Raw genomic sequence first — 41,469 nt, forward strand, 5'->3', positions numbered from 1 at the left:
GCCACCAGCGACACGGACGCGATCGCCGCGACTCTCCGCAGGAATCGGTTCCGGTTGAACAACGCGCACGCTCCTCGATCCGCCTACCAAGGTCGGCAGACCTTACCGCAGCGTCAGGCGGCCAACCTCCCTCGGATCGGCGGTACTTGATCGCGCAAACGATGACGACGTTGTCATTCCGCCGAGTGTCCGCTGTGCGGTGTCCCGGGCGCCGTTCCGTCCGGAATCCGGCGCCCGGGAGGTGGTTTCACACCCCGGCGTTGAGGAAGAGTCCACCGTCCACGACGAGGGTCTGCCCGGTGACCCAGGCGGACTGCTCGGAGGTGAGGAAGGCCGCGGCGCCGCCGATGTCGGACGGCACGCCGAGCCTGCCCAGCGGGTAGGAGGCGGCCGCCTCCTCCTCGCGGCCCTCGTACAGGGCCTGGGCGAACTTCGTCTTGACCACGGCCGGGGCGATCGCGTTGACCCGCACCTTGGGCGCGAACTCGTGCGCCAGCTGCTGGGTCAGGTTGATCATCGCGGCCTTGCTGACGCCGTAGGCGCCGATGAACGGCGAGGGCGCGAGGCCCGCGATCGAGGCGATGTTGACGATCGAGCCGCCGTTGTCCTTCTGCCAGGCGTGCCAGGTCTTCTGGGCGAAACCGAGCGCCGAGATCACGTTGGTCTCGAAGACCTTGCGGGCGACGTCCAGGTCCAGGTCCGCGATGGGCCCGAACACCGGGTTGGTGCCCGCGTTGTTGACCAGGTGGTCGAGGCGGCCGAAGGCCTCCATGGTGCGCTCGACGACCTCGCTCTGGTGGCCGAGGTCGTGCGCCTTGCCGGCCACGCCGATGACCCGCTCGGCGCCGAGCTTCTCGACGGCCTCCTTGAGCGCGTCCTCGTTGCGGCCGGTGATGCACACCCGGTCGCCGCGTGCCACCAGGGCCTCGGCGACGCCGTAGCCGATGCCGCGGCTGGCCCCGGTGACGAGGGCGACCTTGCCCGACAGCGGCGGGAGTTCTGCGGTAGTCATGTCCGGTATCCCCTAGTCGAGCGGTCCGCCGGCGACGTACAGCACCTGGCCGGAGACGAATCCGGCCGCCTCGCCGGTGAAGAAGGCGATGGCGTTGGCGATGTCCTCGGGCTCGCCGACGCGCTGCACCGGGATCGCGGTCGCGGCGGCCTTCTTGAAGTCGTCGAAGCCCATGCCGACGCGGTCGGCGGTGGCCTTGGTCATCTCGGTGGCGATGAAACCGGGGGCCACGGCGTTCGCGGTGATGCCGAACTTGCCCAGCTCGATGGCGAGGGTCTTGGTGAAGCCCTGGAGACCCGCCTTGGCGGCCGAGTAGTTGGCCTGGCCACGGTTGCCGAGCGCCGAGGAGGAGGACAGGTTGACGACACGGCCGAAGCCGGCGTCGACCATGTGCTTCTGCACGGCCTTGGTCATCAGGAAGGAGCCGCGCAGGTGCACGTTCAGGACGGTGTCCCAGTCGGAGACGCTCATCTTGAACAGCAGGTTGTCGCGCAGCACGCCCGCGTTGTTGACCAGGATCGTCGGGGCGCCCAGCTCCGCGACGATCCGGGCGACGGCCGCCTCGACCTGCGCCTCGTCGGAGACGTCGGCGCCGACCGCGATGGCCCTGCCGCCCGCCGCCGTGATCTTCTCGACGGTGTCCTTGCAGGCGGCCTCGTCCAGGTCGATCACGGCGACCGCGCGGCCCTCGGCGGCCAGCCGCACGGCGGTGGCGGCACCGATGCCGCGTGCGGCGCCGGTGACGACCGCGACCCGCTGTTCAGTGGTGGACATTGACTGTTTCTCCTCGCCCTTGAGAGAACCCGTACGACCCTTCGGGAGGGCCTTCCGGTGCGGTGAGCGACCGCTTAGTATCTTCAGCTCACCCGACGCTAGAAGCCCTTGCACCCGGTGTCAACGGCACATCCCGCCGTTGTGATCCATTACCTCACCAGGAGCTCCAGCAACCGCTCCGTCTCGGCGGCCGGGTCGGTGGTCAGACCGGTGTGCACCGGACCGGGCTGGACGACGGTGGAGCGGGGCGCGATCAGCCAGCGGAAGCGGCGCCCGGCGTCGTCCCCGGCCGCCTGCCCGGCCGCCGCGCCGCCCGCGCAGTGCCGCTCGATCGCGCCGAGCGCGGCCCGGATCCCGGGCACGTCGGCCTCCGGGTCCAGGGCGCGCAGCCGGGCCTCGTCCAGATGGGTGCGGGCGCCGACGTAGCCCTGGGCGCGGCAGTAGACGGCCACGCCCGCGTTGACGCACTCGCCGCGCTCGATCCGGGGCACGACCCTGATCAGCGCGTACTCGAAGACGTCCCGGTCGCCGCCCTGGCCGGCCCGGGTGATGTGGCGCTCGGTCACATGGCCGGCCATGTGGATGTGGGTCTCGCTCACTTGTCCTCCTGGATGCCGGTGACGCGCTCGGCGATGACGGCCGCGCGGGCGAGCAGCGGGCGCGCGTAGGCCCGGCGCAGTTCGTCCGGGGTGTCGAAGCCGGGTTCGCCGGCGAGCCAGGCGTCCGGGATCTCGGCGGTGACCTCGGCGAGCAGGTCCTCGGTGACGCGGGGCGCGAGCTCGGCCGCGGCCGCGGCGAGGTCGGGGGCGAAGCCGGCGAGGGCGTGGTCGCCGGCGTCGTAGGGGCGGGCCGCGGAGGCCTCGGCGGAGGGCCAGTTGTGGTGCCAGATCATGGTGGCCCCGTGGTCGATGAGCCACAGGTCGCCGCGGTGCACCAGGAGGTTGGGGTTGCGCCAGGAGCGGTCCACGTTGTTGATCAGCGCGTCGAACCAGACGATCCGCCCGGCCTCCTCGGGGCTCACCTCGAAGGCGAGCGGGTCGTAGCCGAGGGCGCCGGAGAGGAAGTCCATGCCGAGGTTGGTGCCGCCGCTGGCCCGCAGCAGCTCCTGCACCTGCTGCTCCGGTTCGCCGAGCCCCAGCACGGCGTCCAGCTCGACGGTGACCAGGCGGGGCGTCCGGAAGCCGAGGCGCCGGGCGAGTTCGCCGCACACCACCTCGGCGACCAGGGTCTTGCGGCCCTGCCCGGCCCCGGTGAACTTCATGACATAGGTCCCGAAGTCGTCTGCCTCGACGAGCCCCGGCAGCGAGCCGCCCTCACGCAGGGGCGTGATGAAGCGGGTCGCGGTGACTTCCTTGAGCATCGCCCCAGGTTACTGGGGCCGGCTGCGGCGCGGGGGCGCGAGGCGGCCGAGCAACTCGCCGGTGGTGGTGATGGTGGCGACGAGGGAGAGGGTGTGCCGGATCATCGCGGCGGTGTAGTCGGCGGGCACCCCGGCGATGGCGTCGGCCGGGACGACGGCGGTGTAGCCGAGGTTGACCGCGTCGAACACCGCGTTGGGGATCGCCACGTTGGCCGAGACCCCGGTGACGACCAGGGTGCGGCAGCCGAGGTTGCGCAGCAGGGCGTCCATGCCGGTGGCGCCGAGCGGGGACAGCCCGTGCAGCCGTCGTACGACGAGATCCTCCTCGGCGACCTCGACCGGGGGCGCGATCCTGACCGCAGTGCTGCCGGACAGCTGGCGCACGGGGAGCCGTTCGGCGGCGCGGAACAGCCGGGCGTTGCGGCTGGCGCCCCGGCCGTCCGGGCGGCGCTCGGCCACCGCGTGGATCACCTGCACGCCGCCCCGGTGCGCGGCGGCGACCAGCCGGGCGACATTGCCGAGGGCCCCCGAGGAGCGCGCCGCGCGGGCGAGTTCGGGCAGGGCGGCGTCCGGGCCGACCACGCCCCGCTGGCACTCCACGGTCAGCAGCACGGTGCTCGCGGGGTCGAGGAGGTCGCCCAGTCGCTGGTACGCCGCCATCACGCGCCTTTCGCCGGGTCCGGGGCGGTGAGAGTAGCGGCCGCCCGCGGGAGAGGGAAGACGACCCGTTCCATTTCCTGACGCTTTGTCAGCGGATCACCGTGGAAGGTTTTCCCGTACGACGACGAGGGGGCAGCATGTCCGTCACACCGCAGCGCCGGGGCCGCAGGATCATGATGACGCCCGGCGAGCTGGACGCGTTCCTGGCCGCACAGCGCACATGCCGGGTCGCGACCGTCTCGGCCGACGGCGCCCCGCACGCGAGCGCGCTCTGGTTCGCCTGGGACGGCGGCGCGCTGTGGCTGTACTCGGTGGTGCGCAGCCGCCGTTGGGCGCAGCTCGGCCGCGATCCCCGGGTGGCGGTGGTGGTCGACTCGGGCGAGGAGTACGGCGAGTTGCGCGGGGCCGAGCTGGCGGGCCGGGTGGAGTTCGTCGGCGAGGCGCCCCGCACGGGCGGGCCGTGCCCCGAACTCGCCTCGGTGGAGCCGTTGTTCGCCCGCAAGTACTTCGGCCTGGACGAGATGCCGCACGACGGCCGGCACGCCTGGGCGCGGCTCGTCCCGGAGCGGATCGTGTCCTGGGACTTCCGCAAACTCGGTTCGCTCTGAGGCCTGTCGGCACACCCGGTGGGCGCGCTCGGTCCCCGCGCGGGTCAGCCGACCTTCCGCGCCGCCGTGCGCAGGGCCTCGACCGCCGCGCGGATGGAGGGACGGCGGTCGGCGTCGGCGCGCCAGATGACGTAGACGTGCCGGCGCACGCGCTGGGTGAGGGGTACGAGGACCACGCCGTCGGGCACCGGGTGGCGGCCCAGCAGCGGGGCGATGCACACGCCCAGCCCGGCGGCCACCAGCTGGAGTTGGGTGTGGGTCTCGCCCGCGCGATGGCCGACGATCGGTTCGACGCCCTTGGAGCGCAGGGTGAACATCAGCCACTCGTGGCAGAACTCGCCCTCTCCCCAGGTGATCCACTCGTCCTCGGCGAACTCCGCGAGGTCCACCTCGTCGCGGTCGGCGAGCCGGTGTCCGGCGGGCATGGCGACCTCGGCCGGATCGTCCAGGAGCGGCGCCTTGACCAGTCCGTCGGGCACCGGCATCGGCTTGTTGTACCAGTCCAGGACCACCGCGAGATCGAGGTCGCCGCGCACCACGGAGGCGATGCCCTGCTCCGGTTCCAGCTCGCTGGAGCGCACCCGCAGCCCCGGGTGCTCGGCGCGCAGCGCCCGCAGGGCCACGGGGAACAGGCCCCGGGCGGCGGTAGGGAACGCGGACAGCCGCAGCTCGCCGACGACCTGTCCCCGGTGCGCCTCCAGATCCGACTCGGCCAGCTCGACCTGCGACAGGATGCGCGACGCGTGCTCCGAGAGCAGCCGGCCCGCGTCCGTGAGCCGTACGCCGCGGCCGTTCTTGGCGAGCAGTCGCTGGCCGATCTCGCGTTCCAGCTTGCCCAGCTGCTGGGAGACCGCGGACGTGGTGACGTGCAGCGCGTCGGCGGCGGCACTGACCGAGCCGTGCCGGGCCAGGGCGTCCAGGGTGCGCAGGCGCTCCAGGTTCAACATATAAGAGATCCTACGAGATACCCGGTGAGATTTATCGATTGTGCTAAGAAGTCTGGTCCAGCATCGTTGACGTCATGAGCACGGTCACCGCATCCCGCACAGAGTCCCCCACCACCCCGGACCCGTCATCCCCCCGCCCCCGCCTCGACTGGCGGCTGCGTTTCGGCGCCCTCTCCCTGATCTGGGGTTTCAGCTTTCTGCTGATCAAGGTGGGGACGAGCGGGTACGCGCCGTTCCAGGTCACCCTGGGCCGACTGGTCTTCGGTACGGCGGTGCTGATGGCGGCGATGGCCGTCAAGCGGGAGCGGCTGCCGCGCGGGGGGCGGCTGTGGGCGCACATGGCGGTCGCCGCGTTCTTCCTGAACGCCCTGCCGTTCTCCCTCTTCGCCTACTCCGAGCTGACCATCCCCTCCACACTGGCCGGCATCTGCAACGCCACGTCGCCGCTGTGGGGCATGGTGCTGTCCGTCGTCGCACTCTCCGAGGACCGGCCCACGCGGGTGCGGGTGGCCGGGCTCGGGCTCGGCTTCCTCGGGGTGCTGACGGTGCTCGGCGCATGGCAGGGCTTCCACGGCCTCGACGCCACGGGCACGGCGATGGCGCTGCTCGCGTCGCTGAGCTATCCGGTGGGCTGGATCTACGTCAGGCGGACCCTGGCGGGGACGGGGAACTCGCATCTGTCGATGACGGGCGGGCAGTTGCTGGTGGCGACGGTCCAACTGGCCTTGGTCACGCCGCTGTTCACCGGCATGCCGAAGCACTTCGCCCTGGTCCCGCTGCTGGCGGTCGCCGCGCTGGGGGCGCTCGGGACGGGGCTCGCCGTGCTCCTCCAGTACGGGCTGGTCGCCGAGGTCGGGCCTACGACGGCTCAGATGGTCACGTATTTCATTCCGGTGATCGCGACCGCGGCGGGCGTCGTGATCCTCGGGGAGTCGCTGCGCTGGAACACGCCGGTGGGGGCGGTGATCGTGCTCGCGGGGGCGGCGCTCACACAGGTGCGGGGGAAGAAGGGCGCCTGAGCGGGCGGGGAGCGTGCGCGAGCGCCGGCCGCCCCGGTGCGGCTACCCGTAGACGCGCGACGGTGACGGCCGTACCGCCGCCCCGATCGCCTCCGCCAGCGGCTCGATGTCCGCCGGGGTCAGCTGGGACACCGTGACGCGGATGGCCGGGGGGCTGGTCAGGCGGAAGCGGGCGCCCGGGGCGACGCCCCAGCCGGACTGGAGGAGGCGGGCCACCGTGGTGGTCTCGTCGGGCACCGGGATCCAGAGGTTCATGCCGCTGCGGCCGTGGGCCTCGACGCCGCGGGCGGCGAGGGCGTCGATCAGGGGCTGCCGCCGGGAGCGGTACGACTCCGCCACCGTCGCCCGGTCCACCGCGCCCCCGGCCCACAGATGGGCCACCGCCCGCTGGAGCAGGAGGCTGACCCAGCCGGGGCCGAGGCGCAGGCGGCCGCGGACCCGGTCGACGGTCACCGGGTCGCCGGCGAGGACGGCGAGGCGCAGGTCGGGACCGTAGGTCTTGGCGGCGGAGCGCAGGAAGGCCCAGTGCCGGGTGGCGCCCGCGAGGGGGTGCGGCGGCAGGTCCACGATCCCGTGGCCGTGGTCGTCCTCGATCAGCAGGGCGTTCGGATGCTCCCGCAGCACCGCGCGCAGGGCCTTCGCGCGGGAGGCGGTCACCGCGGCGCCGGTCGGGTTCTGGGCGCGGGCGGTGACGATCAGCGCACGGGCCCCGGCGGCCAGGGCACGAGCGAGGCCCTCCGGGGACGGGCCGTCGTCGTCCACGGCCACCGGGACCGTGCGCAGGCCGAGCGCCGGCATCAGATCGAGGGCGCTGCCCCAGCCGGGGTCCTCCACGGCGACCGCGTCCCCGGGCCGGAGGTGGGCGGCGAGGACGCGCTCGACGGCGTCGAGGGAGCCCGAGGTGACGGTGAGGGAGCCCTCGGGGACGCCGTCGGCGTCGAGTTCGGCGCGGGCGACGCGGACCAGATCGGGGTCGACGGGGTCGTCGCCGTACAGGACGGGACGGCGGTCCCCCGCCTCGGCCGCGGCGGCCAGGGCCGGGGCGAGGCGGGGCAGCAGGGCCGGGTCCGGGTTGCCGGTGGACAGGTCCCGGGCACCCGGCGGCACCTCCACCCTCAGCTGGTCGCGTCCGGTGGTGGCGGGCTTGGGCCGCACCCGGCTGCCGCGCCGCCCGGCGGTCTCGATCACCCCGCGCTCGCGCAGCGTGCGATAGGCGGCCGCCACGGTGTTCGGGTTCACCCCCAGCCGGGCCGCCAACTCCCGCATGGGAGGCAGCGGTTGTCCCGGTGTCAGCTCTCCGGCACCGACGGCGCGTTCGACGTCGGCCGCGATCTCTGCTGCGCCACGCCCCTCGATCCGATACTCTCCTAGCACAAAACTCATTATGCACTAGTACAAACGTGAGCGCCACACGGCTTCGCCTTGGAGGGACCGTCATGCCGGGCACGACCGCGGGAACCCAGTCCACCGCCTACACCCCGACCGACCGCACCGTGCCCACGCGCGACGCGGACCGGGCGGCGTACGACAAGGACCTCGTGCACGCGATATTGGACGAGGGATACGTCTGCCACCTGGGCTTCGTCCGCGACGGCGCGCCCGTGGTGCTGCCCACCCTGTACGGGCGGGTGGGCGAGCGGCTCTACGTTCACGGCTCGACGGGTTCGCGCCCGCTACGGATGACCGGCGCGGCCGACCCGGGCCTGCCGGTGTGCCTGACCGTGACCCACGTCGACGGTCTGGTGCTGGCCCGCTCCGCCTTCCACCACTCGATCAACTACCGCTCGGTGGTGGTGCACGGCATCGCGCACGAGGTCACCGACCCCGAGGAGCGGCGCCTCGCGCTGGACGCCCTGGTGGACCACGTCGTGCCGGGGCGGGCCGCCGACTCCCGGCCCGCGAACAAGAAGGAGCTGGCCGCCACCGCGGTGATCCGCCTCGACCTGGACGAGGTCTCGGCGAAGACCCGCACCGGCGACGCCACCGACGAGCCCGAGGACCTCGCCCTCCCCCACTGGGCCGGTGTCGTCCCGCTCCGCAAGGGGTACGACGCCCCGATCCCGAACGCCAACCTGGCGTCCGGGATCGAGGTGCCGGGCTACCTCGCCGAGGGGTAGGTCTCGGCGGCGGGCAGCTCCACGTCGAGCGGGGCGTGTTCCCTGCGGCTCCCCTTGCGCAGGGCCGCCTCGCCGACGGTCAGGCCCGCGACCGCCGCGAGCATCAGCAGGGTCCCGGCCACCGTGGTGACCGTGAGCCGCTCGCCGAGCAGCAGGACGGCGAGCACGGCCGCGGTCACCGGCTCCAGGAGCATGATCACGGAGACCGTGGCGGACCGTACGACCGCCGCGCCCGCGAAGTACAGGGCGTACGCGAGCGCCGTGGGCACGGCGGCGATGTAGCACAGGAGCCACAGCAGCCGGGCCGGGTGGCCGGTGTGCGGGAGCAGCCCCTCGTGCAGGGCGAACGGCAGCAGGCACAGCGTGGTCACCGCGAAGGCCCACACGGTGGTGTCGGAGGCGTCGGTGCCGCCGTCCCGGCCCCACCAGCGGGTCAGCAGGGTCATGGCGCCGTAGCCGGCGGCCGACAGCAGCGCGAGCAGCACGCCCGCGGGGCGGACGGTCGCGGCCGAGTCGCCGAAGGTCAGCACGGCGAGCCCGGCGAGGGCCCCGGCCACCGACAGCACGCCTCCGGTGCCGAGCCGTTCGCCGAGCAGGAGCCGGGCGCCGAGCGCGATGAGGACGGGGCCCGCGCCGAGGGTGACGACCGTGGCCACGGCGAGTCCGGTGGCCGCCACGGCCGCGAAGTAGGCCGTCTGGAACACCGCGAGGCCGAGGCCGGTGGCGACGGCCCTCAGCACCCGCCGGGACAGCGGCGCGGCCGCGGCCGGGCGGGTCCGCGGGCGCAGTCCGCGCCCGGCGAGCAGCAGCAGGAGCCCCAGCGCGCAGCGCCAGAAGGACAGGCCGAAGGCGCCCATGTCGCTGGTCCGGTAGACCAGCGAGGCGGCGGCGCCCGCGGTGCCCCAGGCGGCACCGGTGACGATCAGGTAGAGCAGGCCGCGCCCTACGGGCAGAGCGGCGGAAGTGTTCGTGTTCGACAAGGAAGTCTCTCCGCAGAAACGCACCCCGGGGGTGCGGAAGTTCGAGGGCGACCCGATCGATCGGGGCGCGCGGACTTCGTCTGCGGGCAGCACCGTCCGGCCCGGCGCTCATCGCACCGAGCGGGTGTCCCGGAGGCCCGCCTCAGGCGGCCGGGGGCGGAAGAACGAGAGTGGACGGCATGACCAGCACTTTAGGCGGAGGCGCGCTGCCCGGACAACTCCCTTTCCGGGCCGCCGTCGGTCACCGGTGCCACCGGCACCGGAGCGGGCGCGGCGGACTGGGCTATGAACGCGCCGACCAGGACGATGACACCGCCGAGGATCTGCGGCGCGGACAGGTGCTCGCCGAGCAGCACCCAGGCCAGCACCGTCGCGATCACCGCCTCCAGACAGGCCACCACCCCGGCGACCTGGGGAGACAGCCGTCGTACCGACAGCACACCGGTGACGTAGGCGACGACCGTGGCGACGAGCACGATCCAGGCGAGCAGGGCGAGGGCGGGTACGGCGGTGCCGTTCATCCGCGCGGAACCGGCGAGCGCGTCCCAGCGCATCTCCCAGGGGCGGGCGACGACCGTGAGCACGGCGGCACCCACGAGCTGGCCGTAGGCGATGACGCCGAGCGGGTCCGGTGCCTTCTCGCCCGCTCCGCCGCCCGGGTCGGACAGGATGAAGTAACCCACCTGGCAGCAGGCGGCGGCGAGCGCGAACGCCAGGCCCAGCGCGTCGAAGCTCAGCCCCGACCAGATCTCCACCACACAGGCTAGCCCGCCGACCGCGAGGACCGCGCCGAGCGCGGCGGCGCGGGTGACCGGCCGCCGCCGCACGAACCGCACCCAGCCCAGCACCAGCGCGGGCGCCAGGTACTCGATGAGCAGCGCCACGCCCACGGGCATGCGCGAGAGGGCGCCGAAGTAGCAGGCCTGGACGCCGACGACGGCGAACAGCCCGAACCCCAGGAGCAGCGCGGGGCGGCGGCGCGGCAGGGCGCGGTGGCGCCAGGCGAGCGGCAGCATGACCAGGGCGGCGCCGGCCACCCGGAGCCAGACCACGTGCAGCGGGTCGAGTCCCGACTCGATCAGCGGCTTGGCGGCGACTCCGGACCCGCCGAAGGCCAGCGCGGAGACGAGCGCGAGACCGAGCCCGACGCCTCTGCCGCCGGCGGCACTGCTCTCAGACGTATGCACCGGGACATGATGACAGGCGACGACAGGAGCGTCATCCCCGTTCACACCTGTCTCATGGGGTGGACGCCGGGCCCCGTTCCGCGGGCGTGAGGTCCCGCTTCTCAGCAGGTCGCGTCCCCCGTGAGGTCCCCGGGACCGGCCGCGAGCCGGGCGGACAGCTCGCGCGCGTCGATGCCCGCGCGTCCGAGGACCTCGACGGCCCGGGAACCCGGGTCGGCGACGAGCGCGGCGAACAGGTCGGGCGCGCCGGCCCCGCGCCCGCCCCGGCGCCGAGCCCGTTCCCCGGCGCGGTGCAGGGCGGCCGCCGCGGCCGGGGACCAGCCCCCCGCGTCACCGGCGACCGGACGGGGCACGACGGCGATCGCGCCCGAGTCCTCCACGCTGCCCTGCCACCGCAGGCCGTACCCGATGCTGCGCTGCACCAGATAGCCGAGGAGCCGGGCGAGTTGGTGCGGGCCGCCCACGGCGGAGCGCACCTCGGGGTCCTGTTCGAGGAGCGAGTGCAGCAGATGGGCGGTGTCGACATGCCGGTCACCGTCCCGTACGGCCCTGCGGCGGGCGCCGGCGACCACCGTCGCGAGCTCGGCGCCGAGCCCAGCGACGTACGGGTGCGCCCCTTCGGGCCCGGGGGCGGTGGGACAGGCGGTACGGGATTGCACAACCCCACCCCATCAGCCACAACAGGCCAAGTCATCCCCGAGCGGAACCATTTGGGCGTCCCACACAGAGTGGACATCACCGCGGCCGATCTCATCCTTGGGGAGGAGATTTCGGCCGATCCGCATCCGTTCCGGCCGGCGTGGCACTGCCATGACGAGAGCGCGTCGCCGCGGGCGTGGGACCCGTTCGACGCGGTGTGATCCGCCACGCGGGATGAGGTTCCGTGCACGCAAGCCCCTCTGACGGCTCATCAGACAGAGTGTGGGCCCGGCTCACCGACCGGTCGTCGTACGGGGAGTGGAACGCCACCCACACCGGCTTCCCGGCGGGCGGTCCGAAGACGCTCGCGGTGGGCGGCACGTTCCAGGAGAACATGAAGCCGACGGGATTCCCGGCGGAGGTCGACCGGACGATCGAGGAACCGGATCCCGCGCGGGTTCTCGCGATCCGCGGCAAGGGTCCGATGGCGGTGACCGTCGCCACCCGCTACACGCTCACCCCGGACGGGGACGCCACGACGGTGCGCGTCGACGGCGAGTTCACCGGCGCGGCGGTGTCGCTGACGGCCGGCCGGCCGAAGGACTCGGCGACGACGGCCCTCGACGAGTCGCTGCGCAGGCTGGGCGGTCCGGTCACCTGAGACAGGTTGAGACAGGTACGGCAAGCGCCCCGCGGCGTTCGCTCCGCGGGGCGCCCGTACGGCCGTACGACGTCCATGACTCCTACGACGCTCAGTCCTCGTCGGCGAGGATGAGGTACAGCTTCTTGCGGGCGTCGTTGATGACGGTCAGCGCCTTCTCGCGCTGCTCCTTGGTGCCGGTCTTCCAGACCTGCCCGAAGGCCTCCATCAGCCCGAACCCGGCCTGCCTGATCTCGCTCAGCGCCTCCCAGTCGACCCCGCGCGAGGCCTCCTCCCAGGGCGCCTCCGGTCCCTCCTCGGCCGCGCCGCGACCGCTGTCGGTGAGGGAGAACAGCTTCTTGCCGCCCTCGCTCTCGCTGACGATCAGACCCTCGTCCTCCAGCATCTGGAGGGTGGGGTACACCGAGCCGGGGCTGGGCTTCCACGCGCCGCCACTGCGCTCGGCGATCTCCTGGATCATCTCGTAGCCGTGCATGGGCCGTTCCTTCAGCAGGGCCAGGATCGACGCCCGCACGTCCCCGCGCCGCGCCCGCCCCCTGGGACCGCCCCGCCCCCGATGCCCCCAGGACCCGAACCCGGGACCGAACCCCGGACCGCCAGGCCCGAACCCCGGCCCGCCCGGACCCCCCGGCCCACCGGGCCCGAACGGTCCGAACGCGGCCCGCCGCGCCTCGAAGCCGCCCATGCCGCGCCGGCCGAAGCCCTCGTGCCGGTGCCCGCCGTGCTCGTGTCCGTGCGTACGCATGGCGATCACTCCATTCCATCGCTGATTCATCACGTCTGTATCGCGTATCGTTCGCGATGCTTCAACGATATATCGGAACCGATCGACTGCCAAGCCCTTTCCGATGGCTGGTGTCCTGCGACAGCGAACTTGACCGTCTCCGGCGATCCCCCGTGGCGAGAAAGAGGTCCTGGACAGGCGCTGCGCTTGTAATCTCAGTCGCATGGCTGAAGCGAGTAGCGAGGGGCAGCCTGTGCCCGACGGCGGTGATCCCGGTCCCGCGGCTGGTTCCGCCGGTGACGCTCCCGCGGACCCGGCGCCTCGAAGTCCGGCAGACTCCGACGACTTCCCTGCCGCCCCCACAGCGCTTGCGCCCACATGGGCGAAGGTCGGCAGGGGAGTGGGTGCGGCGATCACCGTCATCGCCGCACTCGTGGGGCTGATCCTGGGGGTCAGAGCAGAGCAGCGCGCCGACAGGGAGGAGAAGCAGGCAGCCGAACTGAGTCAGAAAGCCTTCGCTGAGCAGGTCGACTTCTACCGAACTACGTCCGCAGTGGTCGTGATGAACGGCAACCCGCACCCAGCGGAAATGCGTCTCTTCCTGCCAGGTAGGCGTCTTTGGTGGGACTTGCGTCTGCTTGAGCCCTGCAAGCAGATCAAGATCCCCACTGACTCCCTGCGCGCCAGCTTGCGCGACCAGTTGCCATCCGTGCAGGTCACCGATGAAGAGCTGTCAACACTTTGGTTGGAGTTCCAGGACCCTGACGGCAGGAGCTGGGCCCGTACCGGCGGGGGAGCGCTGACTCCCTCCACATGGAAACCTGTATCGCCCGGAGTGCACATGGTCGATCTTCGGGAGAGCTGGAACAGGGCCCCGGAGGACTCACCCGTTTGCGGTGCCCCTTGAGGGCCTGCTCGCAGGCCGACAAAGATCGGTCTGCGTACTTCCTCTGTGGTCCGACTTCGATGGCAATCGGTCAGAGTTCGCTGTCATAGGACAGTTGGGGCGCGGTCAGGGATGATGGCCGCCGTGGATGCGACATCACCGGGCCGAGCCCTGGTCGAAGCAGGTTGGCAGCGGGTCCGCGACGACGGGCGGGTCCGTCCCGAACTGCTCGAAGCCGCCTACGCCGAACCCCGCCTACGCCGACTGTTCCCCTGGACAGGAATGGGAGAGCTGCACTTCAGCCGCTGCACGGAGTGGCGATGGACCTGGGACGTTCCCTATATCCAGCCCGCGACGGGCGGAACCTACTGGGTCTCCGGCCCGCTGCGCGGCGAGACCGTGGGACCGGCCGCGACGCCGCAGGAGGCCGTCGCGATGGTCGTCGAGCGCCTTCCGCCGAACTCCGGACCCGCTTTCGTCGGGACCCCCGACGAACTCGCCGCCCATGAGGCCGCGGCCCCGACCGCCGGCCTCCCCGGCTCCGACCGCCGCGCGGACTGATCCCGCTTCCCCTCGACGCCGCAGGATGTACGCCGCGAGCCGGGAAGCGGGCCAGCGCTCGGGAATTGGCCTTGGTCGAGGGGGCGGCAGAGCCGCTAGCTTCACGGCATGCGGATTCGAATCGTGGACGCCTTCGCCGATCGGCCCTTCGCGGGGAACCCCGCGGGGGTGCTGCTCCTGGACGAGGGCTTTCCGGCCGACGAGTGGATGCAGAACGTCGCCATGGAGGTGCATCACGCCGAGACGGCGTTCGCGCACCGGCTGCCCGGGGGCGGTGACGCGGACTGGGCGCTGCGCTGGTTCACACCGGTCACCGAGGTGGCGATGTGCGGGCACGCCACGCTGGCCACGGCGCACGTGCTGCACACGACCGGCGCCCACGAGGGTCCCGTTCGGTTCGAAACCCGTAGCGGGGTGCTGGTCGCCACACCCGCCGAGGACGGTGCGATCACCCTCGACTTCCCCACCGCGCCGCTCACCCCCGTCGAGGTACCGGACGGCGTCGCCGAGGCGCTGGGCGCGGAGCCGGTCGCCGTCCTCGACACCGGGGAGAACGTCGGTGACCTGCTGGTGGAGCTGGCGGACGAGAAGACGGTCCGCGGGCTCACCCCGGACCACAAGGCGCTCGCCGCGTACTCCACGCGCGGGATCATCGCCACCGCCCGCGCGGACGACCCGTCACGGGGCTACGACTACCTCTCCCGCTGCTTCTTCCCGAACGTCGGCATCGACGAGGACCCGGTCACCGGCAGCGCCCACACCGCGCTCGCCCCGCACTGGTCCGCCCGCCTCGGCCGCGACGACCTCACCGGCCTCCAGGCCTCCCACCGCACCGGTCTGGTGCGCACCGGGCTGCGCGGCGAACGCACGCTGCTCACCGGCCGGGCGGTCACCGTCATCGAGGGCGAACTGCACGCCTGACCGTTCCCCGAGCGTGGTGGGCCGCACACCTGACCGGCCCACCGCTCCCCGGGGGGGCGACCCGCACGCCCGACCCGCCCGCCCGACCCGCCGTCCTCACGCCGTCGGCAGCCAGCCCACCTTGCCCGCGAGGAGCGCGTAACCGACGAACGCGCCGATGTCGAGCAGCGAGTGGGCGACGACCAGCGGGCCGACCCGGCCCCAGCGCCGGTACAGCCAGACGAACACCACGCCCATGACCATGTTGCCGAGGAAGCCGCCGATGCCCTGATAGAGGTGGTACGAGCCACGCAGGACCGCGCTGGCCACCAGCGCGGTCCCCGGGGCCCAGCCCAACTGGCCGAGCCTGCGCAGCAGATACCCGACGACGATGACCTCTTCGAGGACCGCGTTCTGCACGGCGGAAAGGATCAGCACCGGGTACTTCCACCACACGGCCGGCAGGGCCTCGGGCACCACGGTGAGGTTGAAGCCGAGGCCCCGGGCGGCCAGGTAGAAGGCGATCCCGGTACTGCCGATCACCGCCGCGACCGCGGCGCCCCGCCCGAGGTCGGGCCAGGGCCGGGTGCGGTCGAAGCCGAGGGTGCGCAGGCTCCTGCCCTCGCGGAACAGGAAGTGGGCGACCAGGGCGACGGGGACCAGGGCGGTGGCGATGCCGAACAGCTGCCAGGCGAGGTCGAGCCAGGGCCGCCCCGGCGCGGCGGAGGCGTTGAGCGTGGCCGCCTGGTCCTTCAGCCCGCCCGGCTTGGTCACCGACCCGATGAAACTGATCAGCGCGGAGACCCCGCTCGCGCCCAGCGACAGCGCGAGCACGAGGATCGTCTCGTCCCGCAGGACCCGCCGCGTCGGCTGCTCCAGCCCGTCCCCCAGCCCGGCCGCCTCCACCTTCACCCCTGCCTCCCACGCTCACGAGCCACGTCGCCCGCAAGGATCGCAGAAGCTCCCGGGAGAACCGCGCACCGGGCCACCACGATCGGCGCCGGGCCACGACGACGCCCGCAGGCCCGGCACCGGGACGCGACGACACCCGCAGGCCCCGGCACCGGGCCGCGACCACGCACGTCACCCCTGCCGCAGCGCGCCCACCCCTGCGCCGGGCCACCGCGCCACGCTCCGTACGCATCACTCCCGCCGGAGGCTCCCCCGCCTCACCCCGTCGGCACCGGCTCCGGCAACCCCACCGGCCACATGTGCACCGGCTCCCCCACATGCATCAGCTCGGCATACCGCCGTGTCGTCGCGGCGAGCGCGGCCTCGCGGGAGAGGCCCTGCTCCAGGATGCGGTGGAAGGTGGCGGCCTGCCAGGACGCGCCGTTGACCCGCCGCCGGCAGCGCTCCTCGATGACGCCGAGGTAGAGGTCGCGGTCGGCCGGCTCCACGCCCCACGCGTCGAGTCCCGCCGAGGCCAGCGGCAGCAGCTCGTCGCGGACCAGGGTGACCGCGTCGACCTCGCCCGTGCCGCCGTACCGCCCCCGCCGGGGCCACACGAAGCGCGCGTCGATGCCGTACCGGCACGCCGCGTCGAAGTTGGCCTCGGCCGCGGCGAACGGCAACCGGGTCCACACCGGCCGGGACTCCTCGGCGAGGGCGCGCACCAGGCCGTAGTAGAAGGCCGCGTTGGCGATGATGTCGGTGATGGTCGGCCCGGCCGGCAGCACCCGGTTCTCCACCCGCAGGTGCGGCACGCCGTCCGCGATGCCGTACACCGGCCGGTTCCAGCGGTAGATGGTGCCGTTGTGCAGGACGAGTTCCGCGAGCTTCGGGGTGCCGGCTGCCTCGATGACCTCCAGCGGCTCCTCGTCGTCGCAGATCGGCAGCAGGGCCGGGAAGTAGCGCAGGTTCTCCTCGAACAGCTCGTACGCCGAGGAGACCCACCGCTCGCCGAACCAGGTCCGCGGCCGTACGCCCTGTGCCTGGAGTTCGGGCGGCCGGGTGTCGGTGGACTGCAGGAACAGCGGCGGCCGCGACTCCCGCCACAGTTCGTGACCGAACAGGAACGGTGAGTTCGCACCCAGGGCGATCTGCGCCGCGCTCGCCACCTGCGCCGCGTTCCACACGTCCGCGAACCGCCCCGGCGTGACCTGGAGATGCAGCTGCACGGAGGTGCACGCGGCCTCCGGGACGATGGACTTCGCCGTGCAGACCAGATGCTCGACGCCGTCGATGTCGAGCCGGAAGTCCTCCCCGCGCGCGGCCACGATCTGGTCGTTGAGCAGCGTGTAGCGGTCGACCTCGGAGAGGTTGGAGGAGACCAGGTGGTCCCGGTCGAGCGTGGGCAGGATGCCGGTCATCACGATGCCGGCGTCGACCTCGCCGGCCTTGCGGTCCGCGTAGGCGAGCGAGGTCCGCAGCTCCTCGGCGAGCCGGTCGAAGACCCGGCCGCCCAGCCGGTGCGGGGCTATGTTCACCTCCAGATTGAACATGGCGAGTTCGGTCTGGAAGTCCCGGCTGGCGATGCGTTCGAGCACTTGGCCGTTCAACATTTTTGGCATGCCGTCGGGACCGGCGAGATTCAATTCGATCTCGACGCCCATGAGGTTCCTGGGGCGGTCGAATCGCTTCTCGACCAGCAGCCGCTCCAGCCCCGTAAGACACTTCTGGAGCTTTTCGCGGTAGCGCTGTCGATCGGACAGGTCGAACTGCCCTGCCACGACCTTCTCCCCCATCGAAGTGTCCCTCCTCGGATGGGCGGGCCGACGTTCCGGCCGCCGGGCCTCCCGGGTCAGGTGGAGTAATGCCCAGTGAAAGCGATCGATAACGTCCCGCGCCACCCGGGCGCCCGCTACGCTGCCGGAATGTTCCCGGGGGCACATTCACGGGGCATGCCGCGGGCGCACCTTCGGGTGCCCCGAACGCCTCGTGAAAAACGCCGACGCCTTTCGGCCGTCCGCGCGCGGAGTGTAGAACGAGGTCAACGGCGCGTGACCACCCGGAAACCGGGATGAATTCCGCGAATCAGCGGCCCATTTCGGCCTTGTGGGGCTCCCCGCAATGGGATAGGTGAAACACCGCCTGAACACACGTCGTATAAACTTCGTCCACAAGGCGGAAGGGTGGCGCCCTCGGTCCTGGTCCTGCCGCATTCCTGCCGCTCCGGTTGACGGACGGCGGGGCGAGCCGCACCCTCGTTCTTCACCGACCCGGCCCTCACCTCTCCGGCCTTCCGTGAGCAGACAGCGCCGTCCGCCCCACCTCCCTCGCGCCCCGCGCCTGTCGAACGAGAGGCGACCCACCATGCCGCTTCACATTCCCCCTGCCCCCGCGCCCGCCCTGCGCTCCGTCCTCGCCGCCCTGGGCTCGCCCACCGCGGTCCGCGAGGCCCGTACCCCCTCCCTGCGTGCCGCGCAGGGCCCCGCGACTCCCGAACTCCCTTTGCCGGTCCACGTGTTGGACCGGATCTCTCCGCAGGGGCTGTCCGCCACCAGGCTCGCCGGCTGGCGTTTCCTGATCCGCTGCGGTGACCGGGCGGCGGCCGCGGCGGAGACCATGCTCACCCCCGACGGCTGGGCCTTCTCGCACTTCTTCGAGGGCCCCTACGTCGCCTCCACCGAGCTGGCCCTGAAGCAGGCGGAGTCGCTGCAACAGCCCTACCAACCGAGGCTGTTGTCGGTGCCCGGCCTCTACATGCTCACCCTGTGGCTGCACGGCGACACCACCGCCGACGGCGCGGAGGGGCATCCGGCCGCCACCGATCTGCTGGTGCCGCTCGCCCCGGCGCCGCCCGGCATCGCGGCGCACCTGCCGCACCCGGTCGCCGATCTGCTCCCGGTACTGACCCTGCGCGCCACCCGGTGGCCGCTGCTTGAGTCACCGGCGGCCTGACCCCGGGGCACCGATGGACTAGTCCGCCTCGGCCAGGGCGAACCACCCGAATTGAGAGGGTAGTTGGGCTGAACCGTCCGCTCGGGTGACGCGTCCTCAACCTGTGGGGAGCGGTGCCTCGAAATCCCTGCGGAACACCGCCCGTGGGGCAACACTGGGTTCCGAACGACTGCGTGACGGGGGACACCATGACCACCACAGAGCGAGAGATCCCACCCATGTGCCAGCACCAGCCACCGTGTCCGCCAGCCGAGTCCGCCGACCGGGAGTCCGCCCGCCTGGTGGCGCACCACCCGGAACAGGGATGGAGCCTGCTGTGCAACGGCGTCCTGCTCTTCGAGGACACCGGTGAGCTGCTGCCGGACGGCCGCGTCATCGCCCCGCACCGCCCGCTCGGCGCGGACGAGGTGATGACCGCCGCCTGACCACGGCGGCGCCGCGAGGACGGCGAGGACCCGAGGGGCCGGCCGCACCCACCCGGTGCGCGACCGGCCCCGACGCGTCTCCGGCTGGTCGTATCCCCGTCACGGAGGTGGGATGGAAGGAGACGGCGCGGGACACCGATGAGGAACGGTGAGTCATGTCCGGTTACGACGCCTCGGTGGTCGGACGTGTGGTGGTGGGCGTGAGCGGCTCCCTGGGCAGCGTCACGGCCCTGCGGTGGGCCGGTGCGCTCGCCCGCCGGCTGGGGGCCGAGCTGTGGCCGGTACTGGCCTGGGAGCCGCCGGGCGGTGATCCGGCCGGGCGTCGCTCGCCCGCGGCGGCCGTGCCCGCCGAGGAGTGGCAGCGGCTGGCCGGGGGCCGGCTGGTCGCGGTCCTGGAGGAGATCTTCGGCGCGCGGGGGCCCGGCGTGCCGATGCACGCCCTCGTCGTCCGCGGCACCCCGGGCCGGGCGCTGGTGGCGGTCGCGGACCGGGAGAACGATCTGCTGGTGGTGGGCGCGGGCCGACGCGGCCTCCAGCGCGCCTTCTCCGGCCGGGTCTGCCGGCACTGCCTCACCCACGCCGACTGCCCGGTCCTCGCCGTACCGCCCTCCCCGCTGGAGTCCCAGCTGCTCACCGTCCACCGCCGCAACGCCTGGCATCTGCCCATGGACACCCGGGGGCTGTGAACCCCGCCGGACCCGGCGCGTAGGAGTCCCGTCAAGAAGGCGGGCGGCGCCGTCAAGGCGCCGTCAAGGCATCGTGCCGCCGCGCCCGTGGCTGTCTACCGTCGATCCCATGGAGCACAGCGACGACACACGGCCCCGGGTGACGGGCCCGCATCCGCCACCCGCCGAGACCGTCGCGCACAACCGCGAGTGGGCCGGCGAGGTGCGCACCGCCGTGCGCTGCGCCGCCGCGCTGCTGGCGCTGCTGCTGTGCGTCGACGGGGCGGCCGGCTCCCTCACCTGGTTGCGGGGCCTGCTGTGGTGCGCCCTCGCCCTGCTCCTGTTCCTCGTCCTGTGCCCGGCCAAGGTGTCCGCCGGTGACGGCTGGCTGGCCAGCAAGCGCCTGCTGCGCACCCGCAGGGTCCACACCGATCTGCTCGTCGCGGTCCGCCCGCTGGACGGCGTCGCCCGGCGCCTGGTGCTGCGCGACCTGCTGGGGAACCGGGTGGAGATCGACCCGGAGGTGCTGGCCCGCAACCCCGTCCTGTGGCACCGGCTGGACGAGGGCGTCCGCGCGGCCCTGGCCGGCGGCACCCTGCGCTGCGGCACCACCGCTCTCGCCGAGCTGGCCCGCCGCCTGGACCACGAGACGGCCCTGGCGGTGTTCCGGGCGTCGGGCCTGGAGTGACCGCGCAACGGACGCTCGCGCAACGGACGACCTCACCGCACGGACGACCTCACCGCACGGGCGACCGGCGCAACGGACGACCTCACCGCACGATGACACTCGGTGGCCGCTGATCCCTCGACGGCGCCCCTGGCCACTCGTTCGGCTCAGCTCCCGGTGACCCCCCTCCGGCCTCAGCTTCTTGATGCGGCCTTGACGACACCGCGCCATTCTTAACGCAAGATTGACGCCTCCCCGCCCCGGATCCGGAGGCCCAGGCGTCACGCTCTGCATACGCTGGTGCCGCCGTCCGTGTGATGGCCGAAAAGAGCTGAGCCACACATCAGGAGCACACCGATGGCCACGACCGAACGCCCTCCCAGTACCAGCCGCCTGCGCGCCTGGATGCTGGAGGGCCTGTCCGACATGGGCAAGAGCGGTGGCCACACCGGACCACACGCCCAGCCCGAGCCCCCGCACAAGGGCCAGCGCTGGTGGCGGGTGATGTGCCTGACCGGTGTCGACTACTTCTCCACCCTCGGCTATCAGCCGGGCATCGCCGCGCTCGCGGCCGGCCTGGTCTCCCCCATCGCGACCATCGTGCTGGTACTCGTCACCCTGGCGGGCGCGCTGCCGGTCTACCGGCGCGTGGCCGAGGAAAGCCCGCACGGCGAGGGCTCCATCGCGATGCTGGAGCGGCTGCTGTCCTTCTGGAAGGGCAAGCTGTTCGTGCTGACCCTGCTCGGGTTCGCGGCCACCGACTTCCTGATCACCATCACCCTGTCCGCCGCCGACGCCTCCACCCACCTGGTGGAGAACCCGCATCTGACGAGCGCCCTCCAGGGCAAGCAGATGCTGATCACGCTGCTGCTCGTGGCGCTGCTCGGCGGGGTGTTCCTCAAGGGCTTCCTGGAGGCGATCGGGGTCGCGGTCGCCCTGGTGGGCGTCTATCTCGCCCTCAACCTGGTCGTGGTGATCGTCGGCCTGTGGCACGTGCTCACCGCCGAGCACGTGGTCACCGACTGGACCAACGCGCTGACCGTGCAGCACGGGAACGTCTTCGTCATGATCGGCGTGGCACTGATCGTCTTCCCGAAACTCGCCCTCGGCCTGTCCGGGTTCGAGACCGGCGTCGCCGTCATGCCACACGTCAAGGGCGACCCGGGCGACACCGAGGAGCACCCCACCGGCCGGATCAGGGACACCAGGAAGCTGCTGACCACCGCCGCCGTCATCATGAGCTGCTTCCTGATCACCAGCAGTTTCATCACCACCCTGCTGATCCCGGAGAAGGAGTTCCAGCCGGGCGGCCCCGCCAACGGCCGCGCCCTCGCCTTTCTCGCGCACCAGTACCTCGGCGGCGCCTTCGGCACGATCTACGACGTCTCGACCATCGCCATCCTGTGGTTCGCCGGCGCGTCCGCCATGGCGGGCCTGCTCAACCTGATGCCGCGCTACCTGCCCCGGTACGGCATGGCCCCCCACTGGGCGCGCGCGGTGCGCCCGATGGTCATCGTCTTCACACTGGTCGCCTTCCTGGTCACCTGGATCTTCGATGCCAACGTCGACAAGCAGGGCGGCGCCTACGCCACCGGCGTGCTGGTGCTGATCAGCTCCGCGGCGATCGCCGTGACCATCGCCGCCCGCAAGGCGGGACAGCGCGGCTGGACGATCGGCTTCGCCGTGATCTCGGTGGTGTTCCTGTACACCACGGTCGTCAACGTCATCGAGCGTCCCGACGGTGTGAAGATCGGTGCCTGCTTCATCGTCGGCATCATCCTGGTCTCGCTGCTGTCCCGGCTGGCCCGCGCCTTCGAGCTGCGCGTGACCAGCGTGACGCTCGACCCGATGGCGGAACGTTTCGTCCGGGACATGGCCAGCCGCAAGATGCGGTTCATCGCCAACGAGCCCGGCCACCGCGACAAGGCCGAGTACCGCGACAAGATCGAGCAGATCCGCGCCGACAACGAGATGCCGGAGCAGGAGGACTTCGTCTTCGTCGAGGTCACGGTCACCGACCCGTCGGAGTTCGAGGCGGGCCTGACCGTGCGCGGCGAGGTCCTGCACAACCGCTACCGGGTACTGACCCTGGAGTCCGCGTCCATCCCGAACGCCCTGGCCGCCCTGCTGCTGCACGTCCGCGACGTCACCGGCTGCACCCCGCACATCTACTTCGAGTGGACCGAGGGCAGCCCGTTCGCCAACTTCCTGCGCTTCTTCCTCTTCGGCCAGGGCGAGGTCGCCCCGGTCACCCGCGAGGTGCTGCGCGAGGCGGAGCCGAACCGGGCCCGCAGGCCGCGTGTGCACACGGGCTGAGCCACGCCCTATCGTTCTGGGCATGCAGTCCTACACGATCGGCCAGGCGGCGCGCCTCCTCGGCGTCAGCCCGGACACCGCCCGCCGCTGGGCCGACGCGGGCCGGGTGGCCACCCATCGCGACGAGGCGGGCCGACGGCTCATCGAGGGCCGGGACCTCGCCGCCTTCTCCGTGGAACTGGCCAAGGGCGGCGGCGAGGAGGAAGCCTCCTACACCTCCGTGCGCAACGCCTTCCCCGGCATCGTCACCGCGATCAAGCTCGGCGACGTCGCCGCCCAGGTGGAGATCCAGGCGGGTCCGCACCGGCTGGTCTCCCTGCTCACCCGCGAGGCGGTCGAGGAACTGGGCCTGGAGGTCGGCGTGGAGGCGACGGCCCGGGTGAAGTCGACGAACGTCCATATCGACCGCGTCTGACCCTGTCGTCGATGCTCACGCCCGGCGGTACCGGCGCGCCGGCGAAGTCCGGGGCGGTCTCGGCCCGGGGCAGCGGGGCGTGGTGGCCGTCGGTGCCGGTGACGGCGATCAGGAAGCGCGGTGCCGCACGCCGCCGGTCGCGCACTCGAAGCTGACGACCGCCCGGTGCCGCGGCCGACGGCGTGCGGCCCGGCACGGTCGGCCGGGAAGGCCGTACGAGATCACCGGTCGGGGCGAGCCGGGCAACGTCACCTGCGACCACCTCCGGCCGGACGGTACCCGCAGCGGCGCGCCGTACAAACGCACATGCGAGCCTTGGCGCGCAAGATCGCCGCTCATGCGATGCGACAAGAGACTTACACCTGGCAGATGCGGCAGTATCATCGCGACACGGCAGGTTCGTACGGCCGTGCCAGGGCGCGACAGTCGTTCCGCACAACGCGAGGAGCAGAACCGTGATGACCCCTTCCGTGCGCCGGACCCGGCGGATGCTGCACCTGGCCGGGGCGGGGGTCGCGCTGCTGGCCCTCAGCGCCTGCTCCTCGTCGTCCGCCTCCTCGAACGGCGCCGCGGCCACGTCGGCTTCCGGGTCCGCCCAGCTGTCCGGCACGGTCACCGTGTTCGCCGCCGCCTCGCTCCAGGAGAGCTTCACCGCCCTGGGCAAGGAGTTCGAGCGGCAGCACCCGGGCACCAGGGTCGGCTTCAGCTTCGGCGGCAGCGACACCCTCGCCGCGAGCATCACCGGCGGTGCCCCGGCCGATGTCTTCGCCGCCGCCAGCCCCAAGACGATGGCGACCGTGACGAACGCCGGGGACGCGGCCGGCCCCCCGGTCACCTTCGTCCGCAACCAGCTGGAGATCGCCACCCTGCCCGGCAATCCCGCCGAGGTCGCCTCCCTGAAGGACCTCACCAAGCCCGGTCTGAAGGTCGTCCTGTGCGACAGGACCGTGCCCTGCGGCGCCGCCGCCCGGAAGGCCCTCGACGCGGGCCACCTCACGCTGACCCCCGTCTCCTACGAACAGGACGTCAAGAGCGCCCTGAACAAGGTGGAGCTGAAGGAGGCCGACGCGGCGGTGGTGTACAGGACCGATGTGCACGCCGCGGGTGACAAGGTGGAGGGCGTGGAGTTCCCCGAGTCCGCCAAGGCCGTCAACGACTACCCGATCGCCCTGCTGAAGAACGCCCGCAACGCCGAGACCGCCAAGGCGTTCATCGCCCTCTTGCGGTCCGCCGAGGGCCAGAAGGTGCTGGGCGCCGCCGGGTTCCTCAGGCCATGACCCCGCCCGCCGAGCCCGGCGCCGCGACCGGTCCCCGCACGGACCGGCCGCCGCGCGGCCGTGTCCGCGGGGGAAGGGATACGACCACCCGCCGCATCGGCACAGCGGGCCGCCGCGGCGTCCCCCTGCCGCTCCTCCTCCCCGGCGTCCTGGCCCTCGCCTTCCTCCTCCTGCCCCTGCTCGCGCTGCTCGTCCGCGCCCCCTGGCGCAGCCTGCCGCACCAGCTGACCAGCACGCAGGTGTGGCAGGCGCTCCAGCTGTCGCTGGTCAGCGCCACCGCGGCGACCGTCGTCAGCGTCGTCCTCGGCGTGCCGCTGGCCTGGCTGCTGGCCCGCACGGACTTCCCCGGGCGCGGGCTGGTCCGCGCCCTGGTGACGCTGCCGCTGGTGCTGCCGCCGGTCGTCGGCGGGGTGGCCCTGCTGCTGGCCCTCGGCCGCAACGGCGTCATCGGCAAGTGGCTCGACTCCTGGTTCGGGATCACCCTGCCGTTCACCACCACCGCGGTCGTGCTCGCGGAGGCGTTCGTCGCGATGCCGTTCCTGGTCATCAGCGTGGAGGGCACCCTGCGCGCCGCCGACCCCCGGTTCGAGGAGGCGGCCACCACGCTCGGCGCCTCCCGCTTCACCGCGTTCCGCCGGGTCACGCTGCCGCTGATCGCTCCCGGCGTCGCGGCGGGCGCCGTGCTGGCCTGGGCGCGGGCGCTCGGCGAGTTCGGCGCCACGATCACGTTCGCGGGCAACTTCCCCGGCCGCACCCAGACCATGCCTCTCGCGGTCTACCTGGCCCTGCAGAACGACCCCGAGGCCGCGATCTCCCTGAGCCTGGTCCTGCTGGCCGTCTCCATCGCGGTGCTGGCGGGACTGCGCGACCGCTGGCTGACAGGAGTGTGACGTGACGGCGGGACGGCGGACGACACCCGCGAAGCAGCCCCTGCCGAAGGGCCCCGTACGGACGACCGACCCCCCGGCCCCAAAGCAGCCGGAGCAGCCGGAGCAGCCGGGACTCGACGCCCGTCTCGTCGTGGACCGGCGCGGCTTCAGGCTGGACGTGGCCCTGACGGCGGCGCCCGGGGACGTGGTCGCGCTGCTCGGCCCCAACGGCGCGGGCAAGACCACCGCGCTACGCGTCCTCGCCGGCCTGGAACCCCTGGCCGGGGGCCATCTGCGTCTCGACGGCGCCCCGTTGGAGCGCGTGCCGCCCGAGTCCCGCCCGGTCGGCGTCGTCTTCCAGGACTATCTGCTCTTCCCGCACCTGTCCGCGCTGGACAACGTGGCGTTCGGGCCGCGCTGCCAGGGCATGACCAGGGCGGAGGCCCGTGCGCGCGCCGCGGTCTGGCTGGAGCGCATGGGGCTCGCCGAGCACGCGGGCGCCAGGCCCCGCCGGCTGTCCGGCGGCCAGGCCCAGCGCGTGGCCCTCGCCCGCGCCCTCGCCACCCGGCCCCGGCTGCTCCTGCTGGACGAGCCGCTGGCCGCGCTGGACGCCCGTACCCGACTGGAGGTCCGGGCCCAGCTCCGGCGCCACCTGGCCGAGTTCGAGGCGGTCGCCGTTCTCGTCACGCACGATCCGCTGGACGCCATGGTGCTCGCGGACCGCCTCGTGGTGGTGGAGCACGGCCGGGTCGTCCAGGAAGGCGCCCCGACCGAGATCGCCCGCCGCCCGCGCACGGACTACATCGCCCAGCTCGTCGGCCTCAACCTCTACCGGGGCGAGGCCGAGGGGCACACGGTGCGACTGGACGCCGGCCCCCCGATCACCACCACCGAGGAGCTGTCCGGACCGGCCTTCGTGGCCTTCCCGCCCTCCGCCGTGACCCTCTTCCGGGACCGCCCGACCGGCGCCAGCGCCCGCAACCTGTGGCGCTGCGAGGTGGCGGGGCTGGAGACGCACGGCGACCGGATCCGCGCCGACCTCACCGGGGAACTCCCCCTCGCCGCCGACCTCACCACGGTGGCCGCCGCCGAACTCGGCCTGCGCCCCGGTGCACCGGTCTGGGCGACAGTCAAAGCGACGCAGACCCACGCCTACCCGGCCTGAACCGGCGGGCGCCCTACCGTGGGTGCCCATGACCCTGAGCATCCGCAACCAGCTCCCCGGCACCGTCACCGCCGTCCACCCGGGCGAGGCCATGGCCACCGTCGAGGTCCACTTGGACGGCGGCCAGGACCTCATCGCGGCCATCACCAAGGACGCCGCCGACGACATGGCCCTCACCCCCGGCATGCCGGTGCGCGCCCTGGTGAAGTCGACCGAGGTATCCGTCGCCACCCACCGGGTCGAGGGCCTGTCGATCCGCAACCAGCTGCCCGGCGCGGTGGTCGGGCTCACCACCGGCACGGTCATGGCGACCGTCCGGATCTCCGTCCCGGGCGGCGAGCTGACGGCGGCCATCACCAAGGACGCGGCCACCGAGCTGGGCCTCTTCGTGGGTTCCGACGCGGTGGCCCTGGTGAAGGCGACCGAGGTGTCCCTGGCGACCGACTGAGCCGCGGACGGCACGGGCGAGGGCCCCGCCCGGAGATCCGGACAGGGCCCTCGGCCGGGGTACGCCTCGGTCAGTCCTCGTAGGCGTCCAGCGGCGGGCAGGAGCAGACCAGGTTGCGGTCGCCGAAGGCCTGGTCGATGCGGCGGACCGGCGGCCAGTACTTGTCGGCCACCGAGACACCGGCCGGGAAGACGGCCTCCTCGCGGCTGTAGGCATGCGTCCACTCGCCGCCGAGCGCGCCCGCGGTGTGCGGGGCGTGGTGCAGAGGGTTGTCCTCCGCGGGCCACTCGCCGGAGCCGACCTTCTCGATCTCCGCGCGGATGGCGATCATCGCGTCGCAGAACCGGTCCAGCTCGATGATGTCCTCCGACTCGGTCGGCTCGATCATCAGCGTGCCGGCCACCGGGAAGGACATGGTCGGCGCGTGGAAGCCGTAGTCGATCAGGCGCTTGGCCACGTCGTCCACGCTCACGCCGGTCGCCTTGGTCAGCGGGCGCAGGTCGATGATGCACTCGTGCGCGACCAGGCCGCCGGGGCCGGTGTAGAGCACCGGGAAGTGCGGCTCCAGGCGCTTGGCGATGTAGTTCGCGGACAGCACGGCCACCTGGGTGGCCCGCTTGAGGCCCTCGCCGCCCATCAGACGGACGTACGCCCACGAGATCGGCAGGATGCCCGCGGAGCCCCACGGCGCGGCCGAGACCGGGCCCAGGCTCGTCTCCGGGCCGGCCGCCGGCTGGAGCGGGTGGTTGGGCAGGTACGGCGCGAGGTGCGAGCGGACCGCGACCGGACCGACGCCGGGGCCGCCGCCGCCGTGCGGGATGCAGAAGGTCTTGTGCAGGTTCAGGTGCGAGACGTCGCCGCCGAAGTGGCCCGGCTTGGCGAGGCCCACCAGCGCGTTCAGGTTGGCGCCGTCGACGTACACCTGACCGCCGGCCTCGTGCACCCGGGCGCAGATGTCGGCGACGTGCTCCTCGAACACACCGTGCGTCGACGGGTAGGTGATCATCAGCACGGCCAGCTCGTCGCGGTGCTGCTCGATCTTGGCGCGCAGGTCCTCGACGTCGATCTCACCGTCCTCGGCGGTCTTGACGACGACGACCTTCATGCCCGCCATCACGGCGCTCGCGGCGTTGGTGCCGTGCGCGGAGGACGGGATGAGGCAGACGGTGCGCTGCTCGTCGCCGTTGGCGCGGTGGTAGCCGCGCACGGCGAGCAGACCGGCCAGCTCGCCCTGGGAGCCGGCGTTCGGCTGGAGGGAGACCTTGTCGTAGCCGGTGACCTCGGCGAGGCGGTCCTCCAGCTCGTGGATGAGCGTGAGGAAGCCGGCCGCCTGCTCGGCGGGCGCGAACGGGTGCAGCTCGCCGAACTCGGGCCAGGTGATGGGCTCCATCTCGGTGGTCGCGTTGAGCTTCATGGTGCAGGAGCCCAGCGGGATCATGCCGCGGTCGAGCGCGTAGTCGCGGTCGGCCAGCTTGCGCAGGTAGCGCAGCATCGCGGTCTCGGAGCGGTGCTGGTGGAAGACCGGGTGGGCGAGGTAGTCGTCGCCGCGCAGCAGCGCCGCGGGCAGCGCGTCGGCGGCGGCGGCGTCCAGCGCCTCGACGTCGGCCTCGACGCCGAAGGCGGCCCAGACGGTGGCCAGCCGCTCCCGGGTGGTGGTCTCGTCGCAGGCCACGGAGACGTGGTCGGCGTCGGCCAGGTACAGGTTCACGCCCTTGTCCCGGGCGGCGGCGACGACCTCGGCGGCCTTGCCGGGCACGCGCGCGGTGACCGTGTCGAAGAAGGCGCCGTGCGTGATCTCCACGCCCCCGGCCTTCAGGCCCTCGGCGAGGAGGGTCGCGTAGCGGTGGGTGCGCCGGGCGATGGTCCGCAGGCCCTCGGGGCCGTGGTAGACGGCGTACATGCCGGCCATGACCGCGAGCAGCACCTGTGCGGTGCAGATGTTGCTGGTGGCCTTCTCGCGGCGGATGTGCTGCTCACGGGTCTGGAGGGCCAGCCGGTAGGCCCTGTTGCCGTCGGCGTCGACGGAGACGCCGACCAGGCGGCCGGGCAGGCTGCGGGCGAACTTCTCGTGCACGGCCATGTAGCCGGCGTGCGGACCGCCGAAGCCCATCGGGACACCGAAGCGCTGGGTGGAGCCGACGGCGATGTCGGCGCCCAGCTCGCCCGGGGAGGTCAGCAGGGTGAGGGCGAGCAGGTCGGCGGCGACGGTGACGAGCGCGCCCAGCTCGTGGGCCTGCTCGATCACCGGCTTGATGTCCCGTACGGCACCGGAGGCGCCGGGGTACTGGATGAGGACGCCGTTGATGTCACGGGCGGCGATGTCGGCCGGGATGCCCGCGCCGAGATCGGCGACGACGACCTCGACGCCGGTCGGTTCGGCGCGCGTCTGGATGACGGCGATGGTCTGCGGCAGGGCGTCCGCGTCGACCAGGAAGAGGCCCTTCTTGTTCTTGCCCATGCGCCGGGACAGCGCCATGGCCTCGGCGGCCGCGGTGCCCTCGTCGAGGAGGGAGGCGCCGGAGGTGGGGAGCCCGGTCAGGTCGGCGACCATGGTCTGGAAGTTCAGCAGCGCTTCCAGGCGGCCCTGGGAGATCTCCGGCTGGTAGGGCGTGTAGGCCGTGTACCAGGCCGGGTTCTCCAGGACGTTGCGCAGGATCACCGGCGGAGTGAAGGTGCCGTAGTAACCCAGGCCGATCATGGAGCCGAGGACCTGGTTGCGGTCGGCGAGCGAGCGCAGTTCGGCCAGCACCTCGGCCTCGGTCCGGGCGCCCGGCAGGTCGAGGGCGTCGGCGTTCTTGATCACATCGGGGACCGCGGCGGCGGTCAGCTCGTCGAGGGACCCGTAGCCGACCTGCGCGAGCATCTTGGCCCGCGCCTCCTGGTCGGGCCCGATGTGGCGCTGTTCGAAGGGGATGCCCGCTTCGAGCTCGGAGAGCGGAATACGATGGGCGGTCATTGCGGAGGCCTCCTGGTCTGACGCGACCTTCGAAGGGCACCACGGCGCGGGTGCCCGGACGGCCTCCCCCTCTGTCATCTCAACCTGAGAGCTTCACCAGGCGCCCGTCGGGACGCCGGCTTTCACCGTCGGTGAGAGCGGAAGCCGTCGACACCCGCCCTGCTTTCCAGAGTGACCTCGTCCGTGCGGTACGTGGGCCTGAGAGATTCCGGGGAGGATTTGCTCCTTCGGCGCCTCCGAGGTGGGTCGGAGGACTCTCCCGCACGGGGTCAGCAGCCGCATTCAGCCTACCAGCGAGGTCAACGGCCGGATTCTCAAGTGGCCGCCGCAGTGAATGTGCTCTTTCGTAGTGCTTACGGATGAGTTGCGACCAATTGGAGGGAGAGGGGCCGTGCAGACCGACATCGATCCGCGCAACCTGATCGGCCGCAAGGCGTTCGACCGCAATGGCACCAAGATCGGCACGATCGACGAGGTGTACCTGGACGACGCCACGGGCGTCCCCGAATGGGCGGCCATACGCACCGGGCTCTTCTCCCGCGACGCCTTCGTCCCGCTGGAGCCCAGCGAACTCGTCGAGGGCACCCTCCAGGTCCCCTTCGACCGCTCCCTGATCAAGGACGCCCCCGACTTCGGCGTGGGCCGCCACCTCTCCCCCGAACAGGAACTCCAGCTCTACCACCACTACGGCCTCGACATGACCCCCGGCCCGGCCCCGGACCGCGACTTCGGCAAACTGGCCGGCTCCGAGGAGACGTAGCCCTACCGGCCCACCGCACGGCATTCCGGTCGATCCTCCGTGACCGGGGCCATGGAAACCAGGGGCAGGGGGTCCGTCGGCCGGAGGGCGGGGTCGGTGACCATGAAGGTTCGGATGCGTCCCGGAGGGGACTGGGGGGTCTCGAAGCGCACCGTCACCCGGCCCACCCCGCTGCCCTGGACCCACCCGTGGCCGAACTCGGCATGCAGCACGTCCTGCCCCGCGCGCCAGTGCGGGAGCACGGCGGCGGGGGACGGAGCAGTCGGCTCGGGCGGCTGGTCCTCCGAGACCGATTCCGTCGGCGAGGGCCTCGCCGCCTGGGCGAAGAGGTCTTCCTGGGTGTAGTCGGCGAGCCCGGTGACGCCGACGCCGAGCAGCCGGACCCCACCCGTCGTGTCCACGGACTCCAGCAAACGCTCGGCCGCCTCCCGCACGACCGCCGGATCGTCCGTGGGCCCCCGCAGCGTCTCGGAGCGGGTCAGCGTCGAGAAGTCGTACCGCCGCACCTTCAGGACGATCGTCCGCCCGGACAGTCCCGCCTCGCGCAGCCGCCGCACACAGCGGTCCGCGAGCCGCCGTACTTCGAGTCCGATCCGCAGCCGGTCGTGGATGTCCACGTCGTACGTGTCCTCGACCGACACCGACTTGGTCTCCCGTTCGGCCACCACGGGCCGCTCGTCCCGCGCGAGCGCCATGGCGTACAACGCGTGTCCGTGCGCCTTGCCGACCAGTCGTACGAGTTCGTCCTCGCCGGCCTCGGCCAGCTCCTCGACGGTCGTTATCCCGGCCCGCCGCAGATGGTCCCCCGTGGCCGGGCCCACCCCCGGCAGGGTCCGCACCGACAGCGGCCCGAGCAGCGCCCGCTCGGTCCCCGGCTCGATGAGCACCAGGCCGTCCGGCTTGGCCCGCTCGGAGGCGATCTTCGCGAGCATCTTGGACGCGGCGAGCCCCACCGATCCGGTGAGCCCCGTGACGGCACGGATGTCCTCGCGCAGCCGCGCCCCGGTCCGTCGCGCCGATTCCGCGTCCGACGCGGTGCCCGAGGCCGCCAGGTCCACGAAGGCCTCGTCCAGGCTCAACGGCTCCACCAGCGGGGACAGCTCCCGCAGCAGCGCCATCACCTGCTCGCTGACCGCCCGGTACAGGCTGAAGCGCGGCACCAGGTACGCGGCGTGGGGCGCCAGCCGCCGTGCCTGGGCCATGGGCATCGCGGAGTGCACCCCGAAGGCCCGCGCCTCGTACGACGCCGTGGCCACCACCCCGCGCGGCCCGAGCCCGCCCACCACGACCGCCTTTCCGCGCAGGCTCGGCTTGGACGCCTGCTCCACCGAGGCGTAGAAGGCATCCATGTCGAGATGCAGGATCGTGGGCGCGTTCCTCACATGTCCGATCCTGCACCACGGCACTGACAACGTGACGGCGTCCGGCCGCCCGCCGCGTCAGGACAGCACGTCAGGACCGGTTCACCAGGGTTTCAGACCGCCCGGTTGCGGCGTCGCGCCAGTTCGTCCGCCGGGTTGTGACCGACCAGGGTCTCGCCCGTGTCGATGCGCTCGCCGTGCAGCTGGGACAGGGCATTCTCCACGTCCCGCCACACCACGCCGACCGCGATCCCGAAGATTCCCTGGCCGCCCTGGAGCAGGGCGTGGACCTCGTCCGGCGAGGTGCACTCGTACACCGTCGCGCCGTCGCTCATGAGCGTCATGCGCTCCAGGTCGCGGAAGCCGCGCTCCCGAAGGTGCTGCACGGCCGACCGGATGTTCTGCAGCGAGACCCCGGTGTCCAGGAAGCGCTTGACGATCTTCAGGACGACGACGTCCCGGAAGCTGTAGAGCCGCTGGGTGCCCGATCCGTACGCGGGCCGCACGCTCGGCTCGACCAGGCCCGTGCGCGCCCAGTAGTCGAGCTGGCGGTACGTGATGCCGGCCGCCGCGCAGGCCGTGGGCCCCCGGTAGCCGATCTCCTCGGACGTCATGGACGCCGCCCCTTCGCCGCCCGGCACCGCCGTCGGCCGCTGCGGAGCGTGATCCACCGCGCTGCTGTGAACCGGGTACGGACCGCTCTCCCCGAAACCGCGCACGGGAGCACCCCCAGCCGTACCGTCGCCGCTGGTTCTCACGCCGACCTCCGTCCTTGACCTGCCTTCTCGACGGTAGGCAGTCACCAGGGGTGCGTCAACGATCGCCACACTCGGCACGCCGAGTGATAATCACCCAAGGAGTGGTTTCCCGTGTCCCACCGCGGGGAAAGGCTAGCCGAATGCCCTCGCGGGGACCCGTAGGACGCTCTCAATCGCCGTTGGCAATTGCCCGGGTGACCGGCCGCCGAAGACTCCGCAGGGGGCTCCGGACGGACCCGAAGCGCCTCGTCGGCGGCTCGGCCGCCGGCCCTCACTGGTTGCTGGTACCGAAGTCCTCGGGCGAGATCTGGTCGAGGAACTCGCGGAACTTCTCCACCTCGTCCTCCTGCTCGTCCGGGATGGCGATCCCCGCGTCGTCCAGCACCGTGTCGCTGCCGTAGATCGGCGTGCCGGTGCGCAGGGCGAGCGCTATGGCGTCGGAGGGGCGGGCGCTGACCTCGACCCCACTGGCGAAGACCAGCTCCGCGTAGAAGACGCCTTCCCGAAGGTCGGTGATGCGTACCTCGGTCAGCTCCTGGCCGACGGCCTCCAGCACGTCCTTGAACAGGTCGTGGGTCAGCGGCCTGGCCGGGGCCATGCCCTGCTGGGCGAAGGCGATCGCCGTCGCCTCCCCCGGACCGATCCAGATCGGGAGGTAGCGGTCGCCCCCCACTTCGCGCAGGAGCACGATCGGTTGGTTGGAGGGCATTTCGACCCGGACACCTACGACATCGAGCTCGTTCACACAGCAACCCTAGGCCGTGCCCGGGATGTTTGGGTAGTCGGGCCGGGAACAGCTGCCCGATCCGGCCTCCGACGGACCACCGCCGGATCAGGGAAGACGCACCCCCAGGGCGGTCTTCACGAGGGCCGCGTGCAGCTTCATGGTGAGCGCGGCCAGCTCTTTCGTACGGGCCTCGGCGAGCGCTCTGGTCTGCGGGTTGCGGTGGCGCTTGAGCGGGGCCACCACCTGGTCGACCAGGCCGGCCTCCCGGTCGGCGGCCGCCTTCATCACCCGCAGGTGGCGGGGCTCGATCCCGAAGCGCCCCAGTTCGGCCACGAGCGAGGCCACGGTGACGGCCTCCGCGTCGTACGACCCGTCCGCCAGCGGGACCAGGAGTCCGTACGACTCCCACTCCACCAGCTCGGCGTCGCCGATGTCCGCGGCCGCCAGCAGCTCCGCGCGGCGGACCCGGGCCACCGTGGGCCCCTCCTGCACCTCCGGGGCGTCCTCCCCGGCACGTTGGCGCCCGACCACGGGCAGCGGGACGGCCTCACCCCGCTCCATGGCGTCCAGGTGCTCGCGGATCACCTTGAGCGGCAGATAGTGGTCCCGCTGCATTCTCAGGACGTGTCCGAGGCGCTCGACGTCACCGGCGCTGAACTTCCGGTACCCCGAGGGGGTCCGCTGCGGCTCGATGAGCCCCTCCGCCTCCAGGAACCGGATCTTGGAGATGGTGACTTCGGGGAACTCCTCGCGCAGCAGGTTCAGCACCGTGCCGATGCTCATCAGCCCACTGTCCCTGGCGGCGGTACCGCTTCCGGCACCGCCGCTCGGTGTTTGAAGCATGGACCTTCCCTGGGTTGCCCCCGGAGCGTGTCCGGAGGCGGGTCAGATGACCTGCCGGCTCGGGTAGAACACCAGCCGGTACTTGCCGATCTGCACCTCGTCGCCGCTCTGGAGGGCGACCTGGTCGATCGGTTCGCGGTTGACGTACGTGCCGTTCAGGCTGCCCACGTCGGCGACGGTGAACGAACCGTCCGGCGAGCGGCGGAACTCCACGTGCCGACGCGAGACGGTCACGTCGTCCAGGAAGATGTCGCTCTGCGGGTGACGGCCGGCCGTGGTCAGGTCGCCGTCCAGCAGGAAGCGGCTGCCCGAGTTCGGGCCACGGCGCACCACCAGCAGGGCCGAGCCCGCCGGCAGCGCGTCCACCGCGGCCTGGGCCTCCGGCGACAGCAGCGGCATGGGCGTCTGCCCGGTCGCCTCCGCGTCGTAGGCCTCAAGGCCGGAGATCGAGATCGTGGAGGTGGTCTCGGAGGCGCGCTCGGGCGAGATTCCGGGACGCAGCGGCGCACCGCAGTTGGAACAGAAGCGGGCGTTCACCGCGTTGCGGTTACCGCACCTCGTACACACCAGGACCGACATGGACGGATCCTCCTGCCGCGGCTGCCCCGCCGGGACATTGGACGCGTACGGGCCGGGAGCAAAGTCTCCACCCGTACTTGAGGTTGACGGTTGCCCGAAACCTATGCCGCCGGAGTGGGCAGGGTCAACTGACGGCGCGCCCTGGCCTCCCGAAATGTCACCACCCGGACCAGCCACCTGATCCCGGAACAACGGCCGCTGACCCTGTGCGTCAGGCTGTGCGCGATGACGAGCGGTCGCGTTCTCGCCGCCCTCTCGCGCGCTCTTGCCGAACCACTTCGCAAACAACTTCACGGGCGATTCCCCTTGACCGAAACAGACCCGCCCGTGGGGCAGGACGAACCCTGATTGCCGACACCGGCCGACCCGGACACCCTCACAACGTCCGTGCCCACCAGACAGTTTCCACCACGCGTCACCTCGTCGGTGCGCCGACCCCCCGCAACCTCATGCCCCTGCCGGACCGGCCCCATGCACCGCCGGTTCACCGGGAGGACGACCGAGCGTAGTCAGGCTGCTTCGCCTGCCGCAAGGCGTCCACGACGATCTTGCCCGACTGTGTGACGGAGACGGTGGCCTGCTCCTTCTCCAGAGTCTGCACCACGCCTCCCGGGATGTTCAGCGCCGGCTCCAGATCCTGCGGTTTGCCGATGACCTTGAAACGATAAGGGGCGTTGATCTTGTTCCCGTCCACGCTCACGCTCTTGCCCGCATCCGCGAAATAGGTGTTGGCCACCACGCGCACGCCGTTGACCTGGATCGCCTCCGCGCCGGCCGCGCGCAGCTCCTGGATGGTGTCGAGCAGCATGTCCGACTGGACCGTCCCCTTCGTGTCCTCGATCGTCATGGTGATGCCGGGACCCTGGGCCGCCACGGTGCCCGCCAGGATGCCGAGTTGCCGTTCCTTCTCGGCGGTCTGCCTGCGCGCCTCCGCGGCCTGGTCGGAACTGCTCTGGAGCTCCGACCGCTGCTTTTCGAGTCCCTGCTTCTCGTCCTCAAGACGCTGAGTACGCGAATCCAGTTCATCCAGGATGCGAACAAGATCTTCCTGACGCGCGCCGCGCAGCGCGCTGTCGGTGTCGCTGTTGGACGCCACCTGCACGGCCAGGCCGAAACCGAGGCCGAACAGGAGCAGGGCGACGATGAGTTGGGGCCGGGTGACGCGCGGCGGCCACAGCCCCTGGACGAGCCGCTGACGGCCGGTCATCGCGTCGTCCGGCCGCGGTGCGGGCTCCTGCGCGGCCCCGGGCGCCGGAGCGGGCACCTCGGCCGGCAGCTCCTTGCGCAGCCGGTTGGCCGGCCGGCCCGCGTGCTCGCCGTGCTCCCCGCCGCCGTGCGCGGGGCCGTGGTGTCCATGACCGCCGCGCTCGTGACCGTCGTGCTCGTCGCGGTGGTTCTCCTGGCCCTCGTGCGCGGGGCCGTTGTGCTGGTCGCTCATCGTCTCACGCCCGGAAGACGTGCCGTCGGATCGCCGCGGCGTTGGAGAAGATGCGGATGCCGAGGACGACCACGACGCCCGTGGACAGCTGCGCGCCCACGCCCAGCTTGTCGCCCAGGAACACGATCAGGGCCGCCACGACCACGTTCGAAAGGAACGACACGACGAAGACCTTGTCGTCGAAAATGCCGTCCAGCATGGCCCGCAGACCACCGAACACGGCGTCCAGCGCCGCGACGACGGCGATCGGCAGATAAGGCTCCACGACCGCCGGAACCTCGGGCCGGACCAACAGGCCGGCCACGACTCCCACGACGAGGCCCAGTACGGCGATCACGATGTGCCCTTCTCCGTCTTCTTGTTCTTCTCGGTCTTGTCGGTGCTCTCGGTGTCCGGCTTCGCCGTCCGTACGATCACACTGGGCGCCGCGGGCAGCCGGACGTCGCGCTCGGTGGAGATCGTGGCGCGGATGCCGTAGTTCTGCTCCAGGGCGTGCAGATACAGCCCGTCGGCGCCGTTCTGGAAACCACTGCTCAGCCGGGGCCCGTCCCCCACCGCGAGCACGGTGTACGGCGGCACGAGCGGCCTGTTGTCGACCAGGATCGCGTCTCCTGCGGCCCTGATCGCCGACAGGGCGGTCAGCCGCTGTCCGTTGACGGACACGGCCTCGGCGCCCGACGCCCACAGCCCGTTGACCACGCGCTGAAGATCACGGTCGCGCACCCGGCCGGTGTCGGAGAACCCGGCGGTCTCCCGCGGGTTGGTGCCGTCACCGCCGGTGCTGGCCTCCTTGGCGTCGTTCACCACGAGCTTGACGCCCGGACCGTGCACCTCGGTGGCGCCCGACAGCATGCCCACCAGGTCCGCCTCGGCACTGCCGCCGCTCGACCTCAGCGCCGCCCGCTGGCGCGCGCTGACGTCGTCACGGAGCTTGTCGACGCTGCCCTGGAGCTTGTCCGCGTCCCCGGTCTCCTTGTCGATGCGGTCGATCAGCTCCTGGTGCTCCTTGGCCACCACGGGCGCCGCCACCCGCGCCTGTGCCGCCCCTACGGTCACGACCAGCGCCGCGAGGACGAGGCCGCCCGCGAGGCCCAGCTTCGCCCTCAGGGTCTTCGGCAGGCCGCCCTCGCCCCAGGACTTCTTCCGGGCGGCGGCCTCGGCGTACCCGTCGTCGAGGCTGTGGTCCATGACGTTGGTGATCAACGACATGGAGGCGTCCGGACGGCGCGGCCGCGCGGCGCTGCTCCGAACGGGGGGTTGCTGCGGCATGCCGCACATCGTCGCATGTCGCGCGGGATGCCTCCGAACGGCCCCACCGACGTGCCGGACAGGCCCCCTTGGCGGACACTTGTCCGGCACGCGCACGTGCGGCGCTTTTGGGGCCCTGACCAGCACGGCACGCGGCCGCTCCAGGGCCCCGCCGAGCCCGCCGCGGGGCCGGGGAGCCCTGGAGCGATCTCGGAGCGGCCCTGAAACGGCCTCGGAGCGGTCTCGGGGCGGTTACCGCCCGGCGCTGTCCACGACGCCCGACCACTCGTCCAGCAGGGCCTGCGCGGAGGCGTCGTCCGGGCCCTCGGCCCACAGATGGGTGACCGCTTCGGCCGGATCGGGCAGCACCATCACCCAGCGTCCGTCGGTCTCCACGACCCGCACGCCGTCGGTGGTGTCGACGGAACGGCCCCCGGCCGCCTCGACCACCCGGCGCATCACCAGGCCCTTGACCGCCCACGGCGTCGCCAGGTCCCGCTTGAGCACGTGCGCCCGCGGGATCCGCGCGTCGATCTGGCTCAGGGTGAGCTGGGTCCGCGCCACGAGCCCGATCAACCGTACGAACGCGGCTGTGCCGTCGAACACACTGCCGAATTCGGGGATGATGAACCCGCCCTTGCCGTCGCCGCCGAAGATGGTGCCCTCCTCGCCACCCACACGAGTGAGGTCGTCCGGCGACGTCGTGGTCCACTCGACCTGGGTGCCGTGGTAGGCGGCCACCTGCTCGGCGATGCGGGTCGTGGTGACGGGCAGCGCCACCCGGCCGCTGCGCCGCTCCGCGGCCACCAGGTCCAGCATCACCAGCAGCGCCCGGTCGTCCTCGATGATCCGGCCCTTCTCGTCCACGAGCGACAGCCGCTCGCCGACCGGGTCGAATCGCACGCCGAAGGCGGCGCCCGAGGACGCGACGATCTCGCCGAGGCGCACCAGGCCGCTGCGTCGCATCTCGGCGGTCTCGGTGGGCCTGGCCTCGTCGAGGCCAGGGTTGATGGTCAGGGAGTCCACCCCGAGCTTGCCGAGCAGGCTGGGGAGCACCAGGCCGGCGCTGCCGTTGGAGGCGTCCACGACGACCTTCATGCCGGAGTCGGGGATCCCGCTGGTGTCGACGTTGCGCAGCAGCGACCCGGTGTACGAGTCGAAGACGCTGGACGGGAAGTACAGGTCGCCGATCTCGCCGGGGAACGCGCGCCGGTACTCCTGACGCGCGAACACCCGGTCCAGCTTCCGCTGCCCGCCCTGGGACAGGTCGGCGCCCTGTCCGTCGAAGAACATGATGTCGACGGAGTCCGGGACGCCGGGCGTGGTCCGGATCATGATGCCGCCGGCGCTGCCGCGCGCGGTCTGCTGGCGGGCCACGGGCAGCGGCACGTTCTCCAGGTCGCGTACGTCGATCGCGCTCGCCTGAAGCGCGGAGATGACCGCGCGCTTGAGCGCCCGTGCGCCGCGGGAGTGGTCACGGGCGGTGGTGACCGTGGAGCCCTTCTTGAGCGTGGTCGCGTACGCGCCGGCGAGGCGGACGGCCAGCTCGGGCGTGATCTCCACGTTCAGGATGCCGGACACCCCGCGGGCGCCGAAGAGATGCGCCTGCCCCCGGGACTCCCAGATGACCGAGGTGTTGACGAAGGCGCCGGCCTCGATGGTCTTGAAGGGGTAGACCCGCACGTTGCCCTGCACGATCGACTCCTCGCCGATCAGGCACTCGTCGCCGATGACCGCGCCGTCCTCGATCCGGGCGGCCCGCATGATGTCGGTGTTCTTGCCGACGACGCAGCCGCGCAGATTGCTGTGCTGGCCGATGTAGACGTTGTCGTGGACGACGGCCTTGTGCAGGAAGGCGCCGCTCTTGACGACGACGTTCGAGCCGACGACGGAGTCCTCGCGTATCTCCGCGCCGGCCTCGACCTTGGCGTAGTCGCCGATGTACAGGGGCCCGCGCAGTACGGCGTCGGGGTGCACCTCGGCGCCCTCGGCCACCCAGACGCCCGGGGAGATCTCGAATCCGTCGATGTCGACGTTGACCTTGCCCTCAAGGACATCGGCCTGGGCCTTGACGTAGCTCTCGTGCGTGCCGACGTCCTCCCAGTAGCCCTCGGCGACGAAGCCGTAGATCGGCTTGCCCTCCTTCATCAGCTGCGGGAAGACATCGCCGGACCAGTCGACCGGTACATCGGCTTCCACGTAGTCGAAGACTTCGGGCTCCATCACGTAGATGCCCGTGTTGACGGTGTCGGAGAAGACCTGTCCCCAGGTCGGCTTTTCCAGGAAGCGCTCGACCTTGCCTTCCTCGTCGACGATGGTGATGCCGAATTCCAGGGGATTGGGCACGCGGGTCAGACAGACCGTGACGAGCGCGCCCTTCTCCTTGTGGAAATTGATCAGCTCCGTGAGGTCGAAGTCGGTCAGGGCATCACCGGAGATGACGAGGAAGGCATCGTCCTTCAATGCCTCTTCGGCGTTCTTGACGCTTCCGGCGGTACCGAGTGGCTTCTCCTCATTGGCGTATGTGAGCTCCATTCCGAGCTCTTCGCCGTCACCGAAGTAGTTCTTGACGAGCGAGGCAAGGAACTGCACGGTGACGACGGTCTCGGTGAGCCCGTGCCTTTTGAGCAGCCGTAGCACATGCTCCATGATCGGGCGGTTCACCACGGGCAGGAGCGGCTTGGGCATGCTTGAGGTCATGGGGCGAAGGCGGGTGCCTTCGCCTCCGGCCATCACGACGGCCTTCATGTCGGAAGCGTCCTCCTCTGAGAGACGACGGTCTAGCCGACTTCACCCGTCCAGATTGTCCCGCACTTTTGCACCGCGGGCCATCGAGGCGTTACGTCAGGACAATCGCCGAGCTCAATCGGCCATGGCGTCCGCGCGGACCAATCGGCGGACTTGTACCACGTAGAGCACTCCTGCCCACCAGTAGAGCGTTGTACCCCACCCGGCGAACGCCCATCCGAAAACAGCGGCCAGTGACGCGATCCAACCACTTCCGTCGCTGAGGAGCAGGAGCGGGAAGGCGTACATGAGGTTGAACGTGGCCGCCTTCCCGAGGAAGTTGACCTGGGGCGGCGGATAGCCGTGCCGCCGGAGGACGCCCACCATCACCAGGAGCATCAGCTCCCTGGCGAGCAGCAGGGCGGTCAGCCAGAGCGGGAGGATCTCCCGCCAGGTGAGGCCGACCAGCGTGGAGAGCACGTAGAGCCGGTCGGCGGCCGGGTCGAGGAGCCGGCCCAGGCTGCTGATCTGGTTCCAGCGGCGGGCGAGCTTGCCGTCCAGGTAGTCGCTGACTCCGCTGAAGGCCAGCACGAGAAGGGCCCAGCCATCGCTCTTCGGGCCCCCGAACTCCGGCCTGAGGATCAACCACAGGAACACCGGTACGCCGACGAGCCGCGCCATGCTGAGGATGTTGGGGATGGTGAGGACCCGGTCCGTCTGGACACGGGTCTCCTGGACCTCCACCCGGGGGCCTCCTGTGGGAAACGAGCCAACGATGCTCCCTGACTTTACCCCAACGCAAAAAAGCTCCGGCCCTCGGGCAGGTGCCCAAGAGCCGGAGCTTTAAAAGGAGTTCGGCGGCGTCCTACTCTCCCACAGGGTCCCCCCTGCAGTACCATCGGCGCTGAAAGGCTTAGCTTCCGGGTTCGGAATGTAACCGGGCGTTT

Annotated in this window: 41 protein-coding genes, 1 rRNA gene, 3 pseudogenes and 1 riboswitch (1 of these 46 running past the window's edge); of the genes and pseudogenes, 19 read left to right on the plus strand and 26 right to left on the minus strand. The window is 71.8% G+C overall.

Annotated elements, in window-relative coordinates:
- From ACWDD7_RS23565 to ACWDD7_RS23590, 6 genes are all read right to left on the minus strand, one after another.
- Nucleotides 1-62: the start of an ABC transporter substrate-binding protein gene (locus ACWDD7_RS23565; RefSeq protein WP_450458799.1), read on the minus strand. The gene continues 1,519 nt to the left of window position 1, outside the view; 62 of the gene's 1,581 nt are visible here — the first part of the coding sequence; its start codon is at nt 60-62; its stop codon lies beyond the left edge, outside the window.
- 185 nt (nt 63-247) lie between these two features.
- Nucleotides 248-1,012: an SDR family oxidoreductase gene (locus ACWDD7_RS23570; RefSeq protein ID WP_450458800.1), complete on the minus strand. Its 765-nt coding sequence runs from the start codon at nt 1,010-1,012 to the stop codon at nt 248-250.
- Between the two features lie 12 nt (nt 1,013-1,024).
- Nucleotides 1,025-1,786: a 3-oxoacyl-ACP reductase FabG gene (gene fabG, locus ACWDD7_RS23575; RefSeq protein WP_351873290.1), complete on the minus strand. Its 762-nt coding sequence runs from the start codon at nt 1,784-1,786 to the stop codon at nt 1,025-1,027.
- A 149-nt stretch (nt 1,787-1,935) separates the two neighbouring features.
- On the minus strand, nt 1,936-2,385 hold the full coding sequence (locus ACWDD7_RS23580) for a DUF3037 domain-containing protein (RefSeq protein WP_351873293.1): 450 nt from the start codon (nt 2,383-2,385) through the stop codon (nt 1,936-1,938).
- Nucleotides 2,382-3,146: a HipA family kinase gene (locus ACWDD7_RS23585; protein ID WP_450458801.1), complete on the minus strand. Its 765-nt coding sequence runs from the start codon at nt 3,144-3,146 to the stop codon at nt 2,382-2,384. Before ACWDD7_RS23585 ends, ACWDD7_RS23580 begins: the two co-directional genes overlap by 4 nt.
- A gap of 9 nt (nt 3,147-3,155) precedes the next feature.
- The gene (locus ACWDD7_RS23590; protein ID WP_450458802.1) at nt 3,156-3,806 is read right to left on the minus strand and encodes a cysteine hydrolase; all 651 of its coding nucleotides are present in this window, start codon (nt 3,804-3,806) and stop codon (nt 3,156-3,158) included.
- A 137-nt stretch (nt 3,807-3,943) separates the two neighbouring features.
- On the opposite strand from ACWDD7_RS23590, the gene ACWDD7_RS23595 reads away from it, so the two are divergent.
- Entirely contained in the window at nt 3,944-4,414 is a 471-nt protein-coding gene (locus ACWDD7_RS23595) for a pyridoxamine 5'-phosphate oxidase family protein (RefSeq protein WP_450458803.1), read from the plus strand.
- Between the two features lie 44 nt (nt 4,415-4,458).
- On the opposite strand, the gene ACWDD7_RS23600 is transcribed toward ACWDD7_RS23595, so the two are convergent.
- Nucleotides 4,459-5,361 (minus strand): LysR family transcriptional regulator, encoded by a 903-nt coding sequence (locus ACWDD7_RS23600; RefSeq protein WP_351870633.1) that lies wholly within the window; start codon nt 5,359-5,361, stop codon nt 4,459-4,461.
- A gap of 74 nt (nt 5,362-5,435) precedes the next feature.
- On the opposite strand from ACWDD7_RS23600, the gene ACWDD7_RS23605 reads away from it, so the two are divergent.
- Nucleotides 5,436-6,380 carry a DMT family transporter gene (locus ACWDD7_RS23605; protein WP_450458804.1) on the plus strand — a complete coding sequence of 315 codons (945 nt, stop codon included), beginning with the start codon at nt 5,436-5,438 and terminating at the stop codon, nt 6,378-6,380.
- A gap of 42 nt (nt 6,381-6,422) precedes the next feature.
- Here the strand turns inward: ACWDD7_RS23605 and ACWDD7_RS23610 are convergent, their stop codons facing one another.
- Nucleotides 6,423-7,754 (minus strand): aminotransferase class I/II-fold pyridoxal phosphate-dependent enzyme, encoded by a 1,332-nt coding sequence (locus ACWDD7_RS23610; protein WP_450458805.1) that lies wholly within the window; start codon nt 7,752-7,754, stop codon nt 6,423-6,425.
- Between the two features lie 62 nt (nt 7,755-7,816).
- Here ACWDD7_RS23610 and ACWDD7_RS23615 point away from each other — a divergent pair, with 62 nt between their 5' ends.
- Nucleotides 7,817-8,497, plus strand: a complete 681-nt coding sequence (locus tag ACWDD7_RS23615) for a pyridoxamine 5'-phosphate oxidase family protein (RefSeq protein WP_450458806.1) — start codon at nt 7,817-7,819, stop codon at nt 8,495-8,497.
- On the opposite strand, the gene ACWDD7_RS23620 is transcribed toward ACWDD7_RS23615, so the two are convergent.
- The 3 genes from ACWDD7_RS23620 to ACWDD7_RS23630 form a co-directional block, all read right to left on the minus strand.
- Nucleotides 8,479-9,477 carry a DMT family transporter gene (locus tag ACWDD7_RS23620; RefSeq protein WP_392218505.1) on the minus strand — a complete coding sequence of 333 codons (999 nt, stop codon included), beginning with the start codon at nt 9,475-9,477 and terminating at the stop codon, nt 8,479-8,481. The genes ACWDD7_RS23615 and ACWDD7_RS23620 overlap by 19 nt on opposite strands.
- A 191-nt stretch (nt 9,478-9,668) precedes the next feature.
- On the minus strand, nt 9,669-10,664 hold the full coding sequence (locus ACWDD7_RS23625) for an EamA family transporter (protein ID WP_450458807.1): 996 nt from the start codon (nt 10,662-10,664) through the stop codon (nt 9,669-9,671).
- 101 nt (nt 10,665-10,765) lie between these two features.
- On the minus strand, nt 10,766-11,323 hold the full coding sequence (locus ACWDD7_RS23630; RefSeq protein ID WP_450458808.1) for a Clp protease N-terminal domain-containing protein: 558 nt from the start codon (nt 11,321-11,323) through the stop codon (nt 10,766-10,768).
- Nucleotides 11,324-11,392: 69 nt separating this feature from the next.
- On the opposite strand from ACWDD7_RS23630, the gene ACWDD7_RS23635 reads away from it, so the two are divergent.
- Together ACWDD7_RS23635 and ACWDD7_RS23640 are read left to right on the plus strand one after the other, a co-directional pair.
- Nucleotides 11,393-11,524, plus strand: coding sequence for a hypothetical protein (locus tag ACWDD7_RS23635; RefSeq protein ID WP_450458809.1), 132 nt, complete (start codon nt 11,393-11,395; stop codon nt 11,522-11,524).
- A gap of 23 nt (nt 11,525-11,547) precedes the next feature.
- Nucleotides 11,548-11,964: a type II toxin-antitoxin system Rv0910 family toxin gene (locus tag ACWDD7_RS23640; protein WP_450458810.1), complete on the plus strand. Its 417-nt coding sequence runs from the start codon at nt 11,548-11,550 to the stop codon at nt 11,962-11,964.
- 91 nt (nt 11,965-12,055) lie between these two features.
- Here the strand turns inward: ACWDD7_RS23640 and ACWDD7_RS23645 are convergent, their stop codons facing one another.
- Nucleotides 12,056-12,709, minus strand: a complete 654-nt coding sequence (locus ACWDD7_RS23645) for a PadR family transcriptional regulator (RefSeq protein ID WP_351879392.1) — start codon at nt 12,707-12,709, stop codon at nt 12,056-12,058.
- 379 nt (nt 12,710-13,088) lie between these two features.
- On the opposite strand from ACWDD7_RS23645, the gene ACWDD7_RS23650 reads away from it, so the two are divergent.
- The 3 genes from ACWDD7_RS23650 (at nt 13,089) to ACWDD7_RS23660 (ending at nt 15,056) form a co-directional block, all read left to right on the plus strand.
- Entirely contained in the window at nt 13,089-13,595 is a 507-nt protein-coding gene (locus ACWDD7_RS23650) for a hypothetical protein (RefSeq protein ID WP_450458811.1), read from the plus strand.
- A gap of 114 nt (nt 13,596-13,709) precedes the next feature.
- A complete protein-coding gene (locus tag ACWDD7_RS23655) occupies nt 13,710-14,135 on the plus strand; it encodes a DUF6193 family natural product biosynthesis protein (protein WP_450458825.1) in 426 nt (141 codons plus the stop codon).
- 108 nt (nt 14,136-14,243) lie between these two features.
- Nucleotides 14,244-15,056, plus strand: a complete 813-nt coding sequence (locus ACWDD7_RS23660) for a PhzF family phenazine biosynthesis protein (RefSeq protein WP_351879383.1) — start codon at nt 14,244-14,246, stop codon at nt 15,054-15,056.
- A gap of 96 nt (nt 15,057-15,152) precedes the next feature.
- On the opposite strand, the gene ACWDD7_RS23665 is transcribed toward ACWDD7_RS23660, so the two are convergent.
- Together ACWDD7_RS23665 and ACWDD7_RS23670 are read right to left on the minus strand one after the other, a co-directional pair.
- On the minus strand, nt 15,153-15,947 hold the full coding sequence (locus tag ACWDD7_RS23665; protein ID WP_450458812.1) for a CPBP family intramembrane glutamic endopeptidase: 795 nt from the start codon (nt 15,945-15,947) through the stop codon (nt 15,153-15,155).
- A gap of 257 nt (nt 15,948-16,204) precedes the next feature.
- Nucleotides 16,205-17,722, minus strand: coding sequence for a glutamate--cysteine ligase (locus ACWDD7_RS23670; RefSeq protein ID WP_450458813.1), 1,518 nt, complete (start codon nt 17,720-17,722; stop codon nt 16,205-16,207).
- A 568-nt stretch (nt 17,723-18,290) separates the two neighbouring features.
- On the opposite strand from ACWDD7_RS23670, the gene ACWDD7_RS23675 reads away from it, so the two are divergent.
- From ACWDD7_RS23675 to ACWDD7_RS23720, 10 genes and pseudogenes are all read left to right on the plus strand, one after another.
- Nucleotides 18,291-18,878: a hypothetical protein gene (locus tag ACWDD7_RS23675; RefSeq protein WP_450458815.1), complete on the plus strand. Its 588-nt coding sequence runs from the start codon at nt 18,291-18,293 to the stop codon at nt 18,876-18,878.
- A 218-nt stretch (nt 18,879-19,096) separates the two neighbouring features.
- On the plus strand, nt 19,097-19,303 hold the full coding sequence (locus ACWDD7_RS23680; RefSeq protein WP_285558884.1) for a DUF5999 family protein: 207 nt from the start codon (nt 19,097-19,099) through the stop codon (nt 19,301-19,303).
- Nucleotides 19,304-19,458: 155 nt separating this feature from the next.
- Complete coding sequence (locus ACWDD7_RS23685; protein ID WP_392218497.1) at nt 19,459-19,989, plus strand: universal stress protein; 531 nt, start codon at nt 19,459-19,461, stop codon at nt 19,987-19,989.
- Between the two features lie 109 nt (nt 19,990-20,098).
- On the plus strand, nt 20,099-20,656 hold the full coding sequence (locus tag ACWDD7_RS23690; protein WP_450458816.1) for a hypothetical protein: 558 nt from the start codon (nt 20,099-20,101) through the stop codon (nt 20,654-20,656).
- A gap of 336 nt (nt 20,657-20,992) precedes the next feature.
- Nucleotides 20,993-22,951 carry an amino acid transporter gene (locus ACWDD7_RS23695; protein WP_450458817.1) on the plus strand — a complete coding sequence of 653 codons (1,959 nt, stop codon included), beginning with the start codon at nt 20,993-20,995 and terminating at the stop codon, nt 22,949-22,951.
- 22 nt (nt 22,952-22,973) lie between these two features.
- Nucleotides 22,974-23,366, plus strand: coding sequence for a TOBE domain-containing protein (locus tag ACWDD7_RS23700; protein ID WP_351879365.1), 393 nt, complete (start codon nt 22,974-22,976; stop codon nt 23,364-23,366).
- 458 nt (nt 23,367-23,824) lie between these two features.
- The gene (gene modA / locus ACWDD7_RS23705) at nt 23,825-24,643 is read left to right on the plus strand and encodes a molybdate ABC transporter substrate-binding protein (RefSeq protein ID WP_450458826.1); all 819 of its coding nucleotides are present in this window, start codon (nt 23,825-23,827) and stop codon (nt 24,641-24,643) included.
- Entirely contained in the window at nt 24,640-25,533 is an 894-nt protein-coding gene (gene modB, locus ACWDD7_RS23710; RefSeq protein ID WP_450458818.1) for a molybdate ABC transporter permease subunit, read from the plus strand. The genes modA and modB overlap by 4 nt, the downstream gene beginning before the upstream one ends.
- Nucleotides 25,534-25,693: 160 nt before the next feature.
- Nucleotides 25,694-26,677: pseudogene (locus ACWDD7_RS23715) on the plus strand (ABC transporter ATP-binding protein); the annotation flags it as partial.
- Between the two features lie 28 nt (nt 26,678-26,705).
- On the plus strand, nt 26,706-27,125 hold the full coding sequence (locus tag ACWDD7_RS23720; protein ID WP_351880666.1) for a TOBE domain-containing protein: 420 nt from the start codon (nt 26,706-26,708) through the stop codon (nt 27,123-27,125).
- 70 nt (nt 27,126-27,195) lie between these two features.
- On the opposite strand, the gene gcvP is transcribed toward ACWDD7_RS23720, so the two are convergent.
- Entirely contained in the window at nt 27,196-30,081 is a 2,886-nt protein-coding gene (gene gcvP / locus ACWDD7_RS23725; RefSeq protein WP_450458819.1) for an aminomethyl-transferring glycine dehydrogenase, read from the minus strand.
- 176 nt (nt 30,082-30,257) lie between these two features.
- A riboswitch (glycine riboswitch) is annotated at nt 30,258-30,353 on the minus strand.
- A 62-nt stretch (nt 30,354-30,415) separates the two neighbouring features.
- Here gcvP and ACWDD7_RS23730 point away from each other — a divergent pair.
- Nucleotides 30,416-30,631 (plus strand): annotated as a pseudogene (locus ACWDD7_RS23730) (PRC-barrel domain-containing protein); the annotation flags it as partial.
- A 134-nt stretch (nt 30,632-30,765) separates the two neighbouring features.
- On the opposite strand, the pseudogene ACWDD7_RS23735 reads toward ACWDD7_RS23730, so the two are convergent.
- The 11 genes and pseudogenes from ACWDD7_RS23735 to rrf all read right to left on the minus strand — a co-directional run.
- Nucleotides 30,766-32,223: pseudogene (locus ACWDD7_RS23735) on the minus strand (DNA polymerase IV).
- 92 nt (nt 32,224-32,315) lie between these two features.
- Entirely contained in the window at nt 32,316-32,960 is a 645-nt protein-coding gene (locus ACWDD7_RS23740; protein ID WP_392218492.1) for a MerR family transcriptional regulator, read from the minus strand.
- A 271-nt stretch (nt 32,961-33,231) separates the two neighbouring features.
- Nucleotides 33,232-33,705: a bifunctional nuclease family protein gene (locus tag ACWDD7_RS23745; protein ID WP_004934251.1), complete on the minus strand. Its 474-nt coding sequence runs from the start codon at nt 33,703-33,705 to the stop codon at nt 33,232-33,234.
- 87 nt (nt 33,706-33,792) lie between these two features.
- Nucleotides 33,793-34,530 (minus strand): transcriptional regulator FtsR, encoded by a 738-nt coding sequence (gene ftsR / locus ACWDD7_RS23750; RefSeq protein WP_351880121.1) that lies wholly within the window; start codon nt 34,528-34,530, stop codon nt 33,793-33,795.
- Nucleotides 34,531-34,572: 42 nt separating this feature from the next.
- Entirely contained in the window at nt 34,573-35,403 is an 831-nt protein-coding gene (locus ACWDD7_RS23755; RefSeq protein ID WP_450458822.1) for an FHA domain-containing protein, read from the minus strand.
- Nucleotides 35,404-35,593: 190 nt separating this feature from the next.
- Nucleotides 35,594-36,547 carry a DUF881 domain-containing protein gene (locus ACWDD7_RS23760; protein WP_450458823.1) on the minus strand — a complete coding sequence of 318 codons (954 nt, stop codon included), beginning with the start codon at nt 36,545-36,547 and terminating at the stop codon, nt 35,594-35,596.
- Nucleotides 36,548-36,551: 4 nt separating this feature from the next.
- On the minus strand, nt 36,552-36,884 hold the full coding sequence (locus ACWDD7_RS23765) for a small basic family protein (RefSeq protein ID WP_003988855.1): 333 nt from the start codon (nt 36,882-36,884) through the stop codon (nt 36,552-36,554).
- Nucleotides 36,881-37,816, minus strand: coding sequence for a DUF881 domain-containing protein (locus ACWDD7_RS23770; protein ID WP_392218489.1), 936 nt, complete (start codon nt 37,814-37,816; stop codon nt 36,881-36,883). The genes ACWDD7_RS23765 and ACWDD7_RS23770 overlap by 4 nt, the downstream gene beginning before the upstream one ends.
- Before the next feature lie 231 nt (nt 37,817-38,047).
- Nucleotides 38,048-40,543 carry a mannose-1-phosphate guanyltransferase gene (locus tag ACWDD7_RS23775; RefSeq protein WP_351880110.1) on the minus strand — a complete coding sequence of 832 codons (2,496 nt, stop codon included), beginning with the start codon at nt 40,541-40,543 and terminating at the stop codon, nt 38,048-38,050.
- Between the two features lie 114 nt (nt 40,544-40,657).
- Nucleotides 40,658-41,266 (minus strand): CDP-alcohol phosphatidyltransferase family protein, encoded by a 609-nt coding sequence (locus tag ACWDD7_RS23780; protein ID WP_351880107.1) that lies wholly within the window; start codon nt 41,264-41,266, stop codon nt 40,658-40,660.
- 108 nt (nt 41,267-41,374) lie between these two features.
- A 5S ribosomal RNA gene (gene rrf / locus ACWDD7_RS23785) occupies nt 41,375-41,469 on the minus strand; the annotation flags it as partial.

The sequence above is a fragment of the Streptomyces sp. NPDC001056 genome (assembly GCF_053598955.1).

Coding starts and splice junctions, on each gene's coding strand:
- ACWDD7_RS23570 (WP_450458800.1), bottom strand. CDS start 1,012: ATGACTACCGCAGAACTCCCGCCGCTGTCGGGCAAGGTCGCCCTCGTC.
- fabG (WP_351873290.1), bottom strand. CDS start 1,786: ATGTCCACCACTGAACAGCGGGTCGCGGTCGTCACCGGCGCCGCACGC.
- ACWDD7_RS23585 (WP_450458801.1), bottom strand. CDS start 3,146: ATGCTCAAGGAAGTCACCGCGACCCGCTTCATCACGCCCCTGCGTGAG.
- ACWDD7_RS23590 (WP_450458802.1), bottom strand. CDS start 3,806: ATGGCGGCGTACCAGCGACTGGGCGACCTCCTCGACCCCGCGAGCACC.
- ACWDD7_RS23595 (WP_450458803.1), top strand. CDS start 3,944: ATGTCCGTCACACCGCAGCGCCGGGGCCGCAGGATCATGATGACGCCC.
- ACWDD7_RS23600 (WP_351870633.1), bottom strand. CDS start 5,361: ATGTTGAACCTGGAGCGCCTGCGCACCCTGGACGCCCTGGCCCGGCAC.
- ACWDD7_RS23605 (WP_450458804.1), top strand. CDS start 5,436: ATGAGCACGGTCACCGCATCCCGCACAGAGTCCCCCACCACCCCGGAC.
- ACWDD7_RS23615 (WP_450458806.1), top strand. CDS start 7,817: ATGCCGGGCACGACCGCGGGAACCCAGTCCACCGCCTACACCCCGACC.
- ACWDD7_RS23645 (WP_351879392.1), bottom strand. CDS start 12,709: ATGCGTACGCACGGACACGAGCACGGCGGGCACCGGCACGAGGGCTTC.
- ACWDD7_RS23655 (WP_450458825.1), top strand. CDS start 13,710: ATGGCCGCCGTGGATGCGACATCACCGGGCCGAGCCCTGGTCGAAGCA.
- ACWDD7_RS23660 (WP_351879383.1), top strand. CDS start 14,244: ATGCGGATTCGAATCGTGGACGCCTTCGCCGATCGGCCCTTCGCGGGG.
- ACWDD7_RS23670 (WP_450458813.1), bottom strand. CDS start 17,722: ATGGGGGAGAAGGTCGTGGCAGGGCAGTTCGACCTGTCCGATCGACAG.
- ACWDD7_RS23675 (WP_450458815.1), top strand. CDS start 18,291: ATGCCGCTTCACATTCCCCCTGCCCCCGCGCCCGCCCTGCGCTCCGTC.
- ACWDD7_RS23680 (WP_285558884.1), top strand. CDS start 19,097: ATGTGCCAGCACCAGCCACCGTGTCCGCCAGCCGAGTCCGCCGACCGG.
- ACWDD7_RS23685 (WP_392218497.1), top strand. CDS start 19,459: ATGTCCGGTTACGACGCCTCGGTGGTCGGACGTGTGGTGGTGGGCGTG.
- ACWDD7_RS23690 (WP_450458816.1), top strand. CDS start 20,099: ATGGAGCACAGCGACGACACACGGCCCCGGGTGACGGGCCCGCATCCG.
- ACWDD7_RS23695 (WP_450458817.1), top strand. CDS start 20,993: ATGGCCACGACCGAACGCCCTCCCAGTACCAGCCGCCTGCGCGCCTGG.
- ACWDD7_RS23700 (WP_351879365.1), top strand. CDS start 22,974: ATGCAGTCCTACACGATCGGCCAGGCGGCGCGCCTCCTCGGCGTCAGC.
- modA (WP_450458826.1), top strand. CDS start 23,825: ATGACCCCTTCCGTGCGCCGGACCCGGCGGATGCTGCACCTGGCCGGG.
- modB (WP_450458818.1), top strand. CDS start 24,640: ATGACCCCGCCCGCCGAGCCCGGCGCCGCGACCGGTCCCCGCACGGAC.
- ACWDD7_RS23720 (WP_351880666.1), top strand. CDS start 26,706: ATGACCCTGAGCATCCGCAACCAGCTCCCCGGCACCGTCACCGCCGTC.
- gcvP (WP_450458819.1), bottom strand. CDS start 30,081: ATGACCGCCCATCGTATTCCGCTCTCCGAGCTCGAAGCGGGCATCCCC.
- ftsR (WP_351880121.1), bottom strand. CDS start 34,530: ATGCTTCAAACACCGAGCGGCGGTGCCGGAAGCGGTACCGCCGCCAGG.
- ACWDD7_RS23760 (WP_450458823.1), bottom strand. CDS start 36,547: ATGAGCGACCAGCACAACGGCCCCGCGCACGAGGGCCAGGAGAACCAC.
- ACWDD7_RS23770 (WP_392218489.1), bottom strand. CDS start 37,816: ATGCCGCAGCAACCCCCCGTTCGGAGCAGCGCCGCGCGGCCGCGCCGT.
- ACWDD7_RS23775 (WP_351880110.1), bottom strand. CDS start 40,543: ATGAAGGCCGTCGTGATGGCCGGAGGCGAAGGCACCCGCCTTCGCCCC.